Annotated in this window: 47 protein-coding genes (1 of these 47 running past the window's edge); 27 read left to right on the top strand and 20 right to left on the bottom strand. The window is 41.6% G+C overall.

The features are described from left to right. From H6G14_RS21765 to H6G14_RS21780, 4 genes are all read left to right on the top strand, one after another. Positions 1 to 241, top strand: a 241-nt coding sequence (locus H6G14_RS21765) for a hypothetical protein (protein ID WP_190569544.1), incomplete at its 5' end; no start/stop codon positions are given. 750 nt (positions 242 to 991) lie between these two features. Continuing rightward, a complete protein-coding gene (locus tag H6G14_RS21770; protein ID WP_190569546.1) occupies positions 992 to 4,003 on the top strand; it encodes a peptidase domain-containing ABC transporter in 3,012 nt (1,003 codons plus the stop codon). Between the two features lie 54 nt (positions 4,004 to 4,057). Further along, a complete protein-coding gene (locus H6G14_RS21775; protein ID WP_190569548.1) occupies positions 4,058 to 5,626 on the top strand; it encodes a beta-barrel domain-containing protein in 1,569 nt (522 codons plus the stop codon). A 113-nt stretch (positions 5,627 to 5,739) separates the two neighbouring features. Next, the gene (locus tag H6G14_RS21780) at positions 5,740 to 6,234 is read left to right on the top strand and encodes a DUF427 domain-containing protein (protein WP_190569549.1); all 495 of its coding nucleotides are present in this window, start codon (positions 5,740 to 5,742) and stop codon (positions 6,232 to 6,234) included. Positions 6,235 to 6,242: 8 nt separating this feature from the next. On the opposite strand, the gene H6G14_RS21785 is transcribed toward H6G14_RS21780, so the two are convergent. The 5 genes from H6G14_RS21785 to kdpA form a co-directional block, all read right to left on the bottom strand. After that, complete coding sequence (locus tag H6G14_RS21785) at positions 6,243 to 7,376, bottom strand: universal stress protein (protein ID WP_190569551.1); 1,134 nt, start codon at positions 7,374 to 7,376, stop codon at positions 6,243 to 6,245. A gap of 161 nt (positions 7,377 to 7,537) precedes the next feature. Next, a complete protein-coding gene (gene kdpC, locus H6G14_RS21790) occupies positions 7,538 to 8,137 on the bottom strand; it encodes a K(+)-transporting ATPase subunit C (protein ID WP_190569553.1) in 600 nt (199 codons plus the stop codon). A 271-nt stretch (positions 8,138 to 8,408) separates the two neighbouring features. Beyond that, complete coding sequence (gene kdpF, locus H6G14_RS21795) at positions 8,409 to 8,705, bottom strand: K(+)-transporting ATPase subunit F (RefSeq protein WP_190569556.1); 297 nt, start codon at positions 8,703 to 8,705, stop codon at positions 8,409 to 8,411. A gap of 93 nt (positions 8,706 to 8,798) precedes the next feature. Continuing rightward, a complete protein-coding gene (gene kdpB, locus H6G14_RS21800) occupies positions 8,799 to 10,904 on the bottom strand; it encodes a potassium-transporting ATPase subunit KdpB (protein WP_190569558.1) in 2,106 nt (701 codons plus the stop codon). A gap of 139 nt (positions 10,905 to 11,043) precedes the next feature. Beyond that, positions 11,044 to 12,729, bottom strand: a complete 1,686-nt coding sequence (gene kdpA / locus H6G14_RS21805; RefSeq protein WP_190569560.1) for a potassium-transporting ATPase subunit KdpA — start codon at positions 12,727 to 12,729, stop codon at positions 11,044 to 11,046. 502 nt (positions 12,730 to 13,231) lie between these two features. Between kdpA and H6G14_RS21810 the strand changes: the two genes are divergently transcribed. Continuing rightward, positions 13,232 to 14,758, top strand: a complete 1,527-nt coding sequence (locus H6G14_RS21810) for an FAD-dependent oxidoreductase (protein WP_190569562.1) — start codon at positions 13,232 to 13,234, stop codon at positions 14,756 to 14,758. On the opposite strand, the gene priA is transcribed toward H6G14_RS21810, so the two are convergent. Further along, on the bottom strand, positions 14,744 to 17,263 hold the full coding sequence (gene priA / locus H6G14_RS21815; protein WP_190569564.1) for a primosomal protein N': 2,520 nt from the start codon (positions 17,261 to 17,263) through the stop codon (positions 14,744 to 14,746). The genes H6G14_RS21810 and priA overlap by 15 nt on opposite strands. An 803-nt stretch (positions 17,264 to 18,066) precedes the next feature. Here priA and H6G14_RS21820 point away from each other — a divergent pair. From H6G14_RS21820 to petJ, 3 genes are all read left to right on the top strand, one after another. Next, positions 18,067 to 19,239: an RpoD/SigA family RNA polymerase sigma factor gene (locus H6G14_RS21820; protein WP_190569566.1), complete on the top strand. Its 1,173-nt coding sequence runs from the start codon at positions 18,067 to 18,069 to the stop codon at positions 19,237 to 19,239. Positions 19,240 to 19,436: 197 nt separating this feature from the next. Then, positions 19,437 to 19,931, top strand: coding sequence for a GNAT family N-acetyltransferase (locus H6G14_RS21825; protein WP_011318043.1), 495 nt, complete (start codon positions 19,437 to 19,439; stop codon positions 19,929 to 19,931). 237 nt (positions 19,932 to 20,168) lie between these two features. Further along, positions 20,169 to 20,504 carry a cytochrome c6 PetJ gene (gene petJ, locus H6G14_RS21830; protein WP_011318044.1) on the top strand — a complete coding sequence of 112 codons (336 nt, stop codon included), beginning with the start codon at positions 20,169 to 20,171 and terminating at the stop codon, positions 20,502 to 20,504. Between the two features lie 315 nt (positions 20,505 to 20,819). Here the strand turns inward: petJ and H6G14_RS21835 are convergent, their stop codons facing one another. The 3 genes from H6G14_RS21835 to H6G14_RS21845 form a co-directional block, all read right to left on the bottom strand. Then, positions 20,820 to 21,944, bottom strand: a complete 1,125-nt coding sequence (locus H6G14_RS21835; RefSeq protein ID WP_190569568.1) for a Gfo/Idh/MocA family protein — start codon at positions 21,942 to 21,944, stop codon at positions 20,820 to 20,822. A gap of 277 nt (positions 21,945 to 22,221) precedes the next feature. Then, positions 22,222 to 22,488, bottom strand: coding sequence for a hypothetical protein (locus H6G14_RS21840; RefSeq protein ID WP_190569633.1), 267 nt, complete (start codon positions 22,486 to 22,488; stop codon positions 22,222 to 22,224). 213 nt (positions 22,489 to 22,701) lie between these two features. Continuing rightward, positions 22,702 to 23,889 carry a HetZ-related protein 2 gene (locus H6G14_RS21845; RefSeq protein ID WP_190569570.1) on the bottom strand — a complete coding sequence of 396 codons (1,188 nt, stop codon included), beginning with the start codon at positions 23,887 to 23,889 and terminating at the stop codon, positions 22,702 to 22,704. Between the two features lie 666 nt (positions 23,890 to 24,555). On the opposite strand from H6G14_RS21845, the gene H6G14_RS21850 reads away from it, so the two are divergent. Further along, complete coding sequence (locus H6G14_RS21850; protein WP_190569572.1) at positions 24,556 to 25,845, top strand: Glu/Leu/Phe/Val family dehydrogenase; 1,290 nt, start codon at positions 24,556 to 24,558, stop codon at positions 25,843 to 25,845. Here H6G14_RS21850 and H6G14_RS33375 read toward each other — a convergent pair. Both H6G14_RS33375 and acs read right to left on the bottom strand, forming a co-directional pair. Beyond that, entirely contained in the window at positions 25,836 to 25,994 is a 159-nt protein-coding gene (locus H6G14_RS33375; protein ID WP_206757609.1) for a hypothetical protein, read from the bottom strand. The two genes, H6G14_RS21850 and H6G14_RS33375, sit on opposite strands and share 10 nt — an antisense overlap. Positions 25,995 to 26,080: 86 nt before the next feature. Further along, the gene (gene acs, locus H6G14_RS21855; RefSeq protein ID WP_190569574.1) at positions 26,081 to 28,054 is read right to left on the bottom strand and encodes an acetate--CoA ligase; all 1,974 of its coding nucleotides are present in this window, start codon (positions 28,052 to 28,054) and stop codon (positions 26,081 to 26,083) included. Between the two features lie 866 nt (positions 28,055 to 28,920). On the opposite strand from acs, the gene H6G14_RS21860 reads away from it, so the two are divergent. Next, positions 28,921 to 29,613 carry a hypothetical protein gene (locus H6G14_RS21860; protein ID WP_190569631.1) on the top strand — a complete coding sequence of 231 codons (693 nt, stop codon included), beginning with the start codon at positions 28,921 to 28,923 and terminating at the stop codon, positions 29,611 to 29,613. Positions 29,614 to 29,684: 71 nt separating this feature from the next. Continuing rightward, complete coding sequence (locus H6G14_RS21865) at positions 29,685 to 30,137, top strand: hypothetical protein (RefSeq protein WP_190569576.1); 453 nt, start codon at positions 29,685 to 29,687, stop codon at positions 30,135 to 30,137. A gap of 13 nt (positions 30,138 to 30,150) precedes the next feature. On the opposite strand, the gene H6G14_RS21870 is transcribed toward H6G14_RS21865, so the two are convergent. From H6G14_RS21870 to petN, 4 genes are all read right to left on the bottom strand, one after another. After that, positions 30,151 to 30,588, bottom strand: coding sequence for a hypothetical protein (locus H6G14_RS21870; RefSeq protein ID WP_190569578.1), 438 nt, complete (start codon positions 30,586 to 30,588; stop codon positions 30,151 to 30,153). A 204-nt stretch (positions 30,589 to 30,792) separates the two neighbouring features. Then, positions 30,793 to 33,903, bottom strand: coding sequence for a GAF domain-containing protein (locus H6G14_RS21875; RefSeq protein ID WP_190569580.1), 3,111 nt, complete (start codon positions 33,901 to 33,903; stop codon positions 30,793 to 30,795). 263 nt (positions 33,904 to 34,166) lie between these two features. Next, entirely contained in the window at positions 34,167 to 34,328 is a 162-nt protein-coding gene (locus tag H6G14_RS21880; protein WP_190569582.1) for a hypothetical protein, read from the bottom strand. Positions 34,329 to 34,335: 7 nt separating this feature from the next. Continuing rightward, positions 34,336 to 34,425 carry a cytochrome b6-f complex subunit PetN gene (gene petN, locus H6G14_RS21885; protein ID WP_010998401.1) on the bottom strand — a complete coding sequence of 30 codons (90 nt, stop codon included), beginning with the start codon at positions 34,423 to 34,425 and terminating at the stop codon, positions 34,336 to 34,338. Between the two features lie 136 nt (positions 34,426 to 34,561). Here petN and H6G14_RS21890 point away from each other — a divergent pair, with 136 nt between their 5' ends. From H6G14_RS21890 to H6G14_RS21900, 3 genes are all read left to right on the top strand, one after another. Further along, the gene (locus H6G14_RS21890) at positions 34,562 to 35,023 is read left to right on the top strand and encodes a hypothetical protein (protein ID WP_190569583.1); all 462 of its coding nucleotides are present in this window, start codon (positions 34,562 to 34,564) and stop codon (positions 35,021 to 35,023) included. Between the two features lie 226 nt (positions 35,024 to 35,249). Beyond that, entirely contained in the window at positions 35,250 to 35,816 is a 567-nt protein-coding gene (gene ssuE / locus H6G14_RS21895; protein ID WP_190569585.1) for an NADPH-dependent FMN reductase, read from the top strand. Between the two features lie 409 nt (positions 35,817 to 36,225). Further along, positions 36,226 to 36,471, top strand: coding sequence for a DUF7219 family protein (locus H6G14_RS21900; RefSeq protein WP_190569587.1), 246 nt, complete (start codon positions 36,226 to 36,228; stop codon positions 36,469 to 36,471). Positions 36,472 to 36,491: 20 nt separating this feature from the next. Here the strand turns inward: H6G14_RS21900 and H6G14_RS21905 are convergent, their stop codons facing one another. Then, positions 36,492 to 37,184: a 5'-methylthioadenosine/S-adenosylhomocysteine nucleosidase family protein gene (locus tag H6G14_RS21905; protein ID WP_190569589.1), complete on the bottom strand. Its 693-nt coding sequence runs from the start codon at positions 37,182 to 37,184 to the stop codon at positions 36,492 to 36,494. A gap of 125 nt (positions 37,185 to 37,309) precedes the next feature. Between H6G14_RS21905 and H6G14_RS21910 the strand changes: the two genes are divergently transcribed. From H6G14_RS21910 to H6G14_RS21930, 5 genes are all read left to right on the top strand, one after another. Continuing rightward, positions 37,310 to 40,009 carry an efflux RND transporter permease subunit gene (locus H6G14_RS21910; protein ID WP_190569591.1) on the top strand — a complete coding sequence of 900 codons (2,700 nt, stop codon included), beginning with the start codon at positions 37,310 to 37,312 and terminating at the stop codon, positions 40,007 to 40,009. Further along, a complete protein-coding gene (gene hpnA, locus H6G14_RS21915) occupies positions 40,009 to 40,992 on the top strand; it encodes a hopanoid-associated sugar epimerase (RefSeq protein ID WP_190569593.1) in 984 nt (327 codons plus the stop codon). The genes H6G14_RS21910 and hpnA overlap by 1 nt, the downstream gene beginning before the upstream one ends. 94 nt (positions 40,993 to 41,086) lie before the next feature. Next, positions 41,087 to 42,103, top strand: coding sequence for an adenosyl-hopene transferase HpnH (hpnH, locus tag H6G14_RS21920; protein ID WP_190569595.1), 1,017 nt, complete (start codon positions 41,087 to 41,089; stop codon positions 42,101 to 42,103). A gap of 230 nt (positions 42,104 to 42,333) precedes the next feature. Continuing rightward, a complete protein-coding gene (locus H6G14_RS21925) occupies positions 42,334 to 42,708 on the top strand; it encodes a DUF2237 family protein (RefSeq protein WP_190569597.1) in 375 nt (124 codons plus the stop codon). A gap of 146 nt (positions 42,709 to 42,854) precedes the next feature. Further along, positions 42,855 to 43,601 (top strand): hypothetical protein, encoded by a 747-nt coding sequence (locus H6G14_RS21930; RefSeq protein WP_190569599.1) that lies wholly within the window; start codon positions 42,855 to 42,857, stop codon positions 43,599 to 43,601. Positions 43,602 to 43,678: 77 nt separating this feature from the next. Here H6G14_RS21930 and H6G14_RS21935 read toward each other — a convergent pair whose 3' ends face one another. Beyond that, positions 43,679 to 44,809, bottom strand: coding sequence for a quinone-dependent dihydroorotate dehydrogenase (locus tag H6G14_RS21935; RefSeq protein ID WP_190569601.1), 1,131 nt, complete (start codon positions 44,807 to 44,809; stop codon positions 43,679 to 43,681). A 185-nt stretch (positions 44,810 to 44,994) separates the two neighbouring features. Here H6G14_RS21935 and H6G14_RS21940 point away from each other — a divergent pair, with 185 nt between their 5' ends. Then, positions 44,995 to 47,886: a sensor histidine kinase gene (locus tag H6G14_RS21940; RefSeq protein WP_190569602.1), complete on the top strand. Its 2,892-nt coding sequence runs from the start codon at positions 44,995 to 44,997 to the stop codon at positions 47,884 to 47,886. A 76-nt stretch (positions 47,887 to 47,962) separates the two neighbouring features. Then, on the top strand, positions 47,963 to 48,298 hold the full coding sequence (locus H6G14_RS21945) for a hypothetical protein (RefSeq protein WP_190569604.1): 336 nt from the start codon (positions 47,963 to 47,965) through the stop codon (positions 48,296 to 48,298). Positions 48,299 to 48,384: 86 nt separating this feature from the next. Here H6G14_RS21945 and H6G14_RS21950 read toward each other — a convergent pair whose 3' ends face one another. Further along, a complete protein-coding gene (locus tag H6G14_RS21950) occupies positions 48,385 to 49,644 on the bottom strand; it encodes an FAD-dependent hydroxylase (protein WP_190569606.1) in 1,260 nt (419 codons plus the stop codon). Positions 49,645 to 49,765: 121 nt separating this feature from the next. Here H6G14_RS21950 and H6G14_RS21955 point away from each other — a divergent pair, with 121 nt between their 5' ends. Next, complete coding sequence (locus tag H6G14_RS21955) at positions 49,766 to 50,092, top strand: Rpn family recombination-promoting nuclease/putative transposase (RefSeq protein ID WP_242053505.1); 327 nt, start codon at positions 49,766 to 49,768, stop codon at positions 50,090 to 50,092. Between the two features lie 54 nt (positions 50,093 to 50,146). Here the strand turns inward: H6G14_RS21955 and H6G14_RS21960 are convergent, their stop codons facing one another. Beyond that, positions 50,147 to 50,905, bottom strand: coding sequence for a YebC/PmpR family DNA-binding transcriptional regulator (locus tag H6G14_RS21960; protein ID WP_011318071.1), 759 nt, complete (start codon positions 50,903 to 50,905; stop codon positions 50,147 to 50,149). Between the two features lie 81 nt (positions 50,906 to 50,986). On the opposite strand from H6G14_RS21960, the gene H6G14_RS21965 reads away from it, so the two are divergent. Beyond that, on the top strand, positions 50,987 to 52,372 hold the full coding sequence (locus H6G14_RS21965; RefSeq protein ID WP_190569608.1) for an ABC transporter substrate-binding protein: 1,386 nt from the start codon (positions 50,987 to 50,989) through the stop codon (positions 52,370 to 52,372). A 137-nt stretch (positions 52,373 to 52,509) separates the two neighbouring features. After that, positions 52,510 to 53,376: a polysaccharide deacetylase family protein gene (locus H6G14_RS21970; RefSeq protein WP_242053506.1), complete on the top strand. Its 867-nt coding sequence runs from the start codon at positions 52,510 to 52,512 to the stop codon at positions 53,374 to 53,376. A gap of 109 nt (positions 53,377 to 53,485) precedes the next feature. Here H6G14_RS21970 and H6G14_RS21975 read toward each other — a convergent pair whose 3' ends face one another. Next, positions 53,486 to 54,355, bottom strand: a complete 870-nt coding sequence (locus tag H6G14_RS21975) for a TetR/AcrR family transcriptional regulator (RefSeq protein ID WP_190569612.1) — start codon at positions 54,353 to 54,355, stop codon at positions 53,486 to 53,488. 184 nt (positions 54,356 to 54,539) lie between these two features. Here H6G14_RS21975 and H6G14_RS21980 point away from each other — a divergent pair, with 184 nt between their 5' ends. The 3 genes in view from H6G14_RS21980 to H6G14_RS21990 are tightly spaced (at most 57 nt apart) and all read left to right on the top strand, a layout consistent with a single transcriptional unit that may run on beyond the window. Beyond that, positions 54,540 to 55,850, top strand: coding sequence for an ABC exporter membrane fusion protein (locus H6G14_RS21980; RefSeq protein ID WP_190569614.1), 1,311 nt, complete (start codon positions 54,540 to 54,542; stop codon positions 55,848 to 55,850). Positions 55,851 to 55,907: 57 nt separating this feature from the next. Continuing rightward, positions 55,908 to 57,086: an ABC transporter permease DevC gene (gene devC / locus H6G14_RS21985; protein WP_190569616.1), complete on the top strand. Its 1,179-nt coding sequence runs from the start codon at positions 55,908 to 55,910 to the stop codon at positions 57,084 to 57,086. 8 nt (positions 57,087 to 57,094) lie between these two features. Then, on the top strand, positions 57,095 to 57,671 hold the 5' portion of the coding sequence (locus H6G14_RS21990; RefSeq protein WP_190569617.1) for a DevA family ABC transporter ATP-binding protein. Its footprint extends 140 nt past the window's final position; the window shows 577 of its 717 coding nt (coding positions 1–577); the start codon lies at positions 57,095 to 57,097; its stop codon lies off the right edge, out of view.

A 57,671-nucleotide genomic window follows, 5' to 3' on the forward strand; every position in this document is an offset into this window, starting at 1 on the left:
TTGGATTGCTAATGGTAGTTTACCAACTAGTAAGAATACTGTGACAGACTTCGCTGTCGGTGTTGACAAAATTGGACTGGGTGGAGTTGGTGTGACACAATTTAGTGCTTTAAGTCTGTTAAAGCAAGGTGCTGATACTTTGGTGAAGCTAGGCGCGACTGAGTTAGTGACATTGCAAGGAATTACTTCAACTAGTCTGACTGTGACTGACTTTGTTTTTGCTGTCAGTGTGGTGGGTTAGTTATCCTAATTCAACGTGAGTCTCCAACAGAGACTCACGTTAATTCACATATAGCGTGAATTAGAAATTTTCATGGTGTGCGTCCCTAGTTTGTTAATGACTAACTACTTTTAGTTTTGTTTGATTTATCACCAGCCGAATTTCCTTTGATTAAGAATCATTTACCGTATAATTTCTGAATTTACAAGCTCTGATGATTACGTAAAGTGGATAAATAAGTTGCATAAAAAAGTACAATTATTTTAATGAAATAAGTAATAATACACTACCTTAGTGGTATTCTAGTATCCTAGAGACTTTTTCGCTGTCAAAACTAACTGCGACTATGTCTCCAAGGCTAAATCAGAAAATTTCGTATAAATCGAAAAATAAAGTTAAGTATCTAAGCCCAAGTATTTATGGGTTGGCAAAATAATGGTAATTTTACTTTGGGTATTTACTGATAAAATTTCTGGTGCATTTATGTAATAGCCACTAACAATTAAATCTTGCTAGTTTATGTATATATACGGTACAGTTGTTTAGATAAAAAGTATAAATTTTGATATGAATAATTTCGGTTTAGTCTACTAAGTTCTCAGTAAAATTCTTTAAACATAGATAAGTTTAATAAGACAAATTACACTTTTGTCTTGGTAGTGAACCAAAAGCTATGTATAAATTAAATGGAAAAACTTTAAATTTTGTCTTTGTAGTAAAAACTGACTAAAGCTGGCTCAAGTATAGATAAATTAGTTAACTGAATTAAAAATGACTTATATTAAGAGCGCCTTTCAAGAATTTCTTTTCACCATTGAGGGTTTTGACCAGTTACCAAGTGAGGAACTGACTCAAATCCTCGACAATTTACAGCCATTTCGCTATCGCATTGGTCAAAAAATTATTGGCAAAGAAAGAACGCCAGAACGAGTAACAATTATTTATGAAGGTCAAGTGCGGCTGCTAGGATTTGATCCGCAAACGCAAGTTCCCACAACCCTAAAGTTGATGAAACCGGGGGAAATCATTGGTGAAATTGGGTTATTGCGGGATGTGGCTTGTGAAACTGCGATCGCCTCTGCCGATGAAGTGATAGGCTTAACCTTAAATGCTACACATTACTTACGTTTGTTGGAGTCGTACCCAGGTTTTGCTCACGCACGCCAAAATCAAAGTTACATCATCGAGGTTTTCGATGTTTTGAGTTCCCAGTTAGCTAACCAAGCTAACGTGATTAGTAACCTTGATGAACGGGCTGCACAAGCTCTAGAAAATGCCAAAATAGATTACCTCCCACCAGGAAGAAATTTCTTCCATCAATTAGACAGTGAAAGCATTTGGTTTGTGAGTGGCGGAACAGTGACAAATTACCCCATAGGTTCTCGCCTAGAACCTAGTGATGGAAATCGGGTAATTGAAGTCCAGGGAGAAAGTCCGGCGCGGTTAGTTGGTTTAGAGCCTGTAGATTTATTGTTTTTAGAGAACGATTATCACCCTGGTGGAGAACTTACCGTCTATGATAGTTCGCCCAAAATTACAGAAACTTTAGATATTCCCTACGCTAGCGAAGAAGAACTTCCCCAGTCACCTGCTGTTCCCAGCAACGCTAAACCAAGACAAAAATTTCCTTTTGTTCGGGGTAAAGGTGAATTAAATTCTACCTTTGCTTGTTTTCAAATGCTCACCAAGCACTTACAAATTCCCTTCCGCAAAGAAGTAGTGCGCCGCATTTTGAATGAGCAAATTAAACGTCAAGGAACCATCTCCTTCCCTGCTTGCGCTTATCTCTCCGAGTTAATTGGACTCAAAGCCAATCTAGTTGATTTACCGGCGGCGGCTATTACCCGTGTTCCTACACCGGCCTTAGTCCGTTATGGTGATGGTTATGCGGTTTTGTATGCGGCCGATGCCAATAATGTAGTTTTAGGTGTGCCATCCCAAGGGATAGTACGCTGCAAACCCTCCCAGATACTTGAGCATTTAGATATTGTCGAAGACAGTTATCCCCCACAAATTAGGGTATTGCTGTTGTCTGCTACCAAAGAAACACCACAAGAACGCTTTGGTTTACGTTGGTTCATACCTTATTTATCTCGCTATCGCCGAGTTTTGATTGAAGTTTTTATCGCTTCTTTCTTTGTTCAGTTAGCGGCGTTAGCCAATCCCTTAGTTATTCAGCTCATCATTGATAAAGTCATCGTCCAAAACAGTATTAGCACCCTGAATGTTTTGGGAGTTTTGCTGTTAGCCGTTGGAGTATTTGAAGCAGTCCTCACCACCTTAAGGACTTACTTATTTGTCGATACTACCAACCGTATCGATATGGGTTTGGGTTCAGAAATTATTGACCACCTATTACGGCTACCACTACGCTACTTTGAAAAGCGTCCGGTGGGTGAACTCGCTACCCGCATCAACGAATTAGAAAATATTCGTCAGTTTCTTACTGGGACAGCCTTGACAGTAGGTTTAGATGCGGTATTTTCCGTAGTTTATATCATTGTCATGCTGTTTTATAGCTGGCAACTTACCTTAGTTGGTTTAGGGACGATTCCCATATTTATCGTTATCACCTTAATTGCATCGCCAACGGTAAGTAGACAGTTACGTTCTAAAGCTGAACGCAACTCAGAAACCCAATCCTATTTAGTTGAGGTGATGTCTGGGATTCAGACGGTGAAGGCGCAAAATATTGAATTGCGATCGCGCTTTTCCTGGCAAGAACGGTATGCTCGATATGTAGCAGCAGGGTTTAAAAATGTCATCACATCAACACTCGCTAACTCTACCAGTCAATTTCTCAACAAACTCAGCAGTTTACTTGTGTTGTGGGTAGGTGCTTATTTGGTACTCCAAGGTGAACTAACTTTAGGGGAATTAATCGCCTTTAGAATTATCTCCGGTTATGTCACCAGCCCAATTTTACGCCTAGCTCAACTTTGGCAAAGCTTCCAAGAAACAGCATTATCCCTAGAACGGTTGAGCGATATCGTTGATACGCCCCAAGAAGCCGAAATTGACCGCTACAATATTCCCTTACCGGAAATTCAAGGGTCTGTTAAATACGAGAATATTTCCTTTAGGTTCGCACCCAGTGGCCCTTTACAACTATCCAACGTCAATTTAGAAATTCCCACAGGGAAATTTATCGGTATAGTCGGACAAAGCGGCTCCGGTAAAAGTACGATGATGAAATTACTGCTGCGCTTGTACGACGTAGAGTCCGGCAGAATTTTAATTGATGGTTACGATATTGCCAAAGTAGAGCTATATTCATTACGCCGCCAAGTTGGTGTAGTACCCCAAGAAACCCTGTTATTTGACGGGACAGTGCAGGAAAATATTGCCCTGACAAACCCTGATGCTAGCACCGACGAAATTATTGAAGCGGCGCGAGTAGCAGCAGCCCACGAATTTATTATGAGCTTACCCAATGGTTATAATACCCGTGTAGGGGAGCGTGGGGCTGGACTTTCTGGGGGACAAAGACAGAGAATAGCGATCGCCCGTTCTGTTCTCCAAAGACCTAAACTATTAGTATTAGACGAAGCTACCAGCGCTTTAGACTATCCTACAGAACGACAAGTTTGCCTCAACTTAGCTAAAGCCTTTCAAGGTAGCACAGTATTCTTTATCACCCACCGACTCAACACTGTCAGTCATGCAGACATGATTGTCGTTATGGATGCAGGAAAAGTTATAGAACAAGGAAGCCACCAAGAATTAATGGCGGCTAAAGGTCATTATTTTTACCTGTACCAACAACAGGAAGTAAATTTGTAATTGGTTATTCCCAATCCCCAGTCCCCAATCCCCAGTCCCTTCTGCAAAACTACTATGACTCAACTCAATAGCGATCGCCGTAATGGTAATAATAATGGGAAGCAAAATAAGATTGTCAAAATTGATGATCAAGCTTCACCAGAGACAAGCAAAGCTTTAGTGAAATTTAATCAAAATGACTTTGAGCAATCTGTCGTACTGCGCCAATCTCCTATTTGGTCACGCACAATTATGCTGACCCTGATAGGGTTAGCTTGTGTGGGTATTGGTTGGGCATATTTTGCCAAAATTGAACAGGTAGTACCAGCTACTGGTCAACTGAAACCAGAAGGTACAGTTAAAGAAGTACAAGCACCAGTGAATGGTGTAGTGAGGGAGGTTTTTGTTAAAAATGGAGAGACAGTTAATAAAGGTCAGCTACTATTAACCTTTGATCAAGTTACCACCGTCGCCCAGTTAAATTCATTAGAAAAAGTTAGACGAGCCTTAACTCAAGAAAATCAGACATATCGCCGCTTGATGAGATCAACAGGTGGTATTGCTTCTGAACTAGAATTTGTTCGTAGTCGGTTGCCACAAGAAGCAACTTTTCTGTTGAGAAGTCGTGCGGCATTAGTTGCAGAAAATGAATTGCTGCGTACTCAATTAGATAATGCTACGACGGGTATAGGTTTAGATAGTGATGAACAAAAACAGCTAAAAGCTGCCAAAACTGAATTAGATTCTCGTGCAGCCGCCGCAGGACTAGAAGTTGCCAAAATTCAAAAACAACTAACTCAAACAACGGTAAAACTTCAAGATACTCAATCTAGCTTGGCAATCCAACAAAAGATTTTAGATAAGATTAAAATCCTAGCAGAAGAAGGTGGTATTTCTCAGCTACAGTATCTCAATCAACAACAGCAGGTACAGACTACAGCAGCAGAAGTCGCCCAATTAGTTGAAGAACAGAAACGCCTGCAATTTGATATTGAAAAAAACCAGCAGCAAGTTACTAATACTGTCGCCAACACTGATAAAAATATTTTAGAGAAAATTGCCGATAACAAAAAACGCATTGCAGAAATTGATAGTCAATTCATGAGAATTGTCCTAGATAATGAACGCAATTTAGCCGATATCACAAGCAGAATTTCTCAAGCCCGACAGGAACTTAAATATCAAGAATTACGCGCGCCTGTAGCTGGTACAATCTTCGATTTGCAAGCAAATAATCCTGGATTTGTGGCGAATCCTACACAAAAATTATTGCAAATTGTCCCTAATGAAAACTTTATTGCTGAGGTTTTCATCACCAATAAAGATATTGGCTTTGTCCGCAAAGGAATGAAAGTAGATGTCAGAATTGACTCTTTTCCTTTCAGCCAGTTTGGTGATATCAAAGGTGAAATAATTAATATTGGCTCAGATGCTTTGCCACCAGATGAAATATATAAGTTTTACCGCTTCCCTGCCAGAATCAAACTCAATCAACAATACTTACAAGTTCAAGATAAGCAGATTTCCTTGCAGTCGGGTATGTCAATCAGCGCTAATATCAAAGTCAGGGAAGAACGCACAGTCATGAGTCTGTTTACGGAAATGTTTACTAATCAAGTTGATAGTTTAAAACAGGTGCGTTAAATAGTTAAGATGTCAGGTATTGAATTTACACATCTTTTGGTGTTGACAGTTGACAGTTGACCCTTATCCTGTTTGGGCTTTCCTAATTTTGAATTTTGAATTGATATAAGCTGATGTATCCTCAACGTATTGAACCTCAACCGGGACAAGAATCTGTTTGGGACTATCCTCGTCCCCCTCGCTTGGAAGACACAAGCAAACATATTCAGATAATTTTTAATGGGGTAATCATCGCCGATACCCAAAATGCCAAGCGTGTTTTAGAGACAAGCCATCCGCCTTCCTATTACATTCCTCCAGGGGATATCAAAATGGAACACCTCATCCCTACACAACAATCAAGTTTTTGTGAGTGGAAAGGATTAGCCGGCTACTATACAATCCGTGTGGGGGATAAAGAAGTGCAAAATGCAGCATGGTTCTACCCCAATCCGACAACAGCATTTGCATCGCTGCAAGATCATGTCGCATTTTATGCCCATCTTATGGATGCTTGCTATGTTGATGGCGATCAGGTGGAACCACAACCAGGGAATTTTTATGGTGGTTGGATCACAAAAGATGTTGTCGGCCCCTTTAAGGGTATCCCTGGTAGTTGGGGATGGTGAAATTTTTTTTAGCGCCTGGTTGAAGGTGTTTTTTCAGTAGCAATGATGTGTAAATCGATGTTTTTTAGCAAGCGGACTAACTTGTGCGTTAAAGAACCTTTGAGGAGAATTTGCCAGCGCGATCGCTGACTTTCACCGATGACGATTTGTGTAATACGATATTGTTCTGCGACCTGGGCGATCGCTTTACCAACATCACCACTAGTCACGCGAATAAAAATACCTGCAAATTCTTTACATAATTTCTCACAGGTGTCGATGTGTAGGCTTTCTTCTTTGGTGAGGAAGTGTTCAGGATCAGCAACAAATACTACATATAAGGGTGCATTCATGTAATTAGCGAGTCTTGCACCCCGACGCAACAGCTGTAAGGATTGGGGATAGGTAGAGACGCACACTAAAACTCGTTCGTGAATATTACAGAATTGTCCATTGGGCGTAGTGGCGTTTACTCCAGGTATCGCTTCTTCTTCTACATTGTCTGCTACTTCCCGCAAAGCCAATTCCCGCAAAGCAATGAGGTTACGACGTTGAAAAAAGTTATCTAGGGACTGTTGAATTTTTTGTGGTGCGTAAATTTTCCCTTCTATTAACCTTTCTTGTAAGGTTTCCGGTGTAACATCTACAACCACAACTTCATCGGCTTCTTTCAGAATCCTGTCGGGTACACGCTCTCTGACAACCACACTAGTTATTTTCGCTACCACATCATTGAGACTTTCCAAATGCTGCACATTCATGGTGGAGTAGACATCAATACCGGCGGCTAAGATTACTTCTACATCTTCATAGCGTTTTTCTCGTGGTGAACCAGGGACGTTTGTGTGAGCTAGTTCATCAACTAATACTAACTGGGGTATAGACCCATAGCGGCTTGTCGATAGACATCGCTTTAAAATAGCATCTGTATCCATTTCAGTGAGTGTTAGTCCACCTCTGGCTATTTGCTGACGTGGAACAATTTCTAGTCCTGCGGCTTTATCGGCTGTCTCTTTGCGTCCGTGAGTTTCCAACAGATCAATAACAACATCAATTCCTTCTTGTTTAAGAGCCTGTGCTTCTTCTAGCATCCGGTAAGTTTTCCCTACACCCGGAGCCATACCAATAAAAATTTTATGTTTGCCCCGCTTTACTGGATACATAGGAATTGGTCAATATTTAGAAATCCAAAGTTATGGCTGTTGACTGTTGACTGTTGATAGACTTGAAAGCCTTGTGTGGTAAGCGTTTGATCTTAGCTTGATGTCCTAATCTATCTGGCTACCGCTATAACCGTCAACAGTTAACTGTTAACAGTTAACTTTCAGTTTTGTTGACGATTAATATCTTGCAAATCGAGAGCATAATTTAATCGCAGAACATTAACTCCTGGTTCACCAAAAATTCCTAAAAATCTACCATCAGTGAACTTATTAATTGCTAGAAGAATTTCATCTGGTTGAACACCACGGGCGCGAGCAACTCTCTCTAACTGTTGTCTTGCAGCTTGAACAGAAATATGGGGATCTAAGCCTGAACCAGAACTATAGATTAAATCGGCAATAGGTTGAATATTATCATCGCGGAGTTGATTTGCTTCCTCAATGATGCGCTCAAGTAATGCAGGGTTACTAGGAGCTAGATTGCTACCACCAGATATACCTGTTGGTTTAGCTTTTCTGCCTTGACTATATCTAACTGCGCTGGGACGACTGTGAAAATATTTTTCGGAAGTGAATACTTGACTAATTAAGCTGGAACCTATTGGTGTTCCTTCGATATTTTCCATGATGCTACCGTTAGCTTGGATGGGAAATAAACCTTGCCCAACTACTAAAATAGCGAGAGGATAAATAATGGCTGTCACCAACCAGAAGATTAGAGTAATACGAATTGCTCTCAGAATTTCTCGAATAAAAGACATATAAATCAACTCAAAATTCAAAATTCAAAGTTCAAAATTAAAAACAGTCACCCACTTTTGCATTCGGTTTTAAGTACTTCCAAGTAAAAAATATTCTATTGAGATTGTTGACCGTTGACGGTTAACAGTCAACAGTCAACAACTTTAAATGAAATAATTTCTTTGTTGGATTTCCCTTAAACCCAAATTTCCTCATAACATTTTTCCGTTACTATCAAAATTCAATTTTAGATTTTGTAGATGTAGATTTACCCTAGCTTTGTTACGATTATTAAAATCGCTCTGGTTGAAAAACGACGACAAATAAGTAAATAATAAGTCCGGCAATCACCGCCCCTAAAATACCAAAAGCCCAGGCGGAGTTTTGATTTAGCGTAATACTAGTAGCTGCATAGACTCTTGGGTTAATGATGAGATGGAAACCTAAAATAAGAGCGATCGCTAATGTTAGCTGTTTTTTTGGCAATCTTGACCAAATATAGGCGATGATCTCCGAAAAACCTGAGGTAATCGCCTGTATCAGATCCACCATGAAAAACTTGTCATATCCATCAATTCCTTTTTTCATACTTTTTCTTATATACCCGCTTAAATTATTTAGTTAGTTGTCAGTTGTCATTAGTTTTCTTCTCTCCCCCCTGCACCATCTCGAATCATTTTTTCATGCCAACCCAACGAGAGTAATTAATATATCTATCAATTTAATAGCGATAAACGGTGCAATCACTCCACCTAAGCCATAAATGAGAATATTACGTTGGAGTAACTGATTGGCTGTTAATGGTCTAAACTCTACACCTTTTAAAGCTAAGGGTATGAGAGCCGGAATAATTAAGGCGTTGTAAATCAGAGCCGACAGCACAGCAGAATTAGTACTAGTCAAATTCATAATATTCAGGCTTTGCAGATTAGCCGCCGCAAAGATAACCGGAATAATGGCAAAGTATTTAGCAATATCATTAGCAATAGAAAATGTAGTCAACGCACCACGGGTAATCAGCAATTGTTTACCAATACTGACAATATCAATCAGTTTTGTGGGGTCTGAGTCCAAATCTACCATGTTGGCAGCTTCCTTGGCGGCTTGGGTTCCCGTGTTCATGGCTACACCAACATTAGCTTGGGCTAGGGCTGGTGCATCGTTGGTTCCATCTCCCGTCATGGCTACGAGTTTGCCTTGTGCTTGTTCTCGTTGAATGACGCTGATTTTATCTTCTGGTGTGGCCTCGGCGATAAAGTCATCAACTCCGGCTTCTTGGGCGATGACAGAGGCTGTGATGTGGTTATCACCAGTGAGCATAATGGTACGTACACCCATGCGCCGCAACTGGTCAAATCTTTCTCGAATCCCAGATTTAACAATGTCTTTTAGGTAAATGACACCATAAATTTCGTTATCTAGGCAAACTGCTAGGGGTGTACCTCCCTGTTGGGAAACTCGCTCATAGGCTGCATCTAATTCTGGGATAGTTTGCCCATTACGAGAACGTACAAATCCTTGAATCGCACCGACTGCTCCCTTCCGCGCTTCCCGTCCACCAGGTAAATTAGTACCACTCATCCGTGTTTTAGCAGAAAATTCTACTGCTTGGGCTAGGTTGGGATCAAGGTCATACCTGATACCTAATTTCTCAGCTAGACGGACAATTGATTTACCTTCTGGCGTATCGTCAAAAACACTAGCAGCCCAAGCAACGCTGGCTAATTGTTCTACAGAGTAACCATTAATAGGAATAAACTCTTCAGCCAAGCGATTACCTAAGGTGATAGTACCAGTTTTATCTAACACCAGAGTATTAATATCACCACAGGCTTCTACTGCCCGTCCAGAGGTGGCGATGACGTTAAATTGAGCCACTCTATCCATACCAGCGATGCCAATAGCGCTGAGTAACCCGCCGATGGTGGTGGGGATCAATGCTACTAATAAGGCAATTAAAGTCGGGACATTAACTGGTGTATCAGCATAGTAGGCAAATGCAGGTAAGGTGGCAATCACAAATAGAAATACCAAGCTCAAAACTGCCAATAAGACTGTCAACGCGACTTCATTAGGTGTTTTGCTGCGTTCTGCACCTTCCACTAAGGCAATCATTCGGTCAATAAAACCTTTACCTGGGTCAGATGTCACCCTGACAATAAGTTCATCGGAAATGATGCGTGTCCCACCAGTGACGGAACTGGCAACATCTGAGCCTGATTCTTTGAGGACTGGGGCAGATTCCCCAGTAATTGCTGATTCATCGACGGAGGCGACACCCATAATTACTTCCCCATCGGCGGGAATGATATCGCCAGCTACTACATATACAGTGTCGCCTTGTTTGAGGTTAGTAGAAGGGACTTCTCTAATTGTGCCATCAGGAGAGAGTTGTTTGGCGATCGCTTCTGATTTAGTTGAGCGCAATGTATCGGCTTGGGCTTTACCTCTACCCTCGGCGACGGCTTCGGCAAAGTTGGCAAACCAAACAGTAAAGAACAAAATCCCAGTTAATAACCCGTTGAAAAGATGGGGATTTTTCTGTTGGTTTGGGCCGAATAAGTCGGGATTAATAGTCACTGCTAAGGTAACAAGTGTTGCTACCCAAACCACAAACATGACTGGGTTTTTAATGGCAGATTTGGGATTGAGTTTAACAAACGCATCCTTAATTGCCCTGGGGTAAATTCCTTTGGTTTTGATTCTAGCTTTCTTACGTGCTTGTCGGCGATCGCTGGGACGATTGCGGGGGGGTTTAGCTTTCGGGGTAGGTGCCACTGGGTTCATATACAATTCAATAGTCGATTGTCAGTTGTCAGTTGTCAGTTGTCATTGGTCAATAGTCAATAGTTAATAGTCCATAGTTATTCTTTTTTACTTCCCCTGCCTCCCCTACCTCTCCTGCGTCCCCTGCCCCCTGCCGCTTCTAGCTACCAGAGGCTAGTTTAAAACCTTCGGCGATGGGGCCTAAGGCTAGAACGGGAAAGAATGTCAAAACCCCCAATATCAACACTATACCGGCGGTAACGGTGGTAAATAGCAAGGAATCGGTTTTGAGAGTTCCTGGGGTTTGGGGTACGGTTTGCTTACGAGACATACTATCAGCAAGTAGCAGCATGGCAACGATGGGGACGTAGCGGCCTATGAGAATGCTGACGCTGGTGCTGAGATTCCACCACAGGCTATTGTCTGTCAATCCTTCCAAACCGGAACCATTGTTAGCACTAGCTGAGGCGTATTCGTAAACTACTTGGGAAATACCGTGGAAGCTGGGGTTACTGATGCCGGAAAGTGAGAACGGATAAGCTAAAGCGATCGCACTGGGAATTAAGACTACTATGGGGTGAATCAGTAATATGAGGCTGGCGAGAACTATTTCTCGCTTTTCGATTTTGCGTCCGAAAATTTCTGGGGTACGTCCTACCATGAGTCCGGTGAGGAATACGGTGAGAATCAGGTAAATGAATAGGTAAGCAGTGCCGGTTCCCTGACCACCCCAAATAATTTGCAAGAATAAGTTAAATAAAGTGGCAAATAGCCCTTGAGGCATTAAGGAATCGTGCATTCCATTGACTGCACCGCACATGGTAGCGGTTGTCATGACTGCCCAAAGTGCCGTTTCCGCCCAACCAAAACGGACTTCTTTGCCTTCTAAATTGGGCTGTTCGATTCCTAAAGTGTTATTAACTAACGGGTTTCCTTGGAGTTCGCCACCTGCGGCTACCCATACCAGGATTACAAAGACAACAAATACCATCCAGAATAATAGCCAAGCTTGTTTGATGTTTTTGGCAAATACACCATAGGTATAAATCATGGCTGCGGGGATCGCAATCATGGCGATGGTTTCAATTAAGTTAGTCAAGCCGTTGGGATTTTCAAAGGGGTGGGCGGAGTTAGCTGCAAAAAAACCGCCGCCGTTTTCTCCCAACATTTTGATCATCTCAAAGGATGCTACTGGGCCTCTAGCAATGTACTGGGTTCCTCCCTCTAAGGTAGTAATGGTCAAGGTTTCACCGATTGTTTGCGGTACACCTAACAAAACTAAGGCGATCGCACCAATTACCGAGATGGGCAATAATATTCTAGTGATCCCACGGGTAAGGTCAACATAGTAGTTCCCCAGTTTTCTGCCTGTTAAGCCACGGATAAAGGCAATACCCACAGCTAAACCAGTGGCGGCTGAGGTAAACATCAAAAATCCCAAGGCTGCTACTTGGGAGAAGTAACTGAGGGTTGTTTCGCCTGCGTAGTGTTGTTGATCAGTATTGGTGACAAATGAAATTACTGTATGCAGGACGATATCCCAGCTAGGCACACCTAAACCGTTGGGATTCCAAGGTAATAACCTCTGAAAATATATCAACGAATATACTAAAATTCCCATGAACAAATTGGTGTATAGTATTGCGCGGATATACTGCCAACCAGTCATCTCATCTTTAGGACGGACACCTGATATTACATAGACACTGCGCTCTATGGGATTCATTACACGATCAAGTATTGTTCTTTCTCCCAAGAACACACGGGCTATGTATCTACCTAAAACCGGAGTAATTGCTATGACAATGCACAGCGTTAAGCCAATTTGTAACAAACCTTGTCCCATTTATTTCACGCCCAATTCCAATTGAGTGCTATGCCGTTAATTATTTAGATATAAAAAATAACCTGTTTGCTGATGAGAGTGTGAGCAATTTGGCAACTTCTCGGTTAACCACAATTCAACCTACACACCTTACTTGTTTCAACCATTACTATTTCTTGGATACTGTTTAAAGTGTCCATCAAGAATATTTAAATTTTACTTTTACTCATATTTTTGATTGTGAATACATTTGTTTATACAATACATCCTCAAGATTGGCTACTTTATAATCTGTGATATTTACTTGCTCAAAACTAAATTGTAAGTATAATATTACACGCATTGCGATAGATACTTAAGAAAAAAATACGATAAAAATCAAATTCTCTACCCTCAGTTTGATTAACATTTTCACTTATTCAATCAGAAATTTAATTTCAATACCGAGAAATAGGATCTAATTTTAGATCAGCTTGAGAATTAGTATACTAAAAATAATAACTGCTATATAACTAAAAAATATATGTTAGAACAAGAATTATTAATAGCTAATGAACCTAAATATTATCAGCAAAATATTTTAATCATAGGTGGCGGCCCTTCAGGTCTTGCTACCGCATTAATTCTAGCTAAAAGGGGTTGGAAAAATATTACTGTATTGGAACAGCGAGCCACAGCCGATTATTATGAACCTGACAAGTCATTTAATTATTCAATAGATGGTCGGGGACAAAAGTTAACAGATTATCTGGGAATCACCTCTATCCTGGCAATGCTAGGTGTTTCATCTCAAGAATTTTACTTAACCAGGATTGCCCCTAACGGCAGCAGAAAATCATCAAAGTTGCCTATTATAGACCCTCAACGAAAAACTGCTTATTGGATTACCAGAAAAGCTTTTGTGGGGATGTTATATCAGCAGATTGAACAGCATTGGAACGAATATATAAAAGTTCTATTCAATGCTAAGTGTGTCAAAATTAATAAATTAGCTATCAATAATGAAGTAGAGAAATTAGAAGTTCTTGCTCAGGTAGGTAACGATAATTTCGTCAAATTTGAGCCTAGTCTTTTAGTTGGGTGTGATGGTCTGCGCTCAGTTGTCCGTAATACTTTAGCAGAGTGGGACACTTCTGGATTGCACAAATTTCAGATGCAGCAGTTACTCTCCGCTAGCTCTGGTTTAAGGTATAAAGTGTTAAGCTTGCCACCGAAGCCATCTTTGGATCATCGTGGTGAAGAATATGCTGTGAGCGAAATGGCTTATATTGTCCTGGGAGCTTTACGTAATCGCCAGCGTTATTTAAGGCTCGGTTTACTACCCGTAAAAAACCCGGAGGAACCAAGAACCGCGAATGTAATCGCCTTACCAGACCATGAAGTGTGGCAATTGCAGGATGGTGAGGCAATTTACAGGTTTTTCGAGAAATCCTTTCCCCAGTTGCCCATACGTAAAATATTATCCTTTGAAGAAGCAGACCGATTTGCCAAAAGTGAAGGCGGTTATTTCCCTAAACCCCAATACTGTACTGGATTGCAATTTTTATTGAGACACAAGCCGGAAAGTAAAGATACTTCTGCTGTTGGGGTAGTGTTGTTAGGCGACACTATCCATTGCTTTCCGCCAGATATTGGACAGGGGGTAAATGCGGCGTTAGAAGATGTTTGTGTTTTGAATGAGGCGCTTGCTCAGAGTCATGATAACCTCTCGCAGGCACTACCTTTATATGAATCTTTGCGCCTTGCTGATGTCAAAGCTGTCACCAAGCTGGCTCAAATCGCCTTTCCCTGGCAATATGGTCAAAATCCCTTCCGCACAAAGCTATGGAGTATCAACTTTTTTCTCAGACTTGTACTTAGTCGTCTGTTACCCTTCCTATTTCATCCACCAGCATTTTTCCTCATCCAAAATTATCGGCTTTCCTACCAAGAAATCTTGGATAAAGTCGAACGTACCAGCCAGAATTTATACTTACTGGGGCTAGTACTTGGGTGCGGATTATTGTTTGCAGGTGGTCGCTGGCTATTTGTAGCCTCACATAATATTTAACGGGTCTACATCTATAGTTAAGCTGACACCATCAGGACAAAGTAGGCGTACTTCGTCCCAGTCTGGTAATTGGGGTAGTGCTTCGGGGGCAAACTTGAGTAATATTTGCCAGCGATAACGGTTTGCTACCCGCATCACACTAGCTGGTGCTGGGCCTAATAATTCAAATCCTGGGTTAGCACTTAAGACTGTGGCGATCGCACCAGCTGTATTCTGTACTTGAATAGGATCAAAGCTACTCAGCCGCAATAAAATTAACCTGCCATAAGGCGGATAATTCAGGGCTTGCCGTTGTTCCAATTCTGCCTTCACAAAAGATTGATAATTGTGATATTTGACTGCTTCAATTACTGGATGTTCTGGTGTGTAAGTTTGCATAATCACCCTACCAGGGTCATCACCTCTGCCAGCCCTACCCGCTACCTGCGTGAGGGTTTGAAATGCCCGTTCACTGGCGCGATAATCTGACAAGTTCAACAGTCCATCGGCCGCAACAACACCCACAAGTGTCACCTGGGGCAAATCTAACCCCTTAGTTAACATTTGCGTCCCCACTAATAAATTCGCTTCCCCATTGGCAAACTGAGTCAGTAGGGTACGATGTGCGCCTTTGTTGCGGGTGGTGTCACTATCAAAACGGATATATTTCAACCCCGGAAACTGTCGGCTTAATTCCTGGGCGACTCGTTGAGTACCACTACCAAAAAATTTCAGGTAAGGTGAACTGCATTCTGGGCAGTGTTTGGGATGCACACTTACATAATTACAGTAATGACAGCGCAACAATTGAGGCGCGCCTGCTTCTGTCTGGTGATACGCCAGGGATACATCACAGTGGGGACACTCCACTACATATCCACAACTACGACACGACACAAAGGTACTATGTCCCCGACGATGGATAAATAAAATTCCCTGTCTTCCTGTTTGTTCCAGGTGTTGTAAAGCTTCTTGTAATGACCGACTAAATATAGAGCGATTCCCATCCTGCAACTCTTGCCGCATATCAATTATCTCTACTGGTGGTAGGGGGCGGGAGTTGATACGTTCGGGCAGGGGGGAGTAGAGAGTAGGGCTGTTGACTGTTGACTGTTGACTGTTGACTGTTGACTGTTGACTCACGCTTACCCAACTTTCTAAGGAAGGTGTGGCGGAACCTAAAACCAAGGGACAGTTTTCTAGTTCTGCACGCCATTGGGCGACGGTGCGGGCGTGATAGGTAGGGATGGGGGAGTCTTGTTTAAAGCTAGAGTCGTGTTCTTCGTCGAGGATAATTAAACCCAAGTTGGGTAAGGGTGCGAAGATGGCGCTACGTGTGCCGATGACAATTTGGGGCGTGCCAGTGAGCATTTGCCGCCAAGTGTCGTAGCGTTCACCGTCGGAGAGGGCGCTGTGATAAACGCTGATTTTATTGTTGCCAAAACGGGCGCGGAAACGGTCTGTGAGTTGGGGTGTGAGGCCGATTTCTGGGACTAATACTAGGGCTGATTTGCCTTGTGCGAGTATTGGAGCGATCGCTTGTAAATATACTTCTGTTTTGCCGGAACCTGTGACTCCGTGCAACAATACTTGAGCAAATCCATTTAACTTTTGGATAGTTGCTAAGGCATTCTCTTGAGCAATATTTAATAACTTCGGTGTATCTAAATCTAATACTTGCCCTTGTTCTGTCCGCAATACCTCTCTTTCTTCTATAGCAATGTAACCTTTTTGTTCCATCGACTTCAGGGTAGAGGAACTGGTACTACAAATTTGTAACAATTCACTGTGCCATAGCTCACCGCCACGTCTCCGCAATACTTCTAAAATCTCCCTTTGACGGTTGGTTAAATCACGATCAACTGTATCAATTAATATGACTGCTTTTTGCAATTTTGGGCGATTTGTCCGGGGCGGTTCTAAGTAACTTTCTACTAAACCTATGCGTAATAATTCCCGCATCCCTCGATAAGTAGCTTTAACTTTTTGTTGCAAATAATGGAAACTATAATCTCCTGATGGTTGGGATTGTAGTAGTTGGAGAATTTGCTGCGCTGGGGGGCTTAAAAAAGCAAATGATAATTGCTCATTTTGTCTTTTTATCAAGCGGACGCGACGTTGCGATCGCCCTAATAATCCTGGTGGTAATGCTGCTCTGATTACCTGAATTAAAGGTGTGTAGTAATATGACGCTACTCTATTTAATAATTCCCAATAAGCACTAGCAAAAAACCCGGAAGTTACGACATCCTCTACTTCCCTTATCTTGTCTGGAGCTAGATCAATGTTGGGTTCTGCCAATAAACGAATGGCGATCGCTCCCAATTGCTGGGAGCCAAAAGGTACACTTAATATATCCCCAGGTCTGATTTCTAACTGAATGGGTATTCGGTAAGTGAATAATCCTGAATTACCAGGAAAGTCTACTAATACTTCGACATACTGATTTTTATTGGTTGTTACTCGGTAGAATTCCTGATTTTCATTCACTACTAAATCCAGGGAATTGATGTCATTAATATACATAGTTCTTGAATTTTAAAGATAAATATTCTTATTGCCTTAAACTCAGTCCGTAAAGTTCTCTTAGCTCGTTATATTTTAATTTTTCTTTCTTTAGAATAAAATTGTAATTCAAAATACTTTTATTAGTTATGATACTTGATAAGTTTCCTCTTATGTAATCTACTAGACAAATTAAAACCAACCATACGTGCAATAAATATTTGAAGTCCAATATAAAAAATAAAACTATCTACCTGTCTATTTCTGAAATAGTTCATCTAACTACTAAATAGGGAATAGCCTTTTTTCCGCCCATTGATAGATATTCATTCCTTTGTCTCTATGAGATGCTTTTATACAAACAATTTTGTGGGATTAGTAAATTGCCTAACTATTAGCATTTAGAAAAACAACCAAGCAACTGATTAACTTTAAACCAACAAATATTATGATTGCAGTTATGTCTCTCAACGAATAAAGCTAGAAAACTTTATAAAAGTATATAATTATTAAAAATAGAGGGGACTTTTCCCATATTTTTTTCTAATTGTTAATTTAGAGAAAGGTTGAGGGGGTTTAACAGATTAAATGATTAATAAAAAAATAAGCAATATATCTGTTGGAAACTGAGAAAATAAAATTTGGGTGCAAAACTAAATATTTCTAAGAATTCTAATATAGTAGCAGCAGCTATAAACAGGTGGCTAGGAGTTATTTTTAACTGCTAGAAATTGATTACATGAACCTAAAATTTGCTACTTAGGAGACACAAATTTAGTTAGGAAAAACAAAAATTCTCAGTAGTTAGCAGTTGTCGTGAAAATATGTACCAAACAAAGCATGAATCCCTCAAGGAAACTATGAATATTGCTGAATTGGGAACAATGGAAATAATAGAGAGCGTTGTAGAACATGAAGAACACTCTCTTGATGCTTTAGAACTGATAATAGAAGAAGAACCCCCAATAACAGAGAATTTAGACTCAGAGGAACGCGATAGCGGAGATGAAATGGCGGCTGCCCGGCCTTCGGGATACAATAAAACCGAGCATGATGATGCAGTAGGTGCGTTCTTTAAAGAAATGGCACGTTATCCACTGCTAAAACCCGATGAAGAGGTGGAATTAGCCAGAAGAGTCAGATTTTTAGAAGAAGTTAGAGATTTACAAGCAGATTTGCAATTACAATTAGGGCAACATCCAACAAAAGCCCAAGTAGCTGCTCAATTAGAGATAACAGAAAAACAATTAGAAAATCGATTGTATCAAGGTCGAGTGGCGAAGCGTAAAATGATTCGCTCGAACTTGAGATTAGTAGTATCAATTGCCAAGCGATATCTAAATCGGGGAGTACCTTTTCTCGATTTAATTCAAGAAGGTGCAATGGGATTGAATCGAGCTACAGAAAAATTTGACCCCGATAAAGGATATAAGTTTTCTACTTACGCTTACTGGTGGATTAGACAAGCAATTACGAGAGCGATCGCTAATGATGCCAGAACCATCCGCCTACCCATTCATATTGTAGAAAAACTCAACAAACTCAAAAAAGCCCAACGGGAACTCAAACAAAAATTCAGCCGCAACCCTTCCGAAGCAGAAATGGCCGAAGCTTTGGAAATTAGCGTCCCACAACTGCGCCAACTGCAACAACTCCGGCGACAAGCCCTCTCCCTCAACCACCGTGTCGGTAAAGAAGAAGATACCGAACTGATGGATTTATTAGAAGATGAGGATAACTTATCTCCGGAAGCAAAAATGAACGAAAACATGATGCGTCAGGAGATTTGGGAAGTTTTAGGCGATGTCCTCACCCCCAGAGAAAAAGACGTAATTTCTCTACGCTATGGTTTGACAACTAGCGAACCTTGCACCCTGGAGGAAGTCGGGAATATGTTCAACTTATCCCGCGAACGAGTCCGCCAAATTCAAAGCAAAGCCATGCGTAAATTACGCCGCCCACACATAGCCAAACGTCTGAAAGGTTGGTTAATTTGAGCTAGGAACTGGGGATCAGAGTTGGGATTTTAGTATTTTTACTTAGGACTCATAACTAACCTGACCATTTTTTATTCTGCCAAGAGTCACGAGTTAAAGAAATTACAGGACACACGTACCCCGTGAAAGACGATGGCGTTCCACCCACCGTAGGCGATCGCTTAAACTATTGACTGTGGACTATCGACTATGAATAAATGACTGTGGGTAACGATTTGACTGTACGTTTTGCTGAACTTGCTGACAGCGAAACATTGTTTGGCTTAATTAAAGCGCTAGCAGAGTACGAAAAATTAACTCATGCTGTAACTGGCAACGTTCTTGCACTTCAAGAGCATTTATTTGGCTCCCAAAGATACGTTGAAGCAATTTTAGCGGAATCCGCAGGTCAAGCCGTAGGGTTTGCCTTATTTTTTCATAATTACTCTACCTTTCTCACCAAGCCAGGCATTTATCTAGAAGACTTGTTTGTCCTACCCGAATATCGACGACAAGGCATTGGTAAAGCACTCCTCACTAAATTAGCCCAAATAGCGGTCGAACGGGATTGTGGACGGCTAGAATGGAGCGTTCTGGACTGGAATGAATCAGCCCAAGCATTTTACCGCCACATGGGAGCAACAATATTAGATGATTGGCGAATTTGCCGCGTTACAGAAGAAGCAATCAGCCAATTAGCCGAGGGGAAGTGAAGAAGGCAGGGGAGCAGGGGAAGCAGGGGGAGCAGAGGGGCAGGGGAGCAGAGGAGCAGGGGGGGCAGGGGGAGCAAGGGAAGTAAAAAAGAATAACTATGGACTATGGACTATGGACAACTGACAAGCAACTATTGAAGTTTGACAGCCTGTCATTTGACTATGACAGCAGCTCAACTGACAATAATTGAGGATGATATTGGTCTGAATGAGCCTTATTTGCAGAGAGAACGCGACATGAAAAAGATTTTTTCCCTAGTACTGTTAGGCATAGCACTCTTCACTTTTGCCTTCAGTAGCCCTGCATTAGCAGCAGACGTAGCAAACGGAGCCAAGATATTCAGTGCTAACTGTGCTTCTTGTCATGCAGGTGGCAAGAATTTGGTTCAAGCCCAGAAAACTCTGAAGAAAGAAGACTTGGAAAAGTTTGGTATGTACTCAGCAGAGGCAATTATTGCCCAGGTAACAAACGGTAAGAACGCCATGCCTGCTTTCAAAGGTCGTTTAAAACCTGACCAAATTGAAGATGTAGCTGCTTATGTACTAGGACAAGCCGATAAGAGTTGGAAGTAAATTCCACTTCACAAGCAAAACTGACTAACAGATAGCGGGACAATAATCCCGCTATTTTTGTCATCAGAGTTATGAGTAATAAGTGGAAAGCACAAGAATCATTAATTCTTAATAGAACTTACACATCAAGGGTTTAGAAAAGTGTATAGGGGTATGAATCAATTCAAAATACCCTGCGGGTTCGCGGTAGCGTTCCGAAGGAAAGCTAAAGCTACAAAATTCAAAATTCAAAATAAATGTTTTATACCCCTACAGCCATAAACCCTTAAACCCTTAAACCCTTAAACCCTTAAACCCTTACACATAAGTCCTAACTTAAATAAGATAATCTTCAACATTTGGCACATCTACCCAGCTACCAGTTGTATGAGATTGATGAGATAAATCCATTAATAACTGGGAATAAATACCTTCTTTTAAAGATGGTACTACTGGCTTTTGCTGATCAATTCCTTGTACCCATTGGTCTACTACCCGCAAGAATGCACAAATGCGTCCGTCAGTGTAATGTTGGGGGAATAGTAATTTGGGCGGGATTTCGATTTCTTGAAGAGGTTGACCTGGTTGGGAACCCCAAACGCGAAAACCGTGGATGTAGTCTTTTTGATTTTCACTACCAATTACTAAAGTACCGCGATCGCCATATACTTCTATCCAGTGTGTTCTAGAAGCATGAACAGCAGCACTGATAGTCACTTGGCAAGGCGTACCATTTGCTAATTCTAGTGACAGCAGGCAAGTATCATCTGTCTCCACTGCTTTTAATTCACCGCCAGCAGGGTCAATCCGTTGAGGAATGGCTGTAGTCAAGTGGGCATTTAATCTGCGGACTGGCCCAAATAGCCAATAAATATAATCAAAAGCGTGGGAACCTAATGAACCTAATGCACCACCACCCTTTTCCTTAGAAGAATACCAGTTCCAAGGGCGGGAAGTATCGGCACGAGAAGAACCTAACCAATCAATTCTAATCAGGCGAGGGGTTCCTACATAACCTGATGATAGAAGTTCAGCGAATAGTTGCCATGCAGGGACAAAACGAAACTCAAAATCTACAGTGGCAATCACACCTTGCTTTTGCGCTAATTGATACAATTCTTGTGCTTCAGCTACATTTAAGGTGACAGGCTTTTCTAGTAGTAAATGTTTTCCTGCTTGCAATACTGTTTTCCCCATTTCATAATGCAGGAAAGGTGGTGTAGCGATACTGACTGCTTGTACTTCTGGCAGATTAACGGTATCAGCTATAGTGTCAAAGGCATGGGGAATATTGTTTGCTTCGGCAATTGCTTTAGCTTTATGAATATCGCGGTGATAAATCGCAACTATATCAGTACGATGATGGGCTTGAAAGGCAGGTATGTGAACTTTTTGACCAAAGCCAGTGCCAGCGATCGCTACTCCGATTTTACCCTGATTTGCTTGTAATCCAGACACCATAAACTTTAAATAACTGAAAATTTATAGTGTAATTCTACGGCGAAGCAAGCTAGGCGTAACATCTTCAGCAATCTTTTCGTGTTGACTGGTAATTTAAAAGCGTAATAGCTTAGGACTTACGCACACAGGTTGTCTGTTGAGACCGGGTGTAAGGGTATAGGGGTGTAAGGATTTCAAACATTTATACCCCTATACCCCTATACCCCTATACCCCTATACCCTTCTCCAAACCCTTAATCTTTCGTTTTCATGGGTAAGTCCCATAGCTTAACAATTATCAATGCTGTTGTGGCCCTTTCGCATCACATTCCTTACTCCAGCACCGTTTTAATAGTCCAATGCGCCAACTGTAGGCGAAACGTCGGGGATTAAGTTCTAAGTCGCGGTTGAACAATGGTTGGTTGAGATATTGCCAAAGAGGAAATTTAATTTTGTGGTGTTTATCAGCCATAGGAGGAGCAAGATAGTATAAAAATAGTTTTGGTAGTAGCTCACCATATAAAGAACAACTACCAGATAATGAATTTCTAGTTAAAGATGACATGATATACATCCAATTGTCCTGGTGACAATTGCGGAATTCTACCTAAAGTTTGATGCTCAGGAATTTTTATAAAATAAATATATTTAAATTGCCAAGAAGCTAGAGGCTAGAGGCTAGAATTTTGACTCAGTAAGGGCTTAAGCCTCACCTTGCTAACACCACTCAGTCCTCAGCACTCAGTTCTCATTTCTCCGTATTTAGCACTCACCATAGTTACTCTTGCGTTCTGATGGCTTGAGCCGCGAGATAGACTTTAGTCCATTCGCCCATGACTTGATGCTGTTTCAGATTTAATTGTTGGGCTACAGCTTCTATGGAGTTGCCTGATTTCCGCAAATCCAAGATTTGTCGTCCAATAGGGGTTAGTTTTTCTTGGAGTTCTTGCCATTGGTTTTGTGTTAAACCCAAGTTATTTTCCTGTAAGGAAATTGCCAGCCAGTTATCTACGAGTTCTGGTTTACCCTTGAGGGCAAAGACACGGACTGCATGGTAGCTGATTTTTTCTCGCAGTCGATAAATTTCTTTGATTGGTTTGTTTAATTTCTTGGCGATTTCATCTTGGGTTTTGCCTTGTAAATACAGCTTTAGCCACTCTACTGCTTCTGATCCCAGATTTTCTTGCAAGTAATTGGCAAACTCTTGTTGTACTGTCTGGCGCAGTGCTTGTTGTTCTTCTAGTTGCTGTGCTTCTTGATATTCGGCGATCGCTTGATTATCTACTAGGTTAACTCGATTATCGTTGTCGTCTGTCAATACTTCTTCGGAAACTAGCCTAACTAAGTCACCACCTGGAACTTGAGTTAACCCACCGCGTTGAGAACGGCGTAGGTAGTTGACAAAACGATAAACTAACAAGGGCTGATTGCGTACTGGTCGCAAGCAATATTCTTCTACAGTCGCAAATAGTAAAGTATCTTTGAGTCTCTTATCTAGAGCAACTTCTGCGATGTACGCCATTTGCTGCTGAATGTAAGTATCATTTTGTAGTAATTCTTGTATCACTTCTTGTAATACATCAAGAACACCACGTTGGCGATCGCGGCTCAGAGCGATCCAGGTTTGAATTTTATTCCGTAATGTGACTAAACTTCCCAGCCGAGTAATCAGGTTACGATAAGCACGTTCTCGACCTACACCCAAGTAGCGTTGACTTAAAATCTTCCAGCGATATTCCATCGCTTGCTTGGCAATTTCAAGTTCTTTAGGGTTGAGTAGATCCAACCGTTGTGCATCACGACCTAACAGCCAGAGAATAATACTTTCTATTGCAGCTACATTTTGTTCTGGACACTCCGCAGCTAGCCGCTTGCGCCAAAATTGTGCTAGTTTTTCTGCTTCCGTTGCCATAGCGAGATTGCGCTCCTCGAAACCCTGTTTTAAAGTTTGCATCACAACCCCCATTTGTCGCACTTATCTTGTGAGCTAGCAAATCACCGTGAGTCCGTCATCTTGATGAGGACGTATCAACGATTCCATTGTTATTACGTCTCTATTGACGAATTTTATGCAGGATTTTATCTTGTTCTGAATTTTTGTTCGTCTTCAAGTCGCAAAAATCCTTGTATATCAAGCATTTGCTCCAATATAGGCAAAATTAAAATTTTGTAAACTTATGTGTTGGAATCACGGATGGGGCATTTACCCAGAGTAAGTGCGGATGCTGAATTTTTTGAGAGGCGTTTAGAAAAGCTAACATTTTGTACCTAGAGGAGCGGAAATGATAAGCAGCTCTGCTGTTAAGTTGCACAATCCATCGTGAAGGCTATTGACAGTTGAAGGTTAACAGCCCGTATTAGTAGTTATGCAATTTAAACGCGCATTAGCTTACACACCTATCCAGACGCTATTTTAGCCATATAAGTTTCATTTCAGGGAATTTAGCGACAATAATCTTGGATTTTTAGGAATAAGGAACTTTTAGTCTTGATCACAACAAGGTGTAACTGTAAAAGAAGAAAAGATAAAAATGTAACAAAAACTACAAAATAGCCATTTTTCCGAAAAACCAAAGATAAGCTAGGCATATATATCTGATTCGCAAAAATGCTGCGAATAGGAGAAAATCATATGGTTTCAATGCCGACCCTACCTATGGAAGGTGCTAGTCCAGCACATATTTGTCCATTTGATCAAGCTTGCAGCTACTTAGAAGCAGCTGCAAAAGAGTTGAGGTTAGATCAAGGGGCGCTGGAAATTCTCAGTCACCCACGTAAAGTTGTGACAGTCTCTATTCCTGTGAGATTAGATAACGGCGACATCCGGGTGCTAGCAGGACACAGAGTACAGCATTCTGATATATTAGGCCCCTACAAAGGCGGTACACGTTACCATCCGGCTGTGACACTGAGAGAAGTATCCGCTCTGGCAATGCTCATGACCTGGAAATGTGCGCTATTGGGTATTCCTTATGGTGGTGCGAAGGGAGGTATTGCTATAGATCCCCAACACTACAGTGTAGGTGAGTTAGAGAGAATTACTCGTCGTTATACAAGCGAATTGATTAAAGATATCGGCCCTTCCGTAGATATACCAGCACCAGATGTGGGAACTTCCGCCCGTGAGATGGCGTGGATGATGGATACTTACTCTATGAATGTTGGTCACGCAGTCCCAGGAGTTGTCACAGGTAAGCCAATTTCCATTGGTGGTTCACGAGGAAGAGAAATGGCAACTGGACGAGGTGTCATGATTATTGTCCGTGAAGCACTGGCGGATATGGGCAGAACCTTAGAGGGAGTGCGAATAGTTATTCAAGGTTTTGGCAATGTAGGCGGTGCTGCGGCTGAATTGCTGTACCAAGCTGGAGCCAAAATTATTGCTGTTTCTACAGGTGCAGGAGGTTTATTTGCGGCTGATGGTCTGGATATTCCAGCCTTAAAAGCCTACGCTGCGGAAAATCATCGGAGTATTATCGGTTTTCCCCAAGCAGTAGCGATTAGTAATGCAGAGTTGCTAACTTTACCTTGCGATGTTTTGATTCCCGCAGCCTTAGAAAACCAAATCACTGAAGAAAATGTAGACCAGATACAGGCGCAAATTGTCGCGGAAGCTGCTAACGGCCCGGTGACTTTGGAGGCTAACCGAGTTCTAGAGGGGCGGGGTGTGACTGTACTACCAGACATCTTGGCGAATGCTGGGGGCGTGGTTGTGAGTTATTTAGAGTGGGTACAAGGTCTTTCCTACCTGTTCTGGGATGAGGAGCGTGTCAACCGGGAAATGGAACACTTGATGGTGCAAGCTTATCATCAAGTGATTAAACAGTCACAGATGCGGCAAGTTCCTTTGCGATTAGCCGCTTATACCTTGGGTGTGGGTAGGGTTGCTCAGGCGTTGAGCGATCGCGGTCTTTATCCTTGAGGAAGGGACTGGGGATTGGGGATTGGGGACTGGGTATGAAATAAACTCTTTATTCTCTCTGCGCCTCTGCGCCACCCTGCGGGTTCGCTCTTAGCGTTCTCGTAGAGTAGCCGCAAAGCGTCTACTGCGTGATAGAAATCATCCCACATTTATGCAACGCCAGATTTTTACTCCCTACTCTCCTAAATTTTCGGTGCGTTAGGACTAATTTCCATAACGCACCTTTGTATTTTAACTATGCACCTTCCCGTAATTTATCTAAAACGCTTCTATCTTCTAGAGTGGAAGTATCGCCAGAAACTTCTTGTCCGGCGGCGAGATTTCGTAGTAAGCGCCGCATGATTTTACCCGATCGCGTCTTGGGTAATGCGTCAGTAAAGCGGATTTCCCCAGGACGAGCGATCGCCCCGATTTCTTGAACTACGTGTTGTTTGAGGGCTTTACTCAAGTCATCGCTGGCTTGATAAGTGCCTTCTAGGGTGACAAAAGCTACTACTTCTTCGCCTTTTAAGTCATCAGGTTTGCCCACTACTGCTGCTTCGGCAACTGCTGGGTGAGAAACTAAGGCTGATTCTACTTCCATTGTGCCGAGGCGGTGTCCTGACACATTCAATACATCGTCCACACGCCCCATTACCCAGAAATAGCCGTCTTCATCTTTTCTTGCACCATCGCCGGCAAAGTAAGTATAATTGCCATCCTTGGGGGGTATGTGTTCCCAGTAGGTGCGGCGGAAGCGTTCCGGATCGCCGTAGACAGTCCGCATCATTCCCGGCCAGGGATAACGCACTGCTAAGTAACCACCTTCGTTTTCGGGTACAGTGTTACCATCTAAATCAACTATGTCGGCCAGGATGCCGGGGAAGGGAAGGGTAGCGGAACCGGGTTTAGTGGAAATTGCCCCTGGTAGAGGGGTAATCATAATTCCACCAGTTTCAGTTTGCCACCACGTATCAACTATGGGGCAGCGATCGCCACCAATTACTTTGTGATACCACATCCAAGCTTCTGGGTTAATTGGTTCACCGACAGTACCTAATAATCTTAAGGAAGAAAGATTACGGGCGTTGGGATGGTGTTCGCCCATTTTAATAAAGGCGCGAATTGCTGTTGGTGCGGTGTAGAAAATGTTCACACCGTATTTTTCAATTACATCCCAGAAACAACCAGGATTGGAGGCACGAGGCGCACCTTCATACATGAGTGTGGTTGCACCGTTGGAGAGGGGGCCGTAGACAATGTAACTGTGTCCGGTAATCCAACCTACATCTGCTGTACACCAATATACATCTGTGTCTTGTAGGTCGAAAATCCATTTGGTGGTCATGTGAGTATATAAGTTATAACCACCAGTGGTGTGGACAACGCCTTTGGGTTTGCCAGTGCTACCAGAAGTGTAGAGGACGAATAGCAAATCTTCGCTGTCCATTGGTTCGGCGGGACAATCGGCGGATGCACCTTTTTGTAAATCGTGCCACCAATGATCCCGTCCTCCCAACTGCATATAAATATCTTGTCCGGTACGCTTGACAACTAAGACGTTTTCTACAGATGGAACAGCACCATCAGCCAAGGCTTTGTCTACTTGTTCTTTCAAGGGAACGATCGCATCTTTTCGCCACCCACCATCAGCTGTAACTACTACCTTAGCTTGGGCATCAATTAAGCGATCGCGCAATGCTTCTGCACTAAACCCACCAAATACCACGCTATGAGGTGCGCCAATCCTGGCACAGGCTAACATGGCGATCGCGGCTTCGGGAATCATCGGCATATAAATACCGACGCGATCGCCTTTCTGCACTCCGAGTTGTTTCAAGACGTTGGCGAACTGGCAAACTTCCCGATGCAATTGGGCATAAGTTAAAGTACGGGAATCTCCTGGTTCCCCTTCCCAAATCAACGCGGCTTTATTTTTCCGCCAGGTTGTGAGATGTCTATCTAAACAGTTGTAGGAAATGTTAATCTTCCCTCCCACGAACCACTTAGCAAAAGGTGCTTGCCAATCTAGTACTGTGTCCCATTTTTGGAACCAGTGCAATTCTGTTTCGGCTAATTCTGCCCAAAATTTTTGCGGATCAGCTTTGGCTTTGTCGTAAAGACGTTGGTAATCTTCTAGACTTTTAATCTGGGCATTTTGGGAAAACTCGGCACTGGGAGGAAATAAACGTTTTTCTTGCAGAATTGACTCTATAGTTGGCTGAGACATAGTTATAAGGATGAGTAGTATTGTTACTGAAAACTATTTTTATCGGAGTTGTGTCCAACAATATTTAGATTTTCATTAAGCTATGTAAGCGGCAATTACTTGGGACTTACGCAAACAGGTTATCTGTTGAGACCGGGTGTAAGGGTTTCCAGCATTTATACCCCTACACCCTTGTCCAAACCTTTGATCTTTCATTTTCATACGTAAGTCCTATTACTTAGTTATTTTCATGATGACCTCGACAGTTAGGCAAGGATGATGTTATTAGTCTACGGAAATTCCCTGATAACTGCTGTAGGTAAGAGACTATTTATAAAGTAAATCTTAAGTAGGGTGTGTTACGGCTATGAAAGAATTTGGGACAAAGAGACAATGAAATTTAGCCGTAACGCACCATCCAGGCGACGGTGCGTTAGGCGCTAGGAGAGTCATTCTGTGGCAAATCATATTGGAAATAAGCGCCTAACACACCCTACAAGAATTTTATTTTTACTTTATAAATAACCTCTAAGCTGAAGTTCTTACTGATCAGTGCTTATGGTCTTCTCTAGGTGGTGGAGGGTGTCTGAAGATATAGGCTACACGAATGAGCGATCGCAGGTCATCTCTATTTGGTCACCAGCTATGCTGTCTTGCCTCAAAATTATTACAAGAAAAACAAAGGAGAACGCTTAAATGATATAATAGACAACCTTTAGTTTTTATCATCTCAAGGGTAAACTCTACTACTGCTTAAACAAAGCAATCTAATTAAATTGATGTGTTGTGTGAAGATACATTTGATATTTTTGTTAAATAAGTTAGTAGTCAGTAAAATTTAGGTATAAATTGGAAAAAAGCGTAAGTTCTTGAAAGTTAGCCATAGTTTGCAAGCAAAAGACATTAAGGACAAACTCCATTCCCTTATTGAGCAGTCATCATCTATAGACCCCAATTTAGCCAAAAGATTGGATGAAATAAATCGTTGGGTAAAAAATATCAAGCCAGGTTCTCTGACAGCAAAACCCTACGTCTTGGCATTTCTTCTAGAGGTAATTACCGACTCTACCATTTGGCTGATACTAAAATCATTACCTTCCCCAGAAGAACAACAAGCAAAATTTGCCCAGATGACTGCTAATGAAAGATATTGGTACGGTTATCTGTTTCCCAAATGGATTAATGCTAGTGACTCCAAGTTCTACATTTGGAAACAAAAATTGATGGCAGGAGAGTTTAATCAAGGCGATGATGATATCATTAAATCAATAGCGCAAGATATTGCCAGTCGAGACGGGAGTTTTTGGCAGCGCTACATCGCAGACCTTTCGATGGCAACGGATTTAATTGTTAGTAATCATCACCAACAACCATTGTGTATTCAAGTTACCAGCGTCAGTAAAGAATTGCATCAACAAAAATACCAGGCTTGGGAAAACACATTGCGATCGTGGGAAATCCAAAGAGGACTATTTTTAAGTTATAACCCTCAAGACGCTAATTTTGTCAACCAATTAGTTAATGTAGCACTTTATAACAGTGATTACCTTGCTGGTGGTAAATACTTAAATTTCTCTTAATTATCGTAAAAGTCCGATACTCAGAATTTCTGCTGTCAACTATCTAATTTATCTGCCCATTACAGCTTGATATGGCTAATCAAAGAGAAACTAATAGCTACACAAATCAGGTGGACGAATTTACACAAGCATTAGCAACAGCCAGAAAAATGCAAGAAGACTGGCTCAATTATGGGATAAACTTCATCCACATTTATGTTGAAGATGCTCACGGAGATTGGTTGGAAACATGGGGAGAGGAAGAAATATTCACCAGTTCAGTACTAAGTAAAATCAAAGAATTTTTGATCAGTGATGATATTGTAGCTATTAGGTTAAGAAAACATTTAGGCGATGACCTACAGTCGATGGAATGCCATCGCTCACTATTTGATATAGCAGTCAACCTAGAAGAATGCTGGCAATATCCAACAGATGAGAGGTTAACTGCTATTAAGCATCTATTAGCTAGTGATAAAACCTCTGAGATTGCTATTTTGGATTTAGCTAATAGTTTGGTGCATAAATTATCAGAAATTCTGTAAAAAACTTCAGATATTAGCGACGAATAGGTATGGCCTGTAATTGTTCTACATGGTTTTTAAATATATACCATGTTTGGTTTGTGCGATTACAAGGTAATGGTCTATCAAAAGTCACTGTATAGTAGTCTCTGATTTTTTCCAACCGATTTCCTTCACGGTACTCGGCATTATTATTACGATTATCGCTAATAGATGAAACAAAAAACTTTTCTCCTGTCCTCACTCCACATTTTTTGTTATTGTCCGTGATTTCCGTTGATTGGCGAAACCAATTCTCTTGCAACTTAAAAGTTGTACCGCCAGCAACTGTCACCCTTAAAATCCTAATCACGGGAACACTAGTGGTTTGGGGGTAAGCCGCCTTAGGAATCATTACACCCAAAGATGCACCGACAAGACTTAAGCAACAAATTAATTTTTGGGGATGCAGCCTGAAATTACCAATAAGCATGGAAAATACCTGTATTTTACGTATGTACAACAGTGGTTATTGCATGATTTTACACTAATCTCGAATATGATCCAGATGCCTGAGATGTCGTGATATGTGAAAAACCATTTTTGTGGCTATGTAACTACAAAAAACTTATACACCTTTCCAGATTTTCTCTAGGAGATTTGTTTTTCAGCACAGCAGAAATAATCAAATTTTGGGCTATCTGATAGGGATTTCTATCAAAAATTCCGAACCTTTACCTAATTCAGAAATACAATTAATTTGTCCACTGTGTTTTTCTACAACAATCTGATAGCTAATAGACAAACCTAAACCAGTACCTTGTCCTGGTTCTTTGGTAGTAAAAAACGGTTCAAAGATGCGCGATCGCATTTCTTCGGGAATCCCACAACCATTATCAGCAATGCAAATTACCACTGCATTCTTCTTGAGCAATTTCGTACTAATTTTAATTTGTGATTTATCTACTATTCCACCTATCAATCTCGACCTTTCTATTGCATCGATTGCATTATTAATGATATTCATAAACACCTGATTCATTTGGGCTGCATAGCAGAGTATTTCAGGTAAATCACCATATTCTTTGATGACTTCAATCTCAAAAACATTAGTATTTGCTTGCAAGCGATGTTGTAATATTAGCAAGGTACTATCAATACCTTCATGTAAATTCACCATTTTCATTTCTGCTTCGTTAAGTCGAGCAAAAATCCTTAGTGATAACACTAATTGAGAAATACGCTCTGCACCAAATTTCATAGAAGTGAGAATCTTAGCTACATCATCAGTAATAAAGTCTAAATCTAATGCTGTTATATGTTCTTGGATTTCTGCTTCTGGTTTAGGATAGTTTTTCTGATAAAGATGCAGCAATTGAAATAAATTTTCAATGTGTTCATTAACATAAGCGATGTTACCGTAAATAAAACTAATAGGATTGTTGATTTCGTGTGCAATCCCCGCTACTAGTTGTCCTAAACCAGCCATCTTTTCACTTTGAATTAACTGGCTTTGAGTCGCCTGTAATTCTTTGAGCGTTTGAGTGATTTCTTCCTTTTGACGATGTGTTTGTTCGAGCAATTCTGCTTGCTGGAGTCCTACCCCTAATTGATTAGCAATCTGCACTAGTAAATCTACTTCCTCTTCTTGCCAATCACGGGATTGAGTATTTTGATAAGCAGCTAGTAATCCCCACAGTTTTTCGCCTTGGAAAATTGGCACAACTATATATGCTCTTGCTTCCATTGCTTCGATGAGGGCGATATGGTATCTAGAATAATCTGGGCTGTAAATGTCTTTAACAATTAGAATTTTACCGTTGACAAAATATTCACCTTGAGTTTTTTGCAAGTAATCGTCTGCAATCACAGTGAGAATTTTATTGACTGGTGTCCAACCATTACCCAAAGATTCAGCAACAAATTCCCCGCTCCAATCAGGCTGGAAACGATAAATAATTACGCGATCAACTTCCAATAATCGCCGGACTTCTTGAGTACTAGTAGCAAAGATAGTATTTAAATCAAGAGAACGGCGAATTTTCTCTACTGTAGCTGCTAATGCTTTTTCTCTCTCTGCTGCTTTGCGTTCTCGTGCGGCAGCTTTAGCCAATTGTGCAGCTTGCACCTGTAATTGTTGCAAGGTTTCTGCTTGCTGTAAAGCTACACCTAGCTGTACACCAACTTGAGCCAATAAGTTAATTTCTTCATCTTGCCAATAACGGGGTTGGGAGTTTTGATAAGCTACTAGCAAACCCCATAACTTATCTCCTTGGGAAATAGGAACAAAAACTTCATTCCGTGCATACTTACCTGCTTGTGTTTCTTGCAGCAGTAGACGTTCTGTAACAGGTTGTGGCTTAACTACGGGTGTCCAACCATCAACAATAGAATCGGCGACAAATTCACCGCTCCAGTCGGGATAAAAGCGATAAATTGCTACCCGCTCTACACCTAATAGACGTAGCACTTCTTGAGTAGTAGTTTTAAAGATGGTATCAAGATCAAGAGAACGGCGAATTTTCTCTACAGTGTTAGCCAGCGCCCTTTGTCGTTCCGCAGCTTTAGCAATTTCGCTTGCTTGAGTTCGCATTTGCTGTAGATATTCGGCTTGCTGCAACGCTACACCTAACTGGGTGCTGATTTGCGTGAGTAAGTATACCTCATCATCTTGCCAATCACGTATGCCTGTATTTTGATAGATTGCTAATAAGCCCCACAGTTTTTGACCGTGGTAAATAGCAATAATTACATAAGCTCTGGCTTGATAGGTTTCTAATACTTTGATATAGCAGTCGCTGAAACCTGCATTATAAATATCATTACAGACACGATAAATTTCACATTTGGTGAAACTACCACCTCTGGTTTCTTGTAAGTAAGTATCTACTGCTGGGGTAGATGCTAAATCTTTGGCGCTACATTCGCTGACGTTCTTTCTTAATTCTGGTTGCTTTTCTTGTTCATCTATCAGAGAAATCCAACCATCAGCCAAAGATTCAAAGACAAATTCACCACTCCAATCTGGATTGAAACGGTAAATAGCTACACGGTCAGCATTCACCAGTTTTCTAATTTCTATGGTACTAGTGCGGAAAATGCTTTCTAAATCCAGGGATTGGCGAATTTTCTCGATAGCGATCGCCATACATCTTTGCCATTCTGCGGCTTTTTCTCTAGCTTTGGCTTGTGCTAGTTGTGCTGATTGCACTTTTACCTGTTCTAGATAATCTGCTTGCTGTAAAGCCACTCCCAAATGTTCAGCTATCAATTGCACAAACTCAATTTCTGATGCTTCCCATTGTCGAGGAGTACTACACTGATGCACACATAATAATCCCCACAAATCTTTTCCTTTTATTAAAGGAGCAGCTACCTTAGCACGTACTTGCAACTTTTCTAGTAACTGAATATGGTCATCACTGACTTCTGCTTGGTAGATATTAGCCATTACCTTGATTGTGTCTTGCTGATAAGGTTGAGCAAATTCCTCAGCAAAGCAGTGATAGCCTACAGTAGGGAATAATCCATCGCTTAATTCGGATGTCAACACCGAAATCCATTCAGAACCCACATCTTCATAAATAAATTCCCCTTTCCATCCCAACTCAGGATAGAAACAGAATACTCCTACTCGATCAGCATTTAATAGTTGGCGTACTTCCGTAACGGTAATTTGGAATATTGTTTTTATGTCCAGAGACTGACGAATCCGACTAATTACCCCAGAAAGAGCTGTCTTCATATCTGGTTGAGATTCTGGCTCGGAAGTTGTTTGTATGGGTTGTACTGTAGAAGAGTTTTCCATTCCCTGTAGGACTTAAAATATCTCAAAGCCTTCTATCTCAGAGTTCCCCGAAGGAGGAGAAATGTAACAAGTGGGGAGTGGGGAGCAGAGGAGCAGAGGAGCAGAGGAGCAGGGGGAGCAAAGAATAACTAATGACTAATGACTATGGACTATGGACTAATGACTAATGACACCCACAGCGCCATAAAAATTTAGGGACACGATAGAATCATGTCCCTGGAAGAAGATTTTTGTAAAACTGCGTTCAATTCGTCCCTTGAGAATTATCGCCGTTTGGGAGTGCTGCTTCGGAGTGTGCGCTTTTCATTTTCTCGAAGACGGCGATCGCGCCAGTCTGCTACCGTTAAATAAACAACGCCACTTGTAACAGATAGTAACAGCACTAAGGCGACTAGAGCCAAAATACTTAGGAATGGACTTTCCACAATTCCCCTACAGTCCGTTACGTCCCCAAACTACCATCGCAATCGACCAAGTAAACACAACTAACAGTGATACCCAACCAAGTGTCAAAATCGCCATAGTCTCTCTTTGGAAATTATTTACAAAATGTCTCTACTATTTATCATACTGGGGACTGGGTACTGGGGATTGGGTATTGGGTAATTTTCTCATGTTTCATCTCTAGTTGATCGCTGCTGTGAATCCAAGATTTATCATGAATAGAATTTTCGATGAACAAGTAATGGCTGAACGGATAGAATCCATTAAGGCTGGTATGATTGGCGGATTTTCGCTGGGGTTAGCTTTTATCATCACTAGTTTGCTCAATACTCTGGTTTTGGCGAGGTATTTTCCCTCACTCTTCAGTCTGCAAATAGATGTTGACTGGCCTTGGTTGTTGAGTGGGGCGATCGCTGGTTTCTCTGGTTTATTATTTGGGATTACTTACCGCTATATTATCCGCACAGATCAAAATTCTCATCTGAAAGATGGTGCTGTTATGGCTTTTGGTTTGGTGCGGGGTTTAACTCAGATAGAAATGGGGTGGAATAGCAGCAACACAGTTTTACCTTTTGTAGTCATGGCTAGTGAAAGTATATTGTGGTTTGCAACGGCAGCGATCGCTCTTGATCTAGCTATCAAACTCGGCTGGGTAAAATCTTTCTCATCAGTTTAGGGGTATAGGGGTATAAATCTTTGAAACCCTTACACCCTGTCTCAACAGAAAATCTGGGTGTGTAAGTCCTAAATAAATCACGTTAACAAAAGTATTTCAGTAGTTTTCTCAAAGCCTCTTGCTTGCTGACGAGGAATATGTGATACTTGTAAACGTAAAATACGGTAAATCGATAGAGTTACAGGTATTTATAAAAGTATCAAAATATTATTGGGAGTTGAAACTAATGGCTCGTATTCTAGCGATCGCAGGTAGTCCTTCTCATCCATCCAGAACTTACGGAATTCTGGAACATACTGCCAAGCTGTTACAAGAAGAAGGTTTGCACGTAGACATTCTTTCCGTACGTGATTTACCTGCGGAAGATTTGGTATTTGGTAAATATGACAGCCCAGCGCTAGAACAACCAAAAGACTTATTAGCAAAAGCAGATGGTGTTATTATTGCCACTCCCATCTACAAAGCTGCTTACACAGGCGTACTAAAAGCATTTTTAGACTTGCTACCACAGAAATCATTGACAGGAAAAGTAGTTTTACCAATTGCTACCGGTGGAACTATCGCTCATTTATTGTCAGTGGAATATGCTTTAAAACCCATCTTGGGTGAACTAGGAGCCAGACATATTTTAGCTACCGTTTACGCTGTGGACAAACAAATTGAACGTCAAACCGATGGTAGCGTGCAACTTGATGCAGAAATTGATCAAAGACTTAAAGAAGTTCTCGAAGATTTAGTTAAATCTGTCAAACATTCTGCCATCGCTACTCAAGAATTAGTTAATGCCAATTAATCTGATTGGCAGAGTCAATAGTCCAGATGGTAAAACTGAGAATTTGGCTAATGACTAATCAAGTTTATACCTCCGTATTCTGTTAGCAGATAGGGAAATATTACTTATCTGCTACTTTTCTTCAAATCTAGGAAAACTATTAAAATTTACCTAGATACTTCTATTTACTTGGTAATAATTTTATATTTAAAGACACATGATAATTTAAATTTATTTTCGTAAATTCATGAATTACAAATTTTCCCTAGTTGTCTCCTAACCTCTGCTAGTAGTAAATAGTGGGATTTATTCCTACTATTTGCTATTTTACTTAAATATATATTAAATTTAATCGCAAATTAGGCACGACAAACAAGATACCTGTAAGTCTATCCTGCCAGAAATATTAAATTTCGAGATGGAAACTTCTATGAACCCACAGTCTGATGTTCTCTTGGAACTGTGCGATTTTCTCTATCCTCGTAGTCCATACTATGGGCAGTTCAAACCAGAGTATTTGGCATTTAATGCCAACTTACAAGAATTTTCCCAACGGGTCAATTACATTTGCAATTTGCAAACTGGTGGCAAAATTACTCCAGAAGAAGCATATAAACAAATACATCTGCTTTGGAAGCAGTTGAAACACGCTAAAAAATCAATAGAAATTGTGTAAATTATCTTTGATTAACTGATTTAAAATTCAGCTACCAGTGATTTTGTCACTTCTTCTAACACTTTTAGTCCTCGTAGGGAACCTTGAATTAGCCGAGCAGCTGCAATAGGTTGACTCAGGAATCTTAATCCTAAAGATAGAGGCTGTAGGGAACCGTCGGGATTGATGGCTGCTGTGATGTCAGGGATATTGTGATGACAATCATCGCTAACTACCCTAAGCATAGCTACTGCTACATCAGATCCATTGAAATACTCTAGGGTAGCAAATCCTTCCATATCAACGACATCAGCAGCTAAAGTTTTGCCAAGATGTCGTTTTTCTAAAGCAGAGCAAATAACGCGATCGCTTGTCAATGATTTAACTAACTTCAGCGTTGGATAATGAGTTTTTAATGCTGAGTGTATTTCTGTAGTGAAGGCGGAATCGCAGACTTGCAATTGTTCCTGGGAAATACAACTTTCATACAACACCACATCCCCAACATGATATTGCGGGGTTAAGCTGCCACATAGACCCATAACCAAGACTTTTGGTTGTAAATAACCGGTAGAGTATTCCTGCTTTGGCAATTGTTGGAGGTATTTTGTTAACGGCTTGTTACCTACTGGCACTGGTATAATTTTGGGGGTTTTACCAGTGACTCGACTTAAGCCGCGACACACAGCCATGTATTCAGAACCCTGCGGCACGAGAATTGTGTTGATAGTCATTAGTCAATAGTCATTAGTCAGTAGTCAATAGTTTTCCCCTACACCCCTACTCTTCGACTCGCAAAGTGTCAAGGATTACTGTAGCATGACAATTAAATGTGTCTTCCGCCTGATGAATTTCCAAGATGGTAAAGCTAACTAGCTCAAAATCGGCACGACAACGCTTCAATTTTTCCCGATGGGCAATTGAGTATTCGTGGCTGACTGTCAGTTTTTGGATTGCCGTAGCGGTAGCTGGCGCGCTGGCTTTCAGTTCCCTTAAGTATGCTTTGTTTCCAGATATTACCTTTCCGGTAGTGGTGGTAAATGCTACGGCTCCTCTGAAAACTGCCGTGGATACTGAAGCAAAGCTTACCATACCGATAGAAGATAGTCTGCGTTCTTTAGAAGGACTAGATAATCTCCGCTCATCTAGCTATCCTGGTCAGGCTGCTGTGAGTTTGGCTTTTAGTGTAGGAACAAATCTGGAAACTTCCACTAGCAAAGTTGAAGCAGCACTCAAGCAGTTAAACCTTCCTCAAGGCGCAAGTTACAAAACGATTCCTTTGAACTTGAATGAGTCTGCTGCTGTGAGTTATGCCATTGAGAGTAATTCTCGCAATCTGGCAGATTTAACAAAGTTAGCTCAAGACCAGATTACACCAGCGATCGCTAAGTTACCAGGAGTCCTCAAAGTTTCGCTGCTGGGCGCTCCGACTGCCTCACCTCCCCTAAATACTGCCAGTGATAGCCTTGCGGCTCTTAGTCAAGGAGCAGGCACACTAGTCAGGTTCAATGGTCAATCAGCACTGGCATTTCAAGTAATTAAACGTGGTAACGCTAACACCTTAGAAGTTGTTAGTCGGGTCGAGCAAGAAGTACAGAAGCTCCGTGCTAATCTCCCAGATGTCAAACTTACCTTAGCCGCTACCCAAGCAGAGTATATCCGCCATGCTACTAAGTCAACAATAGATGCGCTCATAGAGGCGATCGTCTTGTCAATTGTGGTGATTTATCCCTTCTTATGGAATTGGCGGGCAACTTTTATCTCCGCATTAGCTATTCCTACGTCCTTGCTGGCGACATTTATCGTGATGGCGATTTTTGGCTTCAATTTAGAAACCATCACCTTACTGGCTCTAGCATTGGTCATTGGGAGTGTAATTGATGATGCCATCCTTGATGTGGAAAATATCTTACGGCACATCGAAGAAGGTGAAACCCCCCGCCAAGCTGCTCACTCAGCCACGGACGAAATTGGTTTGGCCGTCGTCGCCACTACCGCCGCCGCCGTAGCCGTATTCTTACCCATCGGTTTGATGGGTGGAGTAGTTGGGCAATTCTTCAAGCCATTTGGCATCACAGTTTCAGCTTCCTATATAGCTTCTACCTTGGTTGCTCGTACCCTATCACCAGTTTTAGCTACCTATTGGCTAAAATCTGTCACAAAAACTCCCCAACGAAAGGAAGCGAACATCTGGGGAAAATTCACCCAACTTTATCGCAACTTACTTAAATGGTCTTTAAACCATCGTAAAACAGTCGTTGCCTTAGCCGTACTCAGTTTTGTTGCTGGTATAGCATTAATACCATTCATCCCAAAAGGCTTTATTCCCAAACTAGACCGGGGTGAATTCAACATCACCTACACCGCACCCTTGCCAAAGATCCCTGATTTGGCAGCTTTACAACTACAAGCAAGACAAAGAAGCAATATTACCCAATCCCCAGTTTCTAATACCCAGTTCCCAATCCCCAACCCCCTCAACGACTCTCTAGAAGTAGCCAAAAAACTAGAAGAGGTAGTGAGAAAATACCCGGATGTGGAAACAGTTTTTACCACAGTTGGTTCTCGTGAGGGTGAGCCGAATAAAGGAACACTGTATGTCAAGCTAAAGGAAGACCGTAAAATCCAGACGGCGGAATTACAAGACCAACTACGCTCAAATTTGCCTAACCTTCCAGGCGTAACTACCAGTGTGGAAGATATTCAATTTGTGGATACGGGTGGACAAAAACCTCTACAAGTAGCATTAAGCGGTAATGATTTACAGGCTCTCAATGAAGCTGCTAAGAAAATTAAAGAGCGCATTGAGAAAATACCCGGATTCGCCGATGTCACAGTTACAGGTGAAACCAATACTCAGGATCAGGTTTTGCAAATTGAACGGCTGAATAATCAACGGGTAGCTTATATCAGTGCTAACTTGGGACAAGATTTATCTCTAGGTAATGCTACTGATAAGATAGTAGCGGAAGCCCAACCCATCTTACCTGCTGGCATCACCTTAAATTTGGGAGGAGATTCGGCACGCCAAAGCGAGGTTTTTGGTAGCTTTGCTTCAACTTTGGCGTTGTCAGCACTGTGCATTATCGTCGTACTAGTTTTACTGTTCAAAAGTTGGATAGACCCAATAGTAATCGGCGTTTCCTTACCTCTGTCCATTGTGGGTGCAATGCTGGCGTTACTCTTTACCAAGAGTGACTTTGGGATGATTTCTCTGATTGGTTTTGTCTTCTTACTAGGGTTAGCCAATAAAAACGCCATTGTCCTAGTAGATTACATCAACCAACTGCGTCAAGCTGGCTTAAGCCGTACAGAGGCAATTCTCAAGGCAGGCCCGGTACGTTTGCGCCCCATCATCATGACGACTATTTCCACCTTGTTAGGAATGTTACCCATCGCCTTGGGTTTGGGTGCGGGTTCAGAGTTGCGATCGCCTATGGCTGTAGCGATCGCTGGTGGACTGGTAACTTCTACCATCCTCAGCTTGATTGTGATACCCGTGGTGTACGCCATTTTGGACGATTGGTTTCCCCGTTTTGCCCACAAGGAGAGAAATTAATGCGGGTCTTTGTCACGGGGGCTACAGGTTTTGTGGGTGCTAATCTAGTGCGATTGCTGCTGCAACAAGGATACACGGTCAAAACCCTAGTCCGTCCTCAGAGTAATCTGGGTAATTTACAGGGTTTAGACGTGGAAATTGTCGAAGGGGATTTCGATAATCAGTTCCTTTGGCGACAAATGTCTGGTTGTCGCTATCTGTTTCATGTTGCAGCCCAATACTCCCTGTGGCAAAAAGACCGGGATTTACTTTATCAAAACAATGTCATCGGTACTTTTCAGGTGTTAGAAGCAGCCCAAAAAGCGGGAATTGAACGTACTGTTTACACCAGTTCCGTAGCCGCCATTGGGGTCAATCCCTCTGGTGAAATTGCTGATGAAACCTATCAAAGCCCCGTAGATAAGCTAATTGGACATTACAAAAAGTCCAAGTTTCTTGCCGAACAGGAAGCTATACAAGCCGCAGCCAAAGGACAAGATATCGTCATAGTTAACCCCAGCACCCCTATTGGCCCTTGGGATATCAAACCTACACCCACCGGCGATATTATTCTGCGGTTCTTGCGGCGACAAATGCCCGCTTATGTGAACACCGGACTGAATTTAATCGATGTGCGGGACGTAGCTTGGGGGCATTTACTAGCCTTGGAAAAAGGGAAAAGTGGCGATCGCTATATCTTAGGACATCAAAACCTCAGCCTCCAGCAACTACTGGAGAAACTGGCACAAATCACAGGTTTACCCGCACCCCAATGGACTGTCCCAGGCTGGTTACCCCTAAGCGTCGCCTGGATGGAAGAAAAGATTCTCGCACCCTTGGGAAAAACTCCCTCAGTCCCTATAGATGGTGTCCGTATGGCACAACAAACCATGTACTACGATGCCTCAAAAGCCGTCAAAGAATTAGGTTTACCCCAATCTCCCGTCGATATTGCCTTAAAAGATGCGGTGAATTGGTTTGTTTCCCAAGGTTATGTCAAGTGAGGTGAAAAAGAGGCAGGGAGAAGAAAACTATTAGCAACTGACAACTGACAACTGACAACTAACAACTGACTAATGACTATTGAGGAGTAATACAGTGGCGGTTAACTTACAACAAGCGATCGATATCGGTAAGTATTTAGTTACTCAACGTCTTTTAGGACGCAAACGTTTTCCTTTGGTATTAATGCTAGAACCATTGTTTCGCTGTAATCTAGCGTGTTCTGGTTGTGGGAAAATTCAACATCCTACAGAGATATTGAAACAGAATTTGACTCCTGAACAATGTTTTGCCGCAGTAGATGAGTGTGGCGCACCTGTGGTTTCCATTCCTGGGGGAGAACCGCTACTACATCCCCAAATTGACGAGATTGTCAGGGGATTAGTGGAACGGAAAAAGTATGTTTATTTGTGTACCAATGGCTTGTTACTGGAAAAAAGCCTAGATAAATTTCAACCATCGCCCTACTTGACTTTTAGCGTGCATTTAGATGGGTTGCGAGAGTGGCATGATAAATGTGTAGATCGAAAAGGGGTGTTTGATATTGCCGTTAAAGCCATCAAAGCTGCCAAAGCCAGAGGTTTCCGCGTCACCACCAACACGACCATTTTTGAAGGTTGTGATCCTCAGGAAATGCAGGAGTTTTTCGATTTCTTGGAAACTCTCAACACTGATGGCATGATGATTTCCCCCGGTTATAGTTACGACTGGGCCCCAGATCAAGACCATTTTCTCAAACGAGAACAAACACGCGCCCTCTTTCGAGAAATCCTCACCCCCTATAAAACGGGCAAGAAAAACTGGAATTTTAACCATAACCCCTTATTTTTAGACTTTCTTGTCGGTGAGAAAGATTACGAATGCACACCTTGGGGTAGCCCTAGTTATAGCGTTCTAGGTTGGCAAAAACCTTGTTATCTTTTGAATGAAGGACATTACGCCAGCTTTAAGCAACTGCTAGCAGAAACAGACTGGAGCAAATACGGCCGCGCCAGTGGTAATCCCAAATGTGCAGATTGCATGGTTCACTGTGGCTATGAACCTACAGCCGCAATGGATGCGATGCAACCGCAAAATATTACTCGCTCTCTTGGGAGTGTGTTTGGGAGATAAGCTGATACGCACCCGGATCAAATATTCTTGCGTCAGGGCTGTCCATAGTCAAGAGTCCAGAGTCAAAGGCTAGATTGGACTTTGGACTTTGGACTTTTGACAACCTGAGTACGAAATATACAATTTAAAAGCCTAACAGCTTAGTAGAGATTGGGTAATGGGGGCTGGAGATTGGGGAACAGTACTCAAGAATCCTATAGCCAATATTGGAAACTATTCAGGAATTAAATATGGCACAAGCGGAAAACGTAATTGGTACAGCATTAGAACTTTGTTGTTCTTCTCCCGTAACTGGGTTTTATCGTGATGGATTTTGCCAAACGGGAGCTTACGATACGGGGATGCACGTTGTTTGCGCTCAAGTTACAGCAGAATTCTTGGAGTTTACAAAATCTCGTGGTAATGACCTGAGTACACCACATCCTGAGTATAATTTTCCTGGTTTGCGGCCAGGCGATCGCTGGTGTTTATGTGCAGCTCGTTGGCAAGAAGCACTGGAAGCTGGATTTGCACCACCTGTAATTCTTACAGCCACCCATGCCAGAGCATTAGAAGTCTGTTCTTTAGATGATTTGAAACAACACGCTCTGATAAATGGGGAGTAGGGACTGGCAAATTGAGAGTCAGGAATCAATTTTTCCCCAGTCCTGAATACTTTTGCCGTGACTTTGCCAAAATATACAAAAACTTGTCACGATTTTTGCCAATATAATATATTATTTCCCAAAAAATTCGCTTGGCAAAAATCGGCATGAGTGAAAAAACATTAGAAAGTGGCGGGAAGGCGTTTCTCGTTCTACTTTTGCCAATATCGTTTTTGGTTATTTTCCTGGTTTCTACCTGGAGATTTTTGCTGGCACTGATTGTACTAGCCATTGGTTTCAAAATTTTCCAAGAATATCAATGGCAACAGTGGTGTCAGCGAGTAAACCCAATTTTCAATCAGTTAATTCGGGAAAACCAAGGCAAAATTACGCCTATGGATTTAGCAATTCGTGGCAATTTTCCCGGCCCGTCGGCAAAACGTTATTTAGACGGTAAAGCTTCAGAATTTGGGGCTAGTTTACTACCAGCTGGAGAAGGTGGTGAAGTTTACTATTTCATCACAGGCAGCATTTTAGGTAACATCCTCGAAAGTAGTGAGCCAGTGAAACAACTGGCATCTCCACCATTGACGACAGAAGCGCGATCGCTCCTAGCACCACCACCCCCACCAGAACCAGTTCTCGCAGAGCCTGAACCTGAAACTGAACCTGAAGCTGAATTACCGCCACCTGTTACTCATCACGAAGTTAAACCAAATCTGGAAAGACAGCTAATTTTCGGTTCCCTGATTCAATCAGAACTGGCAAAGCGTCTCAATGTATATTCCAGTACTGTTTACAAACGACGCAATGATCCAGATTTTCCAGAATGGACTCGCAACCGCGATCCTGATGGAGTTGCCTGGACTTTTTCCGAAAGAACTAAGGAATTTTTCCCATTAGAAGAAAATTAAGGCAGCAGTGTTTTTATTGGTCATTGCTCAGTCATCGTTAACAAACTATTGACTGTGGACTATTGACTATTGGCTGATTAACTTTTAAATTCTAAGCCTATAGCTTCGCTGATGGAATTTAATTCATGTTCTTCTAACTTCGCCAGCAACCCAGTTAAAATCTGGCTCACCATCATTGGCCCTTGGTAAATCCAGCCCGTATAAACTTGAATCAGGCTGGCTCCAGCAGTAATTTTTGCCCAAGCATCTTCAGGGGTAAATATGCCCCCAACTCCAATGATGGGGATTTCTCCCTGGGTTTGCTGCCAAATAAAACGAATGATTTCCGTGGAGCGATCGCGCACTGGCGCACCGCTAATTCCGCCAGCTTCTTCTTGGGGTGCTTTGCCTGTTTGCTCAATCACTTGAGTTTTCAGCCCATCACGGCGAATTGTGGTGTTAGTAGCGATAATCCCTGCTAATTGGTAGGTTTTAGCTAATCCAATAATGTCAGCGATCGCTTCCCATTCTAAATCCGGCGCTATCTTGACAAATATTGGTTTATGTGTATTATTTTCTTTTTGTAAGACATCCAAGATAGAACTGAGCATCGAGGCATCTTGGAGCGATCGCAAACCCGGAGTATTGGGAGAAGACACATTAACTACAAAATAGTCACCCAACTCCTTGAGTAAGCGAAAACTATTTAAATAATCTTCGGCGGCTGCTTCTAGAGGTGTCACCTTAGATTTACCCAAATTGATGCCTATAGGGATAGAAAACAGTCCTTTTTCATCAGCCAACCGCGCAGCCATCACCGCCGCACCATGATTATTAAAGCCCATGCGGTTAAGAGCAGCTTGATCCAACGGCAAGCGAAACAGACGCGGGGGAGGATTACCAGGTTGTCCGACAAATGTGACTGTTCCCAGTTCCGCAAAGCCAAAACCCAAACTAGACCAAATCCTAGCTGCTACACCATCCTTATCAAAGCCAGCAGCCAAACCCACAGGATTGGGAAACCTTAAACCAAACAAATTCTGCTCTAGCCGAGAATCTTCTAGACAAAGTGACTTTTGTAGGATATTTTGCACCCACTTAGTACTTGTGCGATCGCTTGTGTGTGACAGCCAACTCAAACTCCTCATTGTTTGCTGATGCAACCACTCTGGATCAGCCTTTACCAAATCAAATAAAAGCGGACGAACTGCAAGTTTATATATATCCATACTTAATAGTCAGTCACCAATAATTTTTTTTCCAATCCCCAGTCCAAGGCAAAAGTCACAAGAAAAAATCTTTTACATTTTTACTTTTTACTTTTTTGTCCCCAATCCCTTTCATCCCGAAATATCAATCAATACCCGTAAAGATATTAGTCTGGGTAATTTGGGCATCTTATATATTACAAGTTATGTTGATCAAAAATCAGATGGGGCAGCCACATAAATCGATAGCCGCCGAACAACCAATTCTCGCCTTGGGACGTGTTTTACAAATTCTCAGGGAGGAAGATGATGTTGATGTTCTGATTGAAACTACTATTAATTACATTCACAAAGAGTTTAACTACAAACTAATTTGGATTGCTAGTTATGATCGCCTGAAACACACTTTATTTGGTAAAGGGGGTATTGCTCCTGGTAACGATATTAATTTTTTACGTAGACGGCTAGTTCTACAACCGGGGGATTTATTAGAACAGGTAGTAATTCAACAGTCTCCCTTAGGGGTTGCAGATATCCGCAACGAAAAACGGGCTGGAGAATGGCGAGAAGTTGGCACAAAATTTAATATCCAAGGGACAATCATGCTGCCCATGCGTCATAAAAACAGCTGCATGGGATTGCTGTTACTCGGTTCAGAACGTTGGGGTTATTTGCTACCAGAAGATGCTAAAGCTCGTCTAATGATGGTTTTAGGTGAACTAGCAGCAAGTCTCTATCAACAGGAAATAAATTTGCAACAAAAGCAAATCAAGCGTCCTGATGAGCCATTATTACAACTACTAGAAAATATCCGTAATCTGAATAATTTAGAGGAAAGGCTAAAGGCGGTAGTAGAAGCTACCCATAGCTTTGTTTCTCCTAGTCGTACCAATATTTACTGGTTTGAAAGGCAAGGACGCTATTTTTGGTGTCGGATGGGCGATCAATTAGTCAATATCGGTCGGGAAACTAACCGTGAACAGTCAGCCGCAGGGATGACAGTACAAGACTTAAGCGATTTATATTATGCTTTATCGGTTAATAAAATTATCTGGATTGGTGATGCTCGCAGTTCCTTAGAAGGCCAGTTTACAGCTAAACTGTTGCAACGTCTGCGGGTGCGATCGCTCTTAGCAGCCCCGATTATTTGGCAGAAAGACCTGTTGGGGTTTCTGGCTGTAGAAGGTTATGAACCACGCATTTGGACGGAAGCTGATAAAAATTTTGTTCAAGGCGCGGCGGGGTTCCTCTCCCTTGTAGCTCCCAATGACAAAATAGAGAATATTGTTAAACAAATTCGAGAAGATTCCCAGTTAACTAGTGAAGTTGCCCAAAGTATCTACACTCACCAAGACTGGAAGGAAACTTTACGGGTTTGTGCTGCTAAAGTATTACATCGCTTTAATGCTACTCGCTTTTTACTCTTACATTACGACCCCGACCAGAATAACTATCAAGTTATTTATCAAAATCAGCCCCACCATCGCCGTCCTCTTAGCTGTAGCTTCGGTTTATTGTCGCAGACTGACAGACAGATGTTGAAATCTGCAAATGCTACAGTGGCAGTAGAAAATGTAGAAGCAGATTTACGTTTTTTTAACTGGCGGCCTCTTTTATTAGAGCATGGCGCGCGATCGCTGTTAATTTGCAATTGCATTCAAGATCAGAAAGCAGAAGTATTATTAGTTGTCACTCACACCAGTCATCGCAGTTGGACGAACCTAGAGAGAGAACTACTGTGGGTTGTCAGTCAACAAATAGGGGTAGTTGTCAAACAGTGGCGACTACAAAAGAATAACGAACAACAGCAACAAGTTCTCCAGAGTGTCCAAAATTGTTTACGGATTGTAGACGGAACTGACAACGAAAACAGCGAAACTGAGAAAAATCACTTGGAATGTGCAGCACTCAGGCAAATAGCATCTGTGCTTAACTGCCCTTTGGCACTGTTATTGTCTTGGTCACATGGCGAGTCTACAGCAGAAATTATCCCTGGGGTAATTCCCGATAATCGATTTGAAGTTGAGGTATCAGCCAAACTTTCCATTCAATATGAAGCTGTAATTCAATGGGCGCTGGTTGAAAACAGTTACTTAAATGTCAGTGTAGATCATTTACCTCCAGAAACACGCCAATGGTTACATGGTGAGGGGATTGGACAAGTTTTATTAATGGCTTTACGAACTGGAGTTGATCACCAACCTACAGGAGTCGTATTGTTGGCAGACCATCGAGAACGCCACTGGCCACAACATCGTCTTGATGCTGGCAAAATTTTAATTGATCAGCTTGCTTGGTTGCGTCGTCAACAACAAATCAGTCAACGTCTAGAGTCCATAACCCAGGAGTTACGCCAACTCAATTGGTATAAACATCGTCGTTTGGAAAGCATCCAACGCACAACTACCAATTTACTGAAACAAATGTATGATCTGGGCGTTCCTACAAATGATATGGCACATACACGATATCAAGTGTTACTGAAACAGTTAGATCATACATTTACTTCCATCACCTCAATGGTCAAACTGGAACAATGGCAGTTACACATAAACTGGGAAACTATGCCCATAGCCAGTTTACTCAAGCGATCGCTCGAACGCATAGATAAATTAGTTCAAGAACAAAAGTTGTGGATTGGTGTCCACGGTTTGGCACAAGCCCACACAGAAAAGGAAGTAACTAACAGTGGTGCATTACTCAAAGGCGTTTCTACCCCAGCTAACCTATCAACAATGGCGATCGCTGGCGATATTGTAAAATTTGAACTAGTCCTTTACGAATTATTACTCGCTGCCTGTCATCGTTCTCCTAACAGCAGCAGAATAGATATCTGGTGTCGTCAGATAGATAAGCAATTTTTAGAAGTATCAATTACAGATAACGGCAAAATTCCCACAGAATTACTCACAGAGATACAACAGAAAACTCACAACGATATTCTCGCTTTCTGTAATTTTGATCAATCGCCCAATTTTAATTTGTTGATTTGCCAACAACTGATACAGCAACTAGGTGGGGAATTAGATATCTATCAATCACCTGATAATCGAGTTGTTAGCCGCTTGGTGCTGCCATTGGCTGAAAAAAATTCCTGAATCAAAACAATTTACAATTGATTATGCTTAATTAGGAATTATCACTGTAAGAATATTTCTTACTCCACTTTTACCAATGTTTAATGATATTAGAGTGAAGCTATATATTTGTATAGCTTTAATATTACTATTACTTGTCTCAAATGTTGTGTTATTGCCTGCTGTAGCCGCCGTATGCCGTAACTATCATGGTCAACATATTTGTATTATTAGCATTAATCGTAGTGCTAAAAATTATTGGGAATATAAGGCAAATATTACTATTGACGGAGAAAAAAGACCATTAGAGGTCTACAATTGTCGCCAAAAGTTTAAGTTAAAACAAGATAAAACTTTAATACCATTTCAACCCAACGATCCAGGTGAATTCATCTGTAGTTTTTTCAAAAATACCTCATATAGAGGAAAGTAATTATTTGGGGAATTATTGGAGGAGTAGAATCATCCTGAGTTACCATCACTGACGTTGGAACACAGCATACTACTCCTACAAAAGTTTCAACGTTTGGCTAATTCTGGCGTTTTTCCCTTCAACCCAATCATTAACTTGAGCATAAATGTTTTTAGCGCGGGGACACTGCGTAAACACCATAAACCCAAGCGACGAACAAACACCAAGGGAGGGAATTGGTTAGAAAACATCCGGTCTAACATATCAGTGAACCCTAAAATGGCTAGGTTCTCTTTTTGTCGCCAGCTTTCGTAACGTTTCAAGACCCGAATGTTGCCAATATCTTCGCCAGATTGATGTGCTTTTTGGATGACTTGGGCTAAAGCGGCGACATCTCGAATACCCAAGTTTAATCCTTGTCCACCCACAGGATGACAATTATGTGCTGCATCGCCAACTAAAGCTAAACGGGGAAGAACATAACGATCGCTTTGCATGAGTTGTACTTGAAAAACGAAGCGATCGCCTAACAGTTCCAACTTACCCATCTGCTTGCCAAAGCGTTGGCTAAGTTCCTGTAAAAATTCTTCATCATTTAAAGCACACAGGGCTTTTGCTTCATCGTGGGGGGCTGTCCAAACGATGCGGCAACGGTTTCCTGGTAAAGGTAAAATCGCAAAGGGGCCACTAGGCCAAAATCTTTCGTAAGCTGTATCGTTATGTGGTTTCTCAGGCTTGACAAAAGCAACAATGCAAGATTGCCAATACTTCCAGCCATGAGTTTTAATCCCCGCAGCTTGACGAATAGGCGATCGCGATCCATCTGCGGCTACCAGTAATTTGCTACGGATTGTGTTTAATTGATCGGCAATTTTGACGGCGATGACTACTTCATTTTGCTGATAATTGGTACTCATCACCTCAGCCGGACAAAGATAAGTCACATTTGGGCAATTCTGCACAAACTCCTGTAGAGGTTCCAGTAACGCTTGATGTTCCGCTACATAACCTAATTCTGGTGTCCCTAAATCTGTGGTTTCAAACTCCACCACACCAGGATAATCAGCATCAGAAAGGCGGACTTGGCGGTACTTGGCAATCTGAGGCAGAATTTTATCCCAAATACCAATTCCTTGGTAAATTAGCGCTGATAGCAGATGAACTGCATAGGCTTGACCTTTGGCTACTGCTGCGGATGAGACTTTAGCCTCGATCAACAGTATATTCAAGCCAGAATCTTTTAATGCCGAAGCTAGGGTTAACCCAACAATTCCGCCGCCGACGATGACCAAATCATAGTCGTATTTTCGCAGTTCTGGCGGTGTCGGTTGAGGAGAAACAGTTTGAGTAATCTGCGTTAGCGCCATTGTTAAGAGAGATTAAGGCATTCTAACTATTATTCTTACGCGATCGCCCCTGATTGAGCAAGTTACTTGGCTATGGGGGTTAGTGACTGGGAAGATAAATTACCATACTTTCGTGGTGTGGATGCGTCACTTAGTCTTGTTACTAGAAAAAGCCGGAAGACAAGAAATTATAGAATTTATTGAGACAGTAGTAATTTATAAGTTTCCCAGACTTAGCAGGGAAGAGGTAGAAACTATGTTGGGTTTGGATGCTATTAGGAATACAAAGGTTTATCAAGAGGCAAAAGAGGAAGGTAAACTCGAAGGTAAACTCGAAGGTAAACTGGAGGGTAAGCTTGAAGCAGTGCCTAAGTTTTTGAAATTGGGATTGAGTGTAGAACAAATCGCTGAGGCTTTGGAATTAGAAGTTGATTTGGTTAGACAAGCCGCAGAACAATCGTCTTCTTAAGGAGTGAGGTATAAAATTTTGATTTCCTACCTTCCCCAGCGATGAGATATTTATCTAGGCGAAACTCACCGCCATAAGATTTTCGGACATTTCAAAGTTAGATGTCACATTTTGGACATCATCTAACCCTTCTAGAGTATCAATCAATTTGAGCAGCGATCGCGCTTGGTCTGGTTCAGTAACTTCTACATTATTACTGGGAATCCAGCGCAACTCGGCATCTGTCACCTTAAAGCCTTGGTCTTTGAGTGTCTGATTGAGAATTTCTAAATTTGCTACTTCTGTAAACACCTCGGCTGTCTCATCCTCGGTCATTTCATAAGATTCAGCACCACCCTCTAAGGATGCTTCTAAAAGCTGGTCTTCATCCACAACACCAGAGACAACACAGACACCCTTTTGATCAAACATCCAGCTAACGCAGCCAGTTTCACCCAAATTACCACCATTTTTACTAAAAGCTACTCGTAAATCAGCAGCCGTGCGATTGCGGTTATCAGTCAAAGCTTCAATTAAAATCGCTACACCCCCAGGGCCATAACCTTCGTAACGAATTTCCTCTAAACTAGCGTTATCGCCGCCAAATGTACCTGCACCTTTAGCGATCGCCCGTTCTATATTATCGTTAGGAATACCAGCCGCTTTTGCTTTATCGATGGCGGTACGGAGTTGAAAATTTCCCGATGGGTCTGGAATCCCGCTTCTAGCTGCCAAAATAATTGCCCTCGATAGCTGAGTAAAGGTCTTACCCTTCTTGGCATCTACTACCGCTTTTTGGCGCTTAATGTTTGCCCATTTACTATGTCCTGCCATAATCTAAAGCTAATAAATCTCTCTTCCAAAGTTAATGGTTAATGGTCAATAGTCATTAGTCAATAGTCCCTCACTCTGTCCATGAAAGTTAAAAAATTGATTAATCTGTTTTATCAAAACTGTGCGCGGTTTTTTTTCGCCTCTGATGATTCTAGGGTAAAAAGAAAAAATTGGCGATTTTACCGATATCGTTGGCTATCGCTGTTTCTAGTAGGAATATTAGTTACTAGTGGATGTCAGGTAATCCAAAATGGCATGAAAGCAGATAAAGTCATTCATTTAACTTTATGGCATGGGGTGAATCCGCCACCTAATCGGGATGTCTTTCAAAAGCTGGTAGATAAGTTTAACCAAAGCCATACAGATATTCAGGTAGATGCGATTTACGCTGGACAACAAGACCAACAAATGCCGAAGATTTTGGCAGCTGTCGTAGGTAATGCGTCCCCGGATATTTTGTGGTACAACCCAGCAACTACAGGGCAACTAGTAGAACTAAATGCCTTGGTTCCTTTGGACGAAATGTTGTCAAGTTCACTAATTAAAGATGAAATTGACCCCAGCTTATACCCGGCTGTGGAATACCAGGGTAAAACTTGGGCAGTACCTTTTGCTACAAATAATGTTGGCGTTTTTTATCGTCCCAGTTTGTTTAAGGCGGCGGGAATTACACAATTACCTAAGACTTGGGAAGAGTTTCGGGAAGTTGCCAAAAAATTAACCCGTGATACCGATGGTGATGGAAGAATTGATCAACATGGGATGGTACTACCTTTAGGCAAAGGTGAGTTTACAGTCTTTACTTGGCTACCATTTATGTGGAGTGGTGGCGGCGAGTTGGTAAGCAAAGATTCACAGAATGCGGCTGGTGTCACTTTAGAAAATAATGCTGGGGCGATCGCCGCTTTGCAACTGTGGCGTGATTTAATAACAGATGGTTCGGCTGTGTTATCAGCCCCAGAAAGAGGTTACGAAACCAACGATTTGCTAACTGGTAAAGTGGCGATGCAATTAACTGGGCCTTGGACTTTAGGGGAGTTTCAAGCCAGTGGGGTTGATTTTGATGTATTCCCTATTCCAGTGGGGGAAAGACCTGCTACTGTAATTGGTGGCGAAAATCTTTATATTTTTAAATCTCAACCGGAAAGAGAAAAGGCAGCTTTTAAATTTCTTGAATATGCTGCTGGTGAAGAATTTCAAACAGAGTTGGCACTGGGAACAGGTTATTTACCAATCAATTTAAAATCCCGCGAAAGTTTAAAATACCAGGCATTTGTGAAAAAAGTACCCCAAGCAAAGGTATTTTTAGAACAGGCTAAGTACGCGCGATCGCGTCCTACTTTCCCCGGTTATAATCGGATTTCTGATAGTGTAGGTCGGGCAGTGGAAACTGTATTGATGGGTAAGAGTTCCCCAGCAGATGCCCTAAAAGCTAGTCAGCAGCGCTTAGATTTGATTTTCAAATAATTAATATCAATTGTTTCCCTAGTCATTGTGGTATAAAAAGTAATTGCTATCTTGGCTCTAGGTTAACAAAACTTGAGTAAAAAATCTCATGCTTTTTTACCTGAATGCCGACATACCAGGGCAATACTACTACCGCAATGACTACTCAAAATTTTCCTTTTAGTTTAGCCTTAGTTTCTATAATTTCTTTAGTTGCACTCAATTTTAGACCTATTGAGCCTATAGTGCCTATTTTGGGATTTCACGGCATTTTAGATACGAAAAGTAATAAGACTTTATCACCTTTACCCCCAGAGGAAATGCACTACTCAAAACAGGAATTAGAAAAACTTTTAGAGTCTCTGATTATTAATAACTACTGGTTTTTAAGCACAGAAGATTTATATAATTTTAAACTAACCAAATCCCAAAAAATTCCGGCAGAGTATCGGGGCAAAAAGCCGATAATGTTGACATTTGATGATGGCTATAAATCAGTACATACTAAGCTACTGCCTATTTTATCTAAGCTAGAAATAAAATATGGCAGAAAAGTTAAAATAGTCTTATTTATTAATCCTAGTCGTTTAGCTCAAAAGGCTATTAGTAGTAAAACCCATTTAAGTTGTCAGGAAATTAGGGAAGGTTTACAAAAAGGATTTTATGATATTCAATCTCATGGATTAAATCACAAGGATTTAACAAAATTATCCCGGCGAGAACTGGTGCATGAACTTTTAAAATCTAGAAGTATTTTGAGAAGATGTACACAAGATTTAGATCCAGAACAAAAGGTAGCATCTCATTTTGCTTATCCTTATGGAGCTTATAATAAGCAGGTAGAGTTATATGTTTCTAGATATTATTTATCTGGGTATTTATATAACGATGAAACTTTAAATTATACTTGTAAACATAATGCTTATGAAATCCCCCGATTAATTGTTAATTACACTAAATCACCTAAACAAATTATCAAAATGGTTGAAAACTTAGCCCCAATTAGCAATGAGGCGTGTCAGTAAGGGATTAAGAAGTTACATAAGCCATGTATATACATTAATCATCACTAGTTTCTACCTCTTTCCATGTATATACATAATTTAAGGCTGAAGACTAGCCAACCGTAGGTGATTACGAATGAGTCCGATTACTTGAAAAACCTTCGCGGGCAAAGATTTCAATCATTTCGCTGCGAGTCAAGTTATTTTTCTCTGCTAATTCTGCTAACTGTTCCCAGGCTGTATCAGTCAATCTTATAGACCTTAACTGTTTAGGTTCAGAACTGTAGTCCATCTGGAATTTACCCGAAGTTGTACGCCTTCGCCTGGGTGATTTTTGCCTTGTACCAGAATACTGATTAGTAGAAGTAGTTTGAGAAAGATTAATAGTGATTAAGTTAATCAGGTTGTCAATGAGGCGATCGCGCTCCATTGGTAAGATATCCTGGCTATGGAGCATATATTGAATAATTATAAAATGCACTACTGTACCCATAAAAATACGTGCTGCCACCTCTGGATCAGGTAATTTTAGTTCTGAATGCTCTGTAAAATATTGACTCAGGCGCTGTAGAGCTTGTTTATCTATGTTGTAGACAAAGGTTTTTGCTAACAACGGAAACCGCCCAGATTCGCCGATAATTAGCCTGATTAAACTCAAAAACTCTGGTTCTTGCTCTATTTGATCTAAAATATTCGTTGCTAAACGACGTAAAACAATACGGGGTTCTCCTTGCAGAAATTCCCCATTGTGGACTAAAAAACATTTTTCCTGCGCTAGTTTTTCAATCAAAGCAGCAAATAATCCTTCTTTGTCTTGAAAGTAGCTGTAGACAGTGGTTTTCGAGACTCCTGCTGCGGCTGTCACTCTATCCATTGTCGTGGCTGCATAGCCGTTGGTCAAAAACTCTTGCATCGCCCCAGCTAAAATCGCATCAACTTTCTCAGATGAGAAAAGACGATCGCTATCATTACTTTCTATATGTGCCTTTTTCATACTCATATTTTTATATCTTCGCTGAATAAACTAGCTTAGACCGATAAGTGAACTTAATTGCGGGGATTTCTCCTGAAAGATTCATTTTTCTATCCATACACCCTTGACAATATTGTAATGTACGGTTTAGTTTAATTATAGTTTACTAAACTAAATAGTTTATTTAGCGTCCTAAATAAAAGAGGGGCTTATGGTACGCGAAGTAGCCGATCAAGGTTCCGTATTCTTCAAGCGTAATTCTCGGCAATTGCTCATTTTGGCGACAGCCGCAGGTTTGGCGATCGCTGGTGTAAAGGGTTATAGTTCACTCCAAACTCAAGCACAGCCATCTCCTGCAACCCCAACTCCCCAAATCAGCGCACCGCAGATAAAAACGGTAACAGCATTAGGCAGACTAGAACCAAAGGGTGAAGTCATTAAACTTTCCGCACCTTCATCATCTGGACAAGGAAGTCGAGTAGAGAAACTGTTAGTTAAAGAAGGGGATAGGGTAAAAGCTGGACAAGTAATTGCTATTTTAGATAATCGCGATCGCCTAGAGGCAGCTTACCAAGAAGCCCAAGAAGCGGTGAAAGTCGCCCAGGTTAACTTAGAGAAAGTCCGGGAAGGGGCAAAAGTTGGGGAGATAGAAGCCCAGAAAGCTGAAATAGCCCGTGTCCAGGCACAGACAACAGGTGATGAGAGAGAACAACAAGAAACCGTAGCCAGATTAGAAGCCCAATGGCAAGGTGAGAAATCAGCCCAACAAGCCACAGTTAAGAGATTAGAAGCAGAACTGAAAAACGCTCAAAGTGAGTGGGAACGCTATCAAAAGCTTTATGCTGACGGTGCAATTTCCCAGTCTTCCTATGATACTAAGCGATTAAGTGTAGATACTATTACTCAACAGTTGAGCGAAGCGCAAGCCAACCTGCAAAGAATTGATAGTACTGGACGTAAGCAAATCAGCGAAGCGAAAACAGCCCTATCTCGAATCAACACTACAGGTAGCAAACAAGTCAGCGCCGCCGCCGCTACTTTAAATCAGATTGCGGAAGTGCGTCCTATTGATATACAAGCAGCCAAGGTAGAAGTAAATCGCACTTTAGCAGCCGCAAAACAGGCCAAGGCTAACTTAGATCAAGTTTATGTGCGATCGCCCCAAGATGGCGTGATATTTGACATCTACACCCGCGCCGGCGAAGTTGTATCCACTGATGGCATCGTTGAGATGGGGCAAACCAGCCAGATGTATGCAGTCGTCGAAGTTTACCAAAGCGATGTCAACAAAGTCCGCACCGGACAAAAGGTAGAGATATCAAGTAAATCCCTCTCAGGAAAATTGCAAGGTACAGTAGACCAAATTGGCTGGAAAGTCCAACGTCAGAACATTATTAACAGCGACCCTAGTGAAAATATTGATTCACGCGTCGTAGAAGTTCACGTGCGACTAAATGAAACCTCAAGCCAGAAGGCAGCCAAATTTACTAACTTGCAAATCAAAGCAGTAATTGAATTGTAAGGCGGTTGACTGTTGACTGTTGACCGTTGACCGTTGACCAATGACCAATGACTAATTATGACTGGATTTATTCAAGAACTACAGCGACGCACACCTTTAGGATGGCTGCAACTGAGTCATCATAAAAGCCGCCTCTTAGTTGCTTTATCTGGTATCGCTTTTGCCGATGTCCTCATGTTCATGCAGTTGGGCTTTCAAAATGCCTTGTATGACAGTAACACCCGCCTCAATCGGGCAGTGCTTGCAGACATCGTTTTAATCAGTCCTCAAAGCCGGAATATGCAGAATTTATCCACGTTCTCACGGCGGCGACTATTGCAAGCTGCGGATGTTCCTGGTGTAAAGTCCGCAGAAGCCATGTATATCGGTTTAGTCACCTGGAAAAATCCCCAAACTCGCCGTAAAACTTCAGTGCAAGCAATTGGGTTTAATCCTGAACAACCTGCGCTGAATATTCCAGAAGTCAATAACCAGCTAGATAAAATTAAGTTACCAGATAATTTTGTCTTTGACCGCGCGGCTAGGGGTGAATATGACAAAGTTTTTAGTCAAATTGATGCAGGGGAAAGTGTCACTACAGAAGTAGATAAACGGACTATTTCGATTAGTGGAACATTTAAACTAGGTGCTTCCTTTGGTGCTGATGGTACTTTAATTTCTAGTGATGAAAACTTTTTACGTCTGTTTCCTCGCAGACTAGCAGGAAGTATCAATTTAGGCTTAGTTAATATTCAACCCGGTTATGATCCAAAACAAGTAGTCGAAGCACTGAAGTCTTATCTCCCAACAGATGATGTCAAAGTATTGACTCGTGCTGAATACGTCAAAATGGAGGAAGATTACTGGAAGACAGAAAGCCCCATCGGCTTCATTTTCAGTTTAGGCGTATCAATGGGATTTATGGTCGGTGTGATTATTGTTTATCAAGTACTTTCCACTGATGTAAATGCCCACCTAAAAGAATATGCCACATTCAAAGCAATGGGATATGGCAATTCTTATTTATTAGGAGTAATTTTTGAAGAAGCTTTAATTCTAGCAGTCTTGGGTTTTATTCCAGGGTTTATAGTTCCCTTAGGGCTTTATCAATTAGCAGCAAATGCCACAAATTTACCAATATTCATGACAGCAGTTAGAGCCTTCACTGTCTTATTATTAACCCTAATCATGTGTACTCTTTCTGGAGCTATAGCCACACGTAGATTACAATCTGCTGACCCAGCCGATATGTTTTGAGACAACTTATGCAAAGCATTAATACTTCCGAACCTGTCATTTCCATTCAAAACCTCGACCATTACTTTGGTAGTGGACAACTCCGTAAACAGGTTTTATTTAATATCAATCTCGAAATTAATGCAGGCGAAATTGTGATTATGACAGGGCCTTCCGGTTCTGGAAAAACTACCCTACTAACTTTAGTTGGTGGTTTACGTTCAGCCCAGTCTGGTAATTTGCGGATATTAGGAAGAGAACTTACTGGTGCTAGTAGTAAACAATTAACTCAAGCAAGACGCAACAATGGTTATATATTCCAAGCACATAACCTGCATGGTAGCCTAACAGCACTGCAAAATGTGCGTATGGGTTTGGAATTACAACCAGGAATTTCCACCCAGGAAATGCTCACTCGCTCAACAGAAATGTTAGAAGAAGTCGGTTTAGGAAATCGGCTGAATTATTACCCAGATAACTTATCGGGAGGACAAAAACAAAGAGTAGCGATCGCCCGTGCGTTAGTCAGTCAGCCTAAAATAGTCTTAGCCGATGAACCAACAGCAGCCCTAGATAAACAATCCGGGCGCGATGTCGTGGAACTAA

It is taken from the genome of Nostoc parmelioides FACHB-3921 (genome assembly GCF_014696625.1).
Lineage (GTDB): Bacteria > Cyanobacteriota > Cyanobacteriia > Cyanobacteriales > Nostocaceae > Trichormus > Trichormus parmelioides.

Excerpts from the sequence above, each read along its gene's own strand:
- hpnA (WP_190569593.1), top strand. The coding sequence starts at position 40,009 with ATGCGGGTCTTTGTCACGGGGGCTACAGGTTTTGTGGGTGCTAATCTA.
- H6G14_RS21865 (WP_190569576.1), top strand. The coding sequence starts at position 29,685 with ATGGCTAATCAAAGAGAAACTAATAGCTACACAAATCAGGTGGACGAA.
- H6G14_RS21785 (WP_190569551.1), bottom strand. The coding sequence starts at position 7,376 with ATGTATCCAGTAAAGCGGGGCAAACATAAAATTTTTATTGGTATGGCT.
- devC (WP_190569616.1), top strand. The coding sequence starts at position 55,908 with ATGACTGGATTTATTCAAGAACTACAGCGACGCACACCTTTAGGATGG.
- H6G14_RS21820 (WP_190569566.1), top strand. The coding sequence starts at position 18,067 with ATGTACCAAACAAAGCATGAATCCCTCAAGGAAACTATGAATATTGCT.
- H6G14_RS21970 (WP_242053506.1), top strand. The coding sequence starts at position 52,510 with ATGACTACTCAAAATTTTCCTTTTAGTTTAGCCTTAGTTTCTATAATT.
- H6G14_RS21875 (WP_190569580.1), bottom strand. The coding sequence starts at position 33,903 with ATGGAAAACTCTTCTACAGTACAACCCATACAAACAACTTCCGAGCCA.
- H6G14_RS21775 (WP_190569548.1), top strand. The coding sequence starts at position 4,058 with ATGACTCAACTCAATAGCGATCGCCGTAATGGTAATAATAATGGGAAG.
- priA (WP_190569564.1), bottom strand. The coding sequence starts at position 17,263 with ATGTATATTAATGACATCAATTCCCTGGATTTAGTAGTGAATGAAAAT.
- H6G14_RS21905 (WP_190569589.1), bottom strand. The coding sequence starts at position 37,184 with ATGACTATCAACACAATTCTCGTGCCGCAGGGTTCTGAATACATGGCT.
- petN (WP_010998401.1), bottom strand. The coding sequence starts at position 34,425 with ATGGCGATTTTGACACTTGGTTGGGTATCACTGTTAGTTGTGTTTACT.
- H6G14_RS21900 (WP_190569587.1), top strand. The coding sequence starts at position 36,226 with ATGAACCCACAGTCTGATGTTCTCTTGGAACTGTGCGATTTTCTCTAT.
- H6G14_RS21890 (WP_190569583.1), top strand. The coding sequence starts at position 34,562 with ATGAATAGAATTTTCGATGAACAAGTAATGGCTGAACGGATAGAATCC.
- H6G14_RS21810 (WP_190569562.1), top strand. The coding sequence starts at position 13,232 with ATGTTAGAACAAGAATTATTAATAGCTAATGAACCTAAATATTATCAG.
- H6G14_RS21950 (WP_190569606.1), bottom strand. The coding sequence starts at position 49,644 with ATGGCGCTAACGCAGATTACTCAAACTGTTTCTCCTCAACCGACACCG.
- acs (WP_190569574.1), bottom strand. The coding sequence starts at position 28,054 with ATGTCTCAGCCAACTATAGAGTCAATTCTGCAAGAAAAACGTTTATTT.
- H6G14_RS21770 (WP_190569546.1), top strand. The coding sequence starts at position 992 with ATGACTTATATTAAGAGCGCCTTTCAAGAATTTCTTTTCACCATTGAG.
- H6G14_RS21925 (WP_190569597.1), top strand. The coding sequence starts at position 42,334 with ATGGCACAAGCGGAAAACGTAATTGGTACAGCATTAGAACTTTGTTGT.
- H6G14_RS21780 (WP_190569549.1), top strand. The coding sequence starts at position 5,740 with ATGTATCCTCAACGTATTGAACCTCAACCGGGACAAGAATCTGTTTGG.
- H6G14_RS21940 (WP_190569602.1), top strand. The coding sequence starts at position 44,995 with ATGTTGATCAAAAATCAGATGGGGCAGCCACATAAATCGATAGCCGCC.
- H6G14_RS21960 (WP_011318071.1), bottom strand. The coding sequence starts at position 50,905 with ATGGCAGGACATAGTAAATGGGCAAACATTAAGCGCCAAAAAGCGGTA.
- H6G14_RS21825 (WP_011318043.1), top strand. The coding sequence starts at position 19,437 with ATGACTGTGGGTAACGATTTGACTGTACGTTTTGCTGAACTTGCTGAC.
- H6G14_RS21975 (WP_190569612.1), bottom strand. The coding sequence starts at position 54,355 with ATGAGTATGAAAAAGGCACATATAGAAAGTAATGATAGCGATCGTCTT.
- H6G14_RS21835 (WP_190569568.1), bottom strand. The coding sequence starts at position 21,944 with ATGGTGTCTGGATTACAAGCAAATCAGGGTAAAATCGGAGTAGCGATC.
- H6G14_RS21945 (WP_190569604.1), top strand. The coding sequence starts at position 47,963 with ATGTTTAATGATATTAGAGTGAAGCTATATATTTGTATAGCTTTAATA.
- kdpA (WP_190569560.1), bottom strand. The coding sequence starts at position 12,729 with ATGGGACAAGGTTTGTTACAAATTGGCTTAACGCTGTGCATTGTCATA.
- H6G14_RS21955 (WP_242053505.1), top strand. The coding sequence starts at position 49,766 with ATGCGTCACTTAGTCTTGTTACTAGAAAAAGCCGGAAGACAAGAAATT.
- H6G14_RS21930 (WP_190569599.1), top strand. The coding sequence starts at position 42,855 with ATGAGTGAAAAAACATTAGAAAGTGGCGGGAAGGCGTTTCTCGTTCTA.
- H6G14_RS21845 (WP_190569570.1), bottom strand. The coding sequence starts at position 23,889 with ATGGGGGTTGTGATGCAAACTTTAAAACAGGGTTTCGAGGAGCGCAAT.
- H6G14_RS21935 (WP_190569601.1), bottom strand. The coding sequence starts at position 44,809 with ATGGATATATATAAACTTGCAGTTCGTCCGCTTTTATTTGATTTGGTA.
- H6G14_RS21850 (WP_190569572.1), top strand. The coding sequence starts at position 24,556 with ATGGTTTCAATGCCGACCCTACCTATGGAAGGTGCTAGTCCAGCACAT.
- ssuE (WP_190569585.1), top strand. The coding sequence starts at position 35,250 with ATGGCTCGTATTCTAGCGATCGCAGGTAGTCCTTCTCATCCATCCAGA.
- kdpF (WP_190569556.1), bottom strand. The coding sequence starts at position 8,705 with ATGAAAAAAGGAATTGATGGATATGACAAGTTTTTCATGGTGGATCTG.
- petJ (WP_011318044.1), top strand. The coding sequence starts at position 20,169 with ATGAAAAAGATTTTTTCCCTAGTACTGTTAGGCATAGCACTCTTCACT.
- H6G14_RS21840 (WP_190569633.1), bottom strand. The coding sequence starts at position 22,488 with ATGTCATCTTTAACTAGAAATTCATTATCTGGTAGTTGTTCTTTATAT.
- H6G14_RS21980 (WP_190569614.1), top strand. The coding sequence starts at position 54,540 with ATGGTACGCGAAGTAGCCGATCAAGGTTCCGTATTCTTCAAGCGTAAT.
- kdpB (WP_190569558.1), bottom strand. The coding sequence starts at position 10,904 with ATGAACCCAGTGGCACCTACCCCGAAAGCTAAACCCCCCCGCAATCGT.
- H6G14_RS21910 (WP_190569591.1), top strand. The coding sequence starts at position 37,310 with ATGGTAAAGCTAACTAGCTCAAAATCGGCACGACAACGCTTCAATTTT.
- H6G14_RS21965 (WP_190569608.1), top strand. The coding sequence starts at position 50,987 with ATGAAAGTTAAAAAATTGATTAATCTGTTTTATCAAAACTGTGCGCGG.
- kdpC (WP_190569553.1), bottom strand. The coding sequence starts at position 8,137 with ATGTCTTTTATTCGAGAAATTCTGAGAGCAATTCGTATTACTCTAATC.
- H6G14_RS21870 (WP_190569578.1), bottom strand. The coding sequence starts at position 30,588 with ATGCTTATTGGTAATTTCAGGCTGCATCCCCAAAAATTAATTTGTTGC.
- H6G14_RS33375 (WP_206757609.1), bottom strand. The coding sequence starts at position 25,994 with ATGTGGGATGATTTCTATCACGCAGTAGACGCTTTGCGGCTACTCTAC.